Source organism: Citreimonas salinaria, from assembly GCF_900107235.1.
In the GTDB taxonomy this organism is placed as follows: domain Bacteria; phylum Pseudomonadota; class Alphaproteobacteria; order Rhodobacterales; family Rhodobacteraceae; genus Citreimonas; species Citreimonas salinaria.
On record NZ_FNPF01000009.1, the window covers coordinates 1 to 57,463 of the forward strand.

At 67.0% G+C, this 57,463-nt stretch carries 46 protein-coding genes, 1 tRNA gene and 2 pseudogenes; 27 read left to right on the forward strand and 22 right to left on the reverse strand.

Annotated elements, in window-relative coordinates; translation table 11 throughout:
* Positions 1 to 432: 432 nt before the first annotated feature.
* Together BLW27_RS11945 and BLW27_RS11950 are read right to left on the reverse strand one after the other, a co-directional pair.
* Positions 433 to 2,211, reverse strand: coding sequence for an SLC13 family permease (locus tag BLW27_RS11945; RefSeq protein ID WP_089883610.1), 1,779 nt, complete (start codon positions 2,209 to 2,211; stop codon positions 433 to 435).
* 207 nt (positions 2,212 to 2,418) lie between these two features.
* Complete coding sequence (locus tag BLW27_RS11950) at positions 2,419 to 3,108, reverse strand: CBS domain-containing protein (RefSeq protein ID WP_089883613.1); 690 nt, start codon at positions 3,106 to 3,108, stop codon at positions 2,419 to 2,421.
* A gap of 256 nt (positions 3,109 to 3,364) precedes the next feature.
* On the opposite strand from BLW27_RS11950, the gene BLW27_RS11955 reads away from it, so the two are divergent.
* Positions 3,365 to 3,751, forward strand: a complete 387-nt coding sequence (locus BLW27_RS11955) for a YidH family protein (RefSeq protein ID WP_089883615.1) — start codon at positions 3,365 to 3,367, stop codon at positions 3,749 to 3,751.
* Between the two features lie 98 nt (positions 3,752 to 3,849).
* Here the strand turns inward: BLW27_RS11955 and BLW27_RS11960 are convergent, their stop codons facing one another.
* Complete coding sequence (locus tag BLW27_RS11960) at positions 3,850 to 5,178, reverse strand: glycine cleavage T C-terminal barrel domain-containing protein (protein ID WP_245710861.1); 1,329 nt, start codon at positions 5,176 to 5,178, stop codon at positions 3,850 to 3,852.
* Positions 5,179 to 5,503: 325 nt separating this feature from the next.
* On the opposite strand from BLW27_RS11960, the gene BLW27_RS11965 reads away from it, so the two are divergent.
* The 8 genes and pseudogenes from BLW27_RS11965 to BLW27_RS12000 all read left to right on the forward strand — a co-directional run bounded on the left by BLW27_RS11965 (position 5,504) and on the right by BLW27_RS12000 (position 16,662).
* A complete protein-coding gene (locus BLW27_RS11965; protein WP_089883767.1) occupies positions 5,504 to 5,938 on the forward strand; it encodes a DUF302 domain-containing protein in 435 nt (144 codons plus the stop codon).
* Between the two features lie 33 nt (positions 5,939 to 5,971).
* Positions 5,972 to 6,231 (forward strand): annotated as a pseudogene (locus BLW27_RS11970) (transposase); the annotation flags it as partial.
* Complete coding sequence (locus BLW27_RS11975; protein ID WP_089883617.1) at positions 6,183 to 6,419, forward strand: hypothetical protein; 237 nt, start codon at positions 6,183 to 6,185, stop codon at positions 6,417 to 6,419. The pseudogene BLW27_RS11970 and the gene BLW27_RS11975, both read left to right, overlap by 49 nt.
* Before the next feature lie 27 nt (positions 6,420 to 6,446).
* Positions 6,447 to 7,355 (forward strand): class I fructose-bisphosphate aldolase, encoded by a 909-nt coding sequence (locus BLW27_RS11980; RefSeq protein ID WP_089883619.1) that lies wholly within the window; start codon positions 6,447 to 6,449, stop codon positions 7,353 to 7,355.
* A 48-nt stretch (positions 7,356 to 7,403) separates the two neighbouring features.
* Positions 7,404 to 10,502, forward strand: coding sequence for a cation-translocating P-type ATPase (locus BLW27_RS11985; protein WP_089883621.1), 3,099 nt, complete (start codon positions 7,404 to 7,406; stop codon positions 10,500 to 10,502).
* A gap of 5 nt (positions 10,503 to 10,507) precedes the next feature.
* On the forward strand, positions 10,508 to 12,910 hold the full coding sequence (gene ppsA / locus BLW27_RS11990) for a phosphoenolpyruvate synthase (protein WP_089883624.1): 2,403 nt from the start codon (positions 10,508 to 10,510) through the stop codon (positions 12,908 to 12,910).
* Positions 12,907 to 13,911 (forward strand): hydroxyacid dehydrogenase, encoded by a 1,005-nt coding sequence (locus tag BLW27_RS11995; RefSeq protein ID WP_089883626.1) that lies wholly within the window; start codon positions 12,907 to 12,909, stop codon positions 13,909 to 13,911. Before ppsA ends, BLW27_RS11995 begins: the two co-directional genes overlap by 4 nt.
* 42 nt (positions 13,912 to 13,953) lie before the next feature.
* Positions 13,954 to 16,662, forward strand: a complete 2,709-nt coding sequence (locus BLW27_RS12000) for a cation-translocating P-type ATPase (protein WP_089883629.1) — start codon at positions 13,954 to 13,956, stop codon at positions 16,660 to 16,662.
* A 51-nt stretch (positions 16,663 to 16,713) separates the two neighbouring features.
* On the opposite strand, the gene BLW27_RS21445 is transcribed toward BLW27_RS12000, so the two are convergent.
* Both BLW27_RS21445 and otsB read right to left on the reverse strand, forming a co-directional pair.
* The gene (locus BLW27_RS21445; protein WP_218141111.1) at positions 16,714 to 19,188 is read right to left on the reverse strand and encodes a glycoside hydrolase family 65 protein; all 2,475 of its coding nucleotides are present in this window, start codon (positions 19,186 to 19,188) and stop codon (positions 16,714 to 16,716) included.
* On the reverse strand, positions 19,185 to 20,918 hold the full coding sequence (gene otsB / locus BLW27_RS21450) for a trehalose-phosphatase (protein WP_342708067.1): 1,734 nt from the start codon (positions 20,916 to 20,918) through the stop codon (positions 19,185 to 19,187). Before otsB ends, BLW27_RS21445 begins: the two co-directional genes overlap by 4 nt.
* A 30-nt stretch (positions 20,919 to 20,948) precedes the next feature.
* Here otsB and BLW27_RS22110 point away from each other — a divergent pair.
* From BLW27_RS22110 to BLW27_RS20725, 6 genes and pseudogenes are all read left to right on the forward strand, one after another.
* Positions 20,949 to 21,248, forward strand: a pseudogene (locus BLW27_RS22110) (2,3-bisphosphoglycerate-dependent phosphoglycerate mutase); the annotation flags it as partial.
* Positions 21,214 to 21,645 (forward strand): 2,3-bisphosphoglycerate-dependent phosphoglycerate mutase, encoded by a 432-nt coding sequence (locus tag BLW27_RS12010; protein ID WP_425429295.1) that lies wholly within the window; start codon positions 21,214 to 21,216, stop codon positions 21,643 to 21,645. The pseudogene BLW27_RS22110 and the gene BLW27_RS12010, both read left to right, overlap by 35 nt.
* Positions 21,646 to 21,666: 21 nt before the next feature.
* Positions 21,667 to 22,140, forward strand: a complete 474-nt coding sequence (locus BLW27_RS12015) for a cation:proton antiporter domain-containing protein (protein WP_089883632.1) — start codon at positions 21,667 to 21,669, stop codon at positions 22,138 to 22,140.
* 14 nt (positions 22,141 to 22,154) lie between these two features.
* On the forward strand, positions 22,155 to 22,301 hold the full coding sequence (locus BLW27_RS21190; RefSeq protein WP_177177884.1) for a hypothetical protein: 147 nt from the start codon (positions 22,155 to 22,157) through the stop codon (positions 22,299 to 22,301).
* A gap of 61 nt (positions 22,302 to 22,362) precedes the next feature.
* Entirely contained in the window at positions 22,363 to 22,668 is a 306-nt protein-coding gene (locus BLW27_RS20720) for a hypothetical protein (RefSeq protein WP_143042251.1), read from the forward strand.
* Positions 22,661 to 22,807, forward strand: coding sequence for a glycerol dehydrogenase (locus BLW27_RS20725; protein ID WP_143042252.1), 147 nt, complete (start codon positions 22,661 to 22,663; stop codon positions 22,805 to 22,807). Before BLW27_RS20720 ends, BLW27_RS20725 begins: the two co-directional genes overlap by 8 nt.
* A 195-nt stretch (positions 22,808 to 23,002) precedes the next feature.
* Here the strand turns inward: BLW27_RS20725 and BLW27_RS12020 are convergent.
* The 9 genes from BLW27_RS12020 to BLW27_RS12060 all read right to left on the reverse strand — a co-directional run bounded on the left by BLW27_RS12020 (position 23,003) and on the right by BLW27_RS12060 (position 30,812).
* Positions 23,003 to 23,079 (reverse strand) — tRNA-Arg (locus tag BLW27_RS12020).
* A 181-nt stretch (positions 23,080 to 23,260) separates the two neighbouring features.
* Positions 23,261 to 23,701 carry a type II 3-dehydroquinate dehydratase gene (gene aroQ, locus BLW27_RS12025; RefSeq protein ID WP_089883768.1) on the reverse strand — a complete coding sequence of 147 codons (441 nt, stop codon included), beginning with the start codon at positions 23,699 to 23,701 and terminating at the stop codon, positions 23,261 to 23,263.
* A gap of 195 nt (positions 23,702 to 23,896) precedes the next feature.
* Complete coding sequence (locus BLW27_RS12030; protein ID WP_089883635.1) at positions 23,897 to 24,085, reverse strand: hypothetical protein; 189 nt, start codon at positions 24,083 to 24,085, stop codon at positions 23,897 to 23,899.
* On the reverse strand, positions 24,082 to 25,347 hold the full coding sequence (locus BLW27_RS12035; RefSeq protein WP_177177885.1) for a formate dehydrogenase subunit gamma: 1,266 nt from the start codon (positions 25,345 to 25,347) through the stop codon (positions 24,082 to 24,084). Before BLW27_RS12035 ends, BLW27_RS12030 begins: the two co-directional genes overlap by 4 nt.
* The gene (gene fdh3B / locus BLW27_RS12040) at positions 25,347 to 25,943 is read right to left on the reverse strand and encodes a formate dehydrogenase FDH3 subunit beta (protein WP_089883640.1); all 597 of its coding nucleotides are present in this window, start codon (positions 25,941 to 25,943) and stop codon (positions 25,347 to 25,349) included. The genes BLW27_RS12035 and fdh3B overlap by 1 nt, the downstream gene beginning before the upstream one ends.
* A gap of 4 nt (positions 25,944 to 25,947) precedes the next feature.
* The gene (locus tag BLW27_RS12045; RefSeq protein WP_089883642.1) at positions 25,948 to 29,085 is read right to left on the reverse strand and encodes a molybdopterin-dependent oxidoreductase; all 3,138 of its coding nucleotides are present in this window, start codon (positions 29,083 to 29,085) and stop codon (positions 25,948 to 25,950) included.
* Between the two features lie 20 nt (positions 29,086 to 29,105).
* Entirely contained in the window at positions 29,106 to 29,306 is a 201-nt protein-coding gene (locus BLW27_RS12050; protein ID WP_089883645.1) for a hypothetical protein, read from the reverse strand.
* Between the two features lie 251 nt (positions 29,307 to 29,557).
* Entirely contained in the window at positions 29,558 to 30,475 is a 918-nt protein-coding gene (locus tag BLW27_RS12055; protein ID WP_089883646.1) for an MYG1 family protein, read from the reverse strand.
* Positions 30,476 to 30,500: 25 nt separating this feature from the next.
* A complete protein-coding gene (locus BLW27_RS12060) occupies positions 30,501 to 30,812 on the reverse strand; it encodes an ETC complex I subunit (protein WP_089883647.1) in 312 nt (103 codons plus the stop codon).
* Positions 30,813 to 30,958: 146 nt separating this feature from the next.
* Here BLW27_RS12060 and uvrB point away from each other — a divergent pair, with 146 nt between their 5' ends.
* Both uvrB and BLW27_RS12070 read left to right on the forward strand, forming a co-directional pair.
* Positions 30,959 to 33,157, forward strand: a complete 2,199-nt coding sequence (gene uvrB / locus BLW27_RS12065; RefSeq protein WP_089883769.1) for an excinuclease ABC subunit UvrB — start codon at positions 30,959 to 30,961, stop codon at positions 33,155 to 33,157.
* A gap of 154 nt (positions 33,158 to 33,311) precedes the next feature.
* Positions 33,312 to 33,494, forward strand: coding sequence for an aspartate aminotransferase (locus BLW27_RS12070; protein WP_342708062.1), 183 nt, complete (start codon positions 33,312 to 33,314; stop codon positions 33,492 to 33,494).
* A 96-nt stretch (positions 33,495 to 33,590) separates the two neighbouring features.
* Here BLW27_RS12070 and BLW27_RS20730 read toward each other — a convergent pair whose 3' ends face one another.
* Entirely contained in the window at positions 33,591 to 33,887 is a 297-nt protein-coding gene (locus BLW27_RS20730) for an I78 family peptidase inhibitor (protein ID WP_245710862.1), read from the reverse strand.
* Between the two features lie 94 nt (positions 33,888 to 33,981).
* A complete protein-coding gene (locus BLW27_RS12080) occupies positions 33,982 to 34,263 on the reverse strand; it encodes a TFIIB-type zinc ribbon-containing protein (protein WP_089883649.1) in 282 nt (93 codons plus the stop codon).
* Between the two features lie 241 nt (positions 34,264 to 34,504).
* Here BLW27_RS12080 and BLW27_RS12085 point away from each other — a divergent pair, with 241 nt between their 5' ends.
* Entirely contained in the window at positions 34,505 to 34,756 is a 252-nt protein-coding gene (locus BLW27_RS12085; protein ID WP_089883650.1) for a hypothetical protein, read from the forward strand.
* A 167-nt stretch (positions 34,757 to 34,923) separates the two neighbouring features.
* On the opposite strand, the gene parE is transcribed toward BLW27_RS12085, so the two are convergent.
* Positions 34,924 to 36,882: a DNA topoisomerase IV subunit B gene (gene parE / locus BLW27_RS12090; protein WP_089883651.1), complete on the reverse strand. Its 1,959-nt coding sequence runs from the start codon at positions 36,880 to 36,882 to the stop codon at positions 34,924 to 34,926.
* 177 nt (positions 36,883 to 37,059) lie between these two features.
* On the opposite strand from parE, the gene BLW27_RS12095 reads away from it, so the two are divergent.
* Positions 37,060 to 37,470, forward strand: a complete 411-nt coding sequence (locus BLW27_RS12095) for a BrnA antitoxin family protein (protein WP_089883652.1) — start codon at positions 37,060 to 37,062, stop codon at positions 37,468 to 37,470.
* Between the two features lie 420 nt (positions 37,471 to 37,890).
* Here BLW27_RS12095 and BLW27_RS12100 read toward each other — a convergent pair whose 3' ends face one another.
* A complete protein-coding gene (locus tag BLW27_RS12100) occupies positions 37,891 to 39,138 on the reverse strand; it encodes a hypothetical protein (protein ID WP_143042253.1) in 1,248 nt (415 codons plus the stop codon).
* Positions 39,135 to 40,049, reverse strand: coding sequence for an FAD-dependent thymidylate synthase (gene thyX, locus BLW27_RS12105; RefSeq protein WP_089883654.1), 915 nt, complete (start codon positions 40,047 to 40,049; stop codon positions 39,135 to 39,137). Before thyX ends, BLW27_RS12100 begins: the two co-directional genes overlap by 4 nt.
* A gap of 145 nt (positions 40,050 to 40,194) precedes the next feature.
* Here thyX and BLW27_RS12110 point away from each other — a divergent pair, with 145 nt between their 5' ends.
* The gene (locus BLW27_RS12110) at positions 40,195 to 40,629 is read left to right on the forward strand and encodes a VOC family protein (RefSeq protein WP_089883655.1); all 435 of its coding nucleotides are present in this window, start codon (positions 40,195 to 40,197) and stop codon (positions 40,627 to 40,629) included.
* Positions 40,623 to 41,351: a DUF1194 domain-containing protein gene (locus BLW27_RS12115; RefSeq protein WP_342708063.1), complete on the forward strand. Its 729-nt coding sequence runs from the start codon at positions 40,623 to 40,625 to the stop codon at positions 41,349 to 41,351. Before BLW27_RS12110 ends, BLW27_RS12115 begins: the two co-directional genes overlap by 7 nt.
* Positions 41,352 to 41,456: 105 nt before the next feature.
* Here the strand turns inward: BLW27_RS12115 and BLW27_RS12120 are convergent, their stop codons facing one another.
* From BLW27_RS12120 to BLW27_RS12130, 3 genes are all read right to left on the reverse strand, one after another.
* Positions 41,457 to 41,954, reverse strand: a complete 498-nt coding sequence (locus BLW27_RS12120; protein WP_089883656.1) for a MarR family winged helix-turn-helix transcriptional regulator — start codon at positions 41,952 to 41,954, stop codon at positions 41,457 to 41,459.
* Positions 41,955 to 42,092: 138 nt separating this feature from the next.
* Positions 42,093 to 42,380: a succinate dehydrogenase assembly factor 2 gene (locus tag BLW27_RS12125; protein WP_089883657.1), complete on the reverse strand. Its 288-nt coding sequence runs from the start codon at positions 42,378 to 42,380 to the stop codon at positions 42,093 to 42,095.
* A gap of 49 nt (positions 42,381 to 42,429) precedes the next feature.
* Positions 42,430 to 42,852: a helix-turn-helix domain-containing protein gene (locus tag BLW27_RS12130; RefSeq protein WP_089883658.1), complete on the reverse strand. Its 423-nt coding sequence runs from the start codon at positions 42,850 to 42,852 to the stop codon at positions 42,430 to 42,432.
* A gap of 88 nt (positions 42,853 to 42,940) precedes the next feature.
* Between BLW27_RS12130 and BLW27_RS12135 the strand changes: the two genes are divergently transcribed.
* The 6 genes from BLW27_RS12135 to BLW27_RS12160 all read left to right on the forward strand — a co-directional run bounded on the left by BLW27_RS12135 (position 42,941) and on the right by BLW27_RS12160 (position 57,406).
* A complete protein-coding gene (locus BLW27_RS12135; protein WP_089883659.1) occupies positions 42,941 to 44,143 on the forward strand; it encodes a pyridoxal phosphate-dependent aminotransferase in 1,203 nt (400 codons plus the stop codon).
* On the forward strand, positions 44,140 to 44,535 hold the full coding sequence (locus BLW27_RS12140) for a hypothetical protein (RefSeq protein WP_089883660.1): 396 nt from the start codon (positions 44,140 to 44,142) through the stop codon (positions 44,533 to 44,535). The genes BLW27_RS12135 and BLW27_RS12140 overlap by 4 nt, the downstream gene beginning before the upstream one ends.
* A 201-nt stretch (positions 44,536 to 44,736) precedes the next feature.
* Entirely contained in the window at positions 44,737 to 51,168 is a 6,432-nt protein-coding gene (locus BLW27_RS12145) for a type I polyketide synthase (protein ID WP_089883661.1), read from the forward strand.
* A 4-nt stretch (positions 51,169 to 51,172) separates the two neighbouring features.
* Positions 51,173 to 52,171: a glycosyltransferase family 2 protein gene (locus tag BLW27_RS12150; RefSeq protein WP_089883771.1), complete on the forward strand. Its 999-nt coding sequence runs from the start codon at positions 51,173 to 51,175 to the stop codon at positions 52,169 to 52,171.
* A gap of 4 nt (positions 52,172 to 52,175) precedes the next feature.
* Positions 52,176 to 56,762, forward strand: a complete 4,587-nt coding sequence (locus BLW27_RS12155) for a MupA/Atu3671 family FMN-dependent luciferase-like monooxygenase (protein WP_089883662.1) — start codon at positions 52,176 to 52,178, stop codon at positions 56,760 to 56,762.
* Positions 56,759 to 57,406, forward strand: a complete 648-nt coding sequence (locus BLW27_RS12160; protein WP_089883663.1) for a 4'-phosphopantetheinyl transferase family protein — start codon at positions 56,759 to 56,761, stop codon at positions 57,404 to 57,406. The genes BLW27_RS12155 and BLW27_RS12160 overlap by 4 nt, the downstream gene beginning before the upstream one ends.
* The last annotated feature ends 57 nt before the right edge of the window (positions 57,407 to 57,463 follow it).

Below are 57,463 nucleotides of genomic sequence, written 5' to 3' on the forward strand. Positions count from 1 at the left end.
TGAGCTCACCGGGTCGATTCACTCCGTGGCGCGTCGAGAGCTCGGCTCGTGATCAAGCCTTGCCGCGAATGGCAGATAAGTCCGCCCTTCCGGCCGGTGGAGGTCGGATCATACCGCGCACCGGCACGAAGGCCGCTTCGGAAAACCGCGCAGCAGCACGACACATCCCTCGGCGATGCGCCGATGCGAGAACAGTACCGCTCGCCCGGCAAAAATGAGGATGCTCTGGAGTGCCCCGCAGCATGAGGGTCAGCCAACAAATCTCCGGCGAGGTCATGAAGTAACGGGACGGGCTGCGCTGGCTCATTCGCCGGAGCCAGCGACTGCACCACTTTGCTCAAGCGGGGTTTCTCTGACAGTCCTGCTCGATAGCTCGATAGCTCGATAGCTCGATAGCTCGATAGCTCGGGACACAGGTCACAAGATGCGTTCTCAGAAGGGAAAGAAGACAGGGATCACAGCAATTGAGATTGCACCGACGATCAGGTTCATCGGCACCCCGATTTTCAGAAAGTCCGCGAAGCGGTAACTTCCAGCGCCGTAGACCAGCGTATTGGTCTGGTAACCGATTGGAGTTGCAAAGCTGGCGCTTGCCGCGAACATCACGGCCACGACGAACGGGCGCGGATCAAGGCCCAACTGCACGGCGAGGCCAATTGCTACGGGTGTGACGATGACCGCCACCGCGTTGTTCGTGACAGCTTCGGTAAGAACCGACGTCATCAGGTAGATCGCGGCCAGGATCATGACCGGCGGGAGGCCCTGGATCCACGGAACAATCGATTCGACGACCAGGTACACCGCCCCCGTGTGCTGCAATCCAGCGCCAACGATGAGCATGGAGAAAATGAGGACGAGGATGCCCGCGTCGATCGAACTCCACGCCTCGTCGCTGTCGATGCAGCGCAACAACAAGATGACTGCCACCGCCATCAACACGAGTTCGCTGATCTCGGCGATGCCTAGCGCCGCCAGTCCCATGACCGCAACAAGCGTCAGGAGAGCCAACGGCGCCTTCTGGCGTCGGTACGCTCGCCCGTTCGCTTGTGTAATTGCCGCCAAATCACCCGCCCGGTTCAGTCGCGCGAAGCCTTCTTCCGTCCCCTCAAGTAGCAGCCTGTCGGCCGGGCGGAGCAGAATGGTCGAGAGGCTCGGTCCGAGAGTCTGGCCGTGGCTATGCACCCCAAGGACCCGCACGCCGTAGCGATAGCCGGTGGCAAGCCGCGAGAGGCGAACGGCGCTGCCACGGCGAGACAGTGTTACGATCGCCTCGGCCACCGCGAGATCCTCGCGGCCCGTCGGCCCATGCTGGAGCCCGACGTCCAAGTTTTCTAGATCGCGCAGTGTCAGGATCTCGGACGTGCTCGCCGTTGCGACGATCCGATCACCAACCTCTAGCTGGTGCTCTTCGAGCTTGTCGCGCTTGATCTGCGAATGGGTGTGTACCGCATGCAAAACGATGCCTGGGCGGTTGAGGTCCGGAACATCGCCCAGCGGCTTGCCAAGATCGACAAAGCCTTCCTGCGGACGCAGTTCGGTCAGAAAGTCGACCTCGCTTCCGCGCAACGGCTCGTCTGGCGCTCCACGGTCGGGCAACAGGAGTGGCCCCAGCACGAACAGCGCGAGGCCGCCGCCGGCAATCGCGAACAAGCCGACCGAGGTAATTTCGAAAATGGAAAATGGTTCCATACCGAGATCGCGAGCTACCCCGTCGACCAGCAGGTTGGTGGAGGTCCCGATGAGCGTCCAGGTTCCACCCAAGACAGCCGTGTAGGACAGCGGGATCAACAGGCGCGTCGGCGCGATATTCAAGCTCTGCGCCAGACGTATCACCACCGGTATCAAAATGAGTACCACGGGGGTGTTGTTCATCAGGCCCGAGGCCAGGATCGTCGCCAGCAGGAATGACACGAGAGCCAGCACCGGTCGATGGCTTGCGCCCGTCGCAATCTGGTTGGTCAGCGCGTCCAGCAGGCCGGTACGCACCAGCGCGCCGCTGAGGACAAACATCCCTGCGATCGTAATGGGCGCGGGATTGGCGAAAGCCGCCAAAACTTCATCTGTCGGAACCAGGCCGAACGCGATGAACGTTGCGGCTCCGCCAGCCGCGATTACCTCTGGCGGGTAGCGCTCGTACAGAAATGCAGCAAAAAGAACGAGCAGCAGCACGAAAGCAAGATGTGGCTCGTACTTCGCGATAGTTCCGGCCATCGGATCGGCGCCTCGCCTCTATTCTGTTTGGTGCGGACCCAACTACCGTAGGCGCTTGGGCGGTTTCGGAATGCTGTAGAGGCTCGCGCAGAACGCAGTATTCATCTCTGGCCCGTATCCGCCTCGTCAGCCGGCGCAAGCGCCGCAATTCGCTTGTCGAGGCTTTGCGCGTCGGCCCGGTATCCTGATCAAGGCCGGGCGGCTACGCTAATATGCTCCAACGTAGTTGGGCGGCATTCGCCTGAGATGACTCTCTACGGTACGCACACCCTCGACATTCTCGACCGCAATGCGGGCGGCGCGCTCCTCATCATCGCTTGCGACAAAACCCCAGAGCTCGACGTCGCCGTCAGTCACGGTCGCGTTCACGCCACTGGAGACCAAAGCCGGTATCGCCTGCAGGGCCTTAGCGACCTTCTCGCGCAATTCCTCATCACTGGGTTGCATTGCCGGCAGCGGTTTGGCGGCGGCAATTCCCTGCAGAAGATTTGCCCGGCTGATGATCCCGACCAGCCGCCCCGTCTCGTCCACCACCGGCACGCGCTTGATGCGCTTGCGTTCGAGAAGACGAGCGATCTCGCCCAGGGGCGTTTCCGGTGCGACGGAGGACACGTCCCGCGTCATGACATCTTGCGCGCGGCGGCCATGCCGCTTGACGTACTCGGCCGGTGTTACCGAACTGCCGAACAGCCGCAACCACCAGGACCCGTGACTGTCGGCGTCCTCGATGCGCCGCACCAGATCGCCCTCGCTGACAATTCCAACAACCTCGCCGGCGTCGTTCAGCACCGGGACGCCGCTGATCCGGTGCATCAGAAGGCGTTCCGCGATCTCTTCGACGGTCGCAGTGGGACGTACTGTTATGACATCCTGTGTCATGACGTGCTTGGCTTGCATGATGTCCTCCCCGGGTATGCGTTCTTCCACGATACCACGCATGGCGGAAATTTCGAGGAGGACGGGGGGCGGCTTCAGCGTCTCAGCAGAAGCCTTGTCTGGCGACGCGGAGGGGGCGCGACGACAGATGCAGCACCACGGTGAGGCATCGAAAGCCAGTTCGCGGCGAGAACCGCGCCCCCGCCCGACGCAGACGCCTTCCTGTTTCTTTGCCCGCCGTTACCGTACAATGGCTAATATGGTGGAGGCTTTGTCCATGGATGACGCGCCTGAAAGAGAAAGAGAGGGCAAGACCGAACTTGCCAAGGACCGTACCGATTGGGCGGAGGATCGCACTGTTCTCGCCAACGAGCGCACTTTTGCCAGCTGGATCCGGTCCGGCCTTGCTGCAGTGGCGGTCGCGCTGGGCCTCCATGCATTGTTCAGGGATTTCGAACCCACCTGGGTGCCGAAGATGCTGGCGAACATCTTCATCCTCACGGCCATCGCGATCTTCGTCGCCGCATGGCGCGGGGCGATGCGCATGCAGAAGCGGATGAAAAGCCACGACACCGGCGGTCCGCCGCGTACAGGCCTCTCTGCAATCACGGCAGTCCTCATTGCCGTGAGCCTTGCCACCGGGGTTGTTCTGTGGCTGCTGTGACGACATGAGCAAGCAAGAGGCGCGCCTCGTCATCTGGCGACGCGAAGCGACTGCCATGCCCTGTCAGCCAGTTTCTTCGGCAGTGCCTCTCCGTATCGTCAGTCCGATGAATCGCGGCCCTTGGCCATCGCCCGCTCCCGCGCGCTGGGATTTTCCGAAGCGCGGAACGGAACGTCGCAGACCTCGGCCGCAACCGGCTGGCCCGAGACTTCGCAGTAGGCTTCCGGCAGTTCGACCCTGAGGGGCGTTCCGAGTTCGGACAAAGCGTAAGGCACGTGGGCCAAGGCGATGTTGAAGCCCAGCTCCGGGGACCACCAGGGCGAGGTGACGTAGCCGACGCGCTTGCCAGCATCGTCCTGCACCAGCCAGAAGTCGGGAGCGTAATCCGTGATCGGCTTACCTCCGAGCTTCAGGCCGACCATCTTCAGCGCGAAAGGATAATCCCCCGCCTCGATGCGATCGCGTTGCGCCTCGAGGGTGGCCTTCCCCACGTAATCTGCCTCTTTCTTCCGCGGGACCTGGTAGCTGAGATTGACCTGAAACGGCGATGTCTCGGCATCGAGGTCCTGGCCCCAGGACAGGATCCCGGCCGCGATGCGCCGATGATGCGCGGGCGCGATGACCCGCAGCCCGTGGCGCGACCCGGCGCCGCGGATCGCATACCACACGGCTTCGGCCTGCAGCGTCGCGTCGCGGACATACACTTCGTAGCCCTTTTCGCCACTGAATCCGGTCTGGCTGATGACCACCGAAGCCCCGCCTATCTCGGCCTCGAGCATTCCATAGTAAGGGATCCCGCGGATTTCCTCGCCCACCAGATCCGCCATGAGTTCTTCAGAAAGCGGCCCTTGTATCTGCAAAGGCGAGACGTCGATCTCGTCGATCTCGACGTTCCATCCCTTGCCGACGTTGACTCCCTGCAGCCACAGCATGAGGTCGGAATCCGAGATCGAGAACCAGAACTCGTCGTCCGAGAGCCGCAACAGCACGGGATCGTTCAGAATGCCGCCCTTGTCGTTGCACAGGATGCAGTACTTCCCGTGCATGGGGGCGATCCGCGTGGCGTCGCGCGTTATGACGTAGTTCACGAAAGCCTCTGCGTCGGGACCTTTCACCCGGACCTGGCGCTCTACCGCGACGTCCCAGAGCGTGACGCGGTTGATCAGCGCGTCGTATTCGACCATCGCGCCGCCATCTTCCGGTCGGACATAGCCGCGCGGGTGGTACATGCGGTTGTACACCGTCGCCCGCCAAGCGCCCGCCTCGATTGACAGGTGCCAGAAGGGCGATTTCCGCACACGCGTGGAGATCAGCATCTGGACGGGCGTCGGTCCGGACTGGCGCAGGTTGATCGGCACCAGCCGATCGGATTGGTTCACGCCGGGGGCGTTCGGATGCATTCGATCGACGGAGTTTGTTTCTGTCATTGGAGCGACCTCTCTCCGGCGGCGCCTGGTATTCCTGTAACCCTGTCTCGAAACCGTAGATCCGCGAGAAATCCGGCTTCATACTCACAGCGACATTCGAGCCGCGGGAAGCGACGCGTGCCAGTCGCGGGGTTCGCAGCAGGGAAAGCGCCGCCGAGCGAGTTGCCAGGCCCCACAGGAACCAAACCAATTTCCGCCAGTTGGCAGGGAAAGTGTTCAGCGACGAACGACCGCCCGTTGCGCCGGTGTCGTCAGGCCAAGGTGCGACGATGGCCGGTACGGAGAATCATTTCCGGAGCCTGAAGGGAGATTACTCATGAGGACGTTGAAGACACTGCTTGCGAGCGCGGCGCTGACGAGCGTAATCGCGATGCCGGTGGCAGCGCAGAATGGCCCCACGACATACGACTTCGAGGGCAGTTTCGATGACGCGACTTTCGCAGTGAGAAATGCGATCGTTCAAGAGGGGCTTGTCGTGGATTTCGTGAGCCACGTGGGTGACATGCTGAATCGCACCCGCGAGGATGTAGGCGGCGAAAAACACTTCGATGCTGCCGATATCTTCATTTTCTGTTCCGCCGTGGTGACGCGCGAAGTACTGGCGGAGGATCCCATGAACGTTGCGCAGTGCCCGTACGGCATCTTCGTGACCGAGCGGGAAGGTGAAGTGAAGATCGGCTATCGGGACTATCCCGACGGTGCGATGGAAAAGGTTGAGCAGCTCCTCGACAAGATCGTGAACGACGCTATCGAACAATAACAACAAAAAACTAACCTTCGGTGGCCGGCGTGACGAGGTCTGTCTGGCGTGAAGCCGGTGATCCCGGATGCGCCCGAAGGCATCAAGGCCGCCACGGCTCGGGTGCTGCCGACGACCCGGCTGCCCTGTCGCGACCGCTTCCGACGCAATGCCTTGGCCATGCCGGACGGAACAGCCGGCGCGCCGTACCGGCCTTTATCGCCATGGCGTTCGCCCAGCCCGGCCACGCGTCGGCCAGGATCCAATGGCGCCCGGTGCCCAACCAGGTGCGCGGCAGGATTCCGAAGCCGGCCGCGTTTGCACGCGCGATCCGATAGTATCCTCGGACATCATCCGGGACCCGCGCGATTCGCTCGGCGGTCTGCCGATGACGCAGGTGGTCGGCGAAAACCTCGTCAAGGTGATGGGTTGGTACGTCAACGAGTGGGGCTATGCCGCCCAGATGGTCCGCGAAGCGGTGCGCCAGAGCCGCCGGAGCTGAGCGTCACTCATCCAGAGGAGCGAGAAGGTGCAGACTGCCCAGCGGGTCCGGACGATCCTGTCGCACTACAAGCGTGACCGTCCCGAAAAAAGGGCCAATGTCGTGCGCCTCCTGATGCACGGGCAGTCGGGCGGTACGGGGCGCCTGTTGGTCCTGCCCGTCCATCAGGGGTTCGAGCATGGTCCGACGCGCAGTTCTGCACCCAATCCGCCGGCATACGATCCGCATTACCTATTCGGCCTGGCTGTCGACGGACGCGTCAGCGCCTTGGCGGCCCCGCTGGAAGCCGGCTCCGACAGCTTCGCCGGGTCCGTGCCGATGATCCTGAAGGCGAACAACGCCAACGGACTGGCGCGCGAGCAGGACCAGAGCGTCGCGGCACCTTTCCGCGATGCGCTGCAGCCTGACTGTTCGGCGATTGGCTACACGATCTATCTTGGGGCCGACGCGCAATACGGACAGATCGAGGAAGTGCGCGAGGCCACCGCGGAAGCGCGAGAACATGGGCTTGCGGTGGTGATCTGGGCCTATCCGCGTGGAGGCGAACTGTCGGAAGACGGACGGACGGCGCTCGATGTCGTCTCCTATGCCGCGCATATGGCCGCGCTGATGGGCGCGCACGCAATCAAGACGAAGGTGCCCGGCGTGCACCCGAAGCGTGGCGACGCCAACGACTCCTTCGAAGGCGTCGAGACGGATTCACTGCCGGGGCGCGTTGCGCACGTGATGCGCTGCGCCTTCGAGGGTCGCCGTATCGTCGTGTTCTCGGGCGGCGGCGCAAAGGAAGAGGGCGATACCCTCGACGAGGTACGCGCGATCCGTCGCGGCGGCGGAAGCGGCTCGATCATCGGGCGCAACACCTTCCAGCGGCCACGGGATGACGCGCTTGCGATGCTGGAACGGATCGCCGCCATCCACTCGGACGGTGAAACATAGCTGAAAGCGCGGAAACCGGATGATCCGCACGGCGAAAGACGAGGACCGATGGCAAACGGCGGGCTACCGAAAAATGACGATCTGGCCGAACGGCCTTGGCATGCGGTCCCCGGTGACGAGGCGGTCGACGACCTGGGCAGCGATCGGGACAAGGGGCTGAGCGACCGCGAGGCCGAGCGGCGGCACGACGAATACGGCTCGAACAAGTTGCCGGAACGCCAGCGCGAGACGCTGTTCCAGACTTTCCTTCGGCAGTTCAAGGATCCGCTGATCTACATCCTGCTCGCCGCAGGTCTCGTGTCGCTCGCCATCGGCAATTTCGAGGATGCGGCTTTCATCTTCGCAGTGCTGTTGTTCAACGCCGGTCTCGGCACCTATCAGGAATACAAGGCCGAAAGCGCCGCGCAGTCGCTGCAGCAGGTCATGCGGATCACCGCGCAGGTGACGCGCGAGGGCGAGAAGGAGGAGGTCGACAGCACCGACCTCGTCCCTGGCGACATCGTGTCGATCAAGTCCGGCGCCTCGGTTCCCGCCGACATCCGCCTGCTGAAGTCGCAGAATCTGCTGGTGGACGAGTCGCTTCTGACCGGCGAATCCACGCAGGTTGAAAAGCGGGCGCAGGCCCAACTCGATCCTGACACATCACTCGGCGACCGCACGACCCTGCTGCATGCCGGCAGCAACGTCACCAGCGGTCGTGGCACCGGGGTCGTCTGCCGCACCGGCACCATGACCGAAATCGGGCGTATCGCAAAGTCGCTGACCGAAGAAGAGCAGGTGCCGCCGCTGGTCCTGCGGGTGCGGCGCTTCACGCGGGTGATCGCCGTCGGTGTCCTCGTCATCATCGTTGTTCTGGGCTTGCTGCAGGCGCTGCGCGGCGACGACCTGACCGAAATCTTCTTCCTGGCCGTTGCGCTCGCCGTCTCGGCCATTCCCGCGGGTCTGCCGGTGGCGATCACCGTGGCGATTTCCATCGGCTCGAACCGGATGGCCAAGCGCAACGTCATCGTGCGCAAGCTGCCGGCGGTCGAGGGGCTGGGCGCCTGCACCCTGATCGCGAGCGACAAGACCGGCACGCTGACTGAGAACAAGCTGACCGCGAATCGTATCCGTCCGCTCGAGGGTGAGGACGTCGATGTCAGCGGCGCGGGCTACGAGCCGGACGGCGATTTCACCCGCGACAGCGAGATCTTGGACCCTGAGCAGGAGGAGTGGCTGCGGGATATCGCGATAACCGGCGCGCTCTGCAACGAGGCCGAGTACGACGTCGAGGACGGCGAGGTACGCGCCAGCGGCGATACCGTCGACGTGGCCTTCCTCGTCCTCGCGCGCAAGCTGGGCCTGTCGCGTGAGGAACTTCTGGAGCAGCACCCGGAAGTCGGCGGCATCCCCTTTGAGTCCGAGCGCCGCTTCGCCGCCACCTTCAACCGGCACGACGACAGGATCGTCGCGCACGTCAAGGGCGCGGCGCAGACGCTTGCCGAAATGTGCGGCGTTGATGTTGAGACGGTGCGCGAGCGCGAGGTGGCGTTGGCTGGCGACGGCTACCGCGTTCTTGGCGCAGCCGCCGGCGAGGTGGACGAGGCGACGGCGGAGAAGGCCGACCCGGACGCGCTCGCCGGCCTCCGGTTTCAAGGACTCGTCGGCCTCATCGACCCGGTGCGCAAGGAGGTTCCGGGCGCCGTGGATGCGTGCCATGACGCCGGCGTCGAGGTGCGTATGGTGACGGGCGACCATCCGGGCACCGCGCTCGCCATCGGGCGACAGCTTCACATCGCCGACGACGAGGGCACGGTCGTAACAGGAAATGAAATCGGACGGCGCGAGGAAGGCGGCAGCGGCACCGCGAGCGAGACGATCAGAAAGGCGGCAATCTATGCCCGCGTCGAGCCGCGGCAGAAGACGACGATCATAGATACGCTGCAGGATGCGGGTCACGTCGTCGCCGTCACCGGCGACGGCGTGAACGACGCACCGGCGCTGCGCGCGGCGCATATCGGCGTGGCCATGGGCGAAGGTGGGACAGATGTCGCGCGCAACGCCGCCGACCTGATCCTGACCGACGACAACTTCGCCTCGATCGTCAACGGGATCGAGGAAGGCCGCATCGCCTATGACAATGTCCGCAAGGTAGTCTGGTTGCTGATTTCGACCGGCGTGGCGGAGCTTGTGCTGTTCACGCTGTCGGTGATCTTCAATACGCCCCTGCCACTGACGCCGGTGCAGCTTCTTTGGTTGAACCTGGTGACCAACGGCATTCAGGACGTCGCGCTGGCCTTCGAGAAGGGCGAGCCGGGCGTTCTGAAGCGGCGGCCGCGCGACCCCGACGAGCGGATCTTCAACCGGCTGATGATCGAGGAGGTGCTGACTTCCGGCCTTTACATGGGGTTCGTCGGCTTCGGCGTGTTCTGGTTCCTGACCGCCGAGATGAATTACGAGACGTTCGACGCGCGGAACCTGCTGCTTCTACTGCTGGTGCTGTTCGAGAATGTACACGCCTTCAACGTGCGGTCCGAGACACGCTCGGCCTTCCGCATCCCGCTCAGCGCCAACTGGCTTCTGGTAGGGGCAGTTGTGGTGTCGCAGGGGGTTCACATCGTTTCAATGTTCATCCCCGGCTGGAGCGGCGTGCTGGAGATTCAGCCGGTGGCCTTCACGACGTGGGCGATCCTGCTTACCATCACGCTCAGCAAGTTCCTGATCGTCGAGGCCTACAAGGCCTTCCGCGGCCGCGCCTTGGCCGAACGGATCTACCAGAAACCCGCGCGCGCCAGGAAGGCCGGCGACGGTGGCGAGGGGGACCAGGGGCAGACGGTGGACCACGCCAGGAGCGCCGATTTCGCCAAGCGCGCCGAGTTCGCCAAATCTGCCGAGTACGCGGAGAAGATCGTCCGCCCCGAGGACCGGAAGGAAGAAGAAGAAGGGCAAGACCAGGAAGACAAGCGCAAAAAGGTGACGGCCGAGAAGAAGAGTCAAGACAGGGACTTTGAGCCCGAGGAAGAAAACGAAAAGGCCGAAGAGTGGGGCGAAGAGGGCGGGGATGCCGGAGAGAAGGACGAAGACGAGGGGCCCGAAGGGAAGCGCCGTAGCCGAGCTTCGGGCCGGGTGGACGAGGGCGCAAACGGCCCTGACGAGGAAAAGGAGTGACAATCATGAACAGCGATGACGTGTACGTGCGCGAATTCGCCGATCTGGGGCGCCGCGACGGAGCAATCGTCGGGGGCAAGAACGCCTCTCTCGGTGAGATGATCGGGAACCTGCACGAGCTCGGCGTGCGCGTGCCCTCGGGCTTCGCCACCACCGCCGATGCCTATTGGCGGTTCATCGACGACAACGACTTGCGGCAGAAGCTTGCGGATGAACTTGGCAAGCTAAAAGACGACCGCAGCAACCTTGCCGATGTGGGCGAGGCGGTGCGCGGGCACATCCTTGGCGGCACGATGCCGGGGCCGGTCGAGGCGGCGATCCGCCAGGCCTACAGTGATCTTGCCGCGCGGCTGGAGCGCGATGATCTCGACGTCGCCGTCCGCAGTTCGGCCACGGCGGAGGATCTGCCGGAAGCCAGTTTCGCCGGACAGCTCGAGACGTTCCTCAATATCCGCGGCGAAAAGGCGGTGATCGACGCGGTCAGGCGCTGCTTCGCCTCGCTCTTCACCGACCGCGCGATCGCTTACCGCGAGAACAACGGCTTTGATCACATGGACATCGCGCTGTCCGCCGGCGTGCAGCAGATGGCGCGCTCCGATCTCGCGGGATCGGGCGTGATGTTCTCCATCGACACCGAGACGGGCTTTCCCCGCACGGTGCTTATCACCGGCGCATGGGGGCTGGGCGAGACCGTCGTGCAGGGCCAGGTCGATCCCGACGAGTACCACGTCTTCAAGCCGCTTCTGGACAGCGCCGGCGCACGCCCGATCGTAGAGAAGGTGCTCGGGCGAAAGCGTCAGAAGATGGTCTATGCCAGCGGCAACTCGCAGACCAAGGTTGTCGACACGAGCGAGGAGGAGCGGTCGCGCTTCGTGCTCAATGATGACGAGGTGCTGCAGCTCGGGCGCTGGGCGAAGGCTATCGAGGACCATTACGGCCAGCCGATGGACATGGAATGGGCCAAGGACGGCGAGACGGAGGAGCTTTTCGTCGTGCAGGCCAGGCCCGAAACGGTCCAGTCCCGGAAGGAAACCGGCGTCCTGAAGGCGTACAGCCTGAACGAGGAGGGCAGGGAACTGGTGCGGGGCCTCGCGATCGGCGACTCCATCTCGACCGGCAAGGTGCTGCGCCTGGAAAGTCCCGACGAGATCGAGCGCTTCGAGGATGGCGCGGTCCTGGTCACGGGAATGACCGATCCCGACTGGGTGCCGATCATGAAGAAGGCCTCGGCCATTGTCACCGATCACGGCGGGCGCACGAGCCATGCCGCGATCGTCAGCCGGGAGATGGGACTGACCGCCATCGTGGGCGCCGGGGATGCCACGGACAAGCTCAAGGACGGCCAAGAGGTCACCGTGTCCTGCGCGGAAGGCGACGAGGGTGTGGTCTATGACGGCGTGCTCGGGTTCGAGGAGCGAGAGATCGAGCTTGGCGACGTCCCCGAGACGCGCACTCGCGTGATGGTCAACCTAGCCAATCCCGCCGCCGCCTATCGCTGGTGGCGCCTGCCGACGGACGGCGTGGGCCTCGCGCGGATGGAGTTCATCATCGGGAACATGATCCGAATCCATCCGATGGCGCTGGTGCGCTACGGCGACCTCGAGGACAAGAAGGCCAAGGCCCTCATCGACGAATTGACGCGGGCCTACGAGGACAAGGCGGAATATTTCGTCGACACGCTGGCGCGCGGCGTGGCGCGGATCGCCTCGGCGCATTACCCCGACCCGGTCGTCGTGCGGATGAGCGACTTCAAGACCAACGAATACGCCGAGCTGATCGGTGGTGCGAACTTCGAACCGGAAGAAGAGAACCCGATGCTTGGTTGGCGCGGTGCCTCGCGCTACTACGACAAGGCCTATCGCGAGGGTTTCGCGCTGGAATGCCGCGCCCTGCGCCGCGCACGCGAGGAAATCGGTCTCGACAACATCATTATGATGATTCCGTTCTGCCGCACTCTGGGAGAGGCGGACCGGGTGCTCGAGACGCTGGCCGAAGAGGGGCTGGTGCGCGGCAAGGCCGGGCTTTCGATCTATGTCATGGCCGAAATACCCGCGAATGTCCTGCTCGCTGACGAGTTTGCGAAGCGTTTCGACGGATTTTCCATCGGCTCCAACGACCTCACGCAGCTCGTCCTCGGTGTCGACCGCGACAGCGACCGGCTGCGCCACCTCTTCGACGAGCAGGACCCGGCGGTGAAGGCGGCAATCGCCGATCTTCTCGCCAAGGCGAACCGCGCAGGCGTCCACACCGGCATCTGTGGACAGGCACCAAGCGACCACCCGGAATTCGCGCGGTTCCTCGTTCGCCAGGGCATCGGCTCGATTTCGGTCAGTCCGGACAGCTTTCTGCAGGTCAAGCAGCAGATCGCCGAGGCCGAACGCAAACAGGATCAGGAGAGAAAGCCATGAAGATCGTCATCTTCGACGTCGAACCATGGGAGACCGAAGTCTTCGGAACGCTGGAAGCGGACCACGATCTTGCTTTCGAGGAGGGGCCGCTCGACGCTGACTCGGCCGAGAAGCACAGCGACGCTGACGTCATCTCGGCTTTCATCTATTCGGATCACTCGAGCGAGGTGCTGAGAAAGTTCGACGACCTCAAGTTCGTCGCCACCCGCTCCACCGGCTTCGACCACATAGACATGGACTGGTGCCGCGAGAACGACGTGACCGTCTCGAACGTCCCGACCTACGGCAAGAATACCGTGGCCGAGCACGTCTTCGCCCTGCTGCTGGCGATCAGCCACAAGGTAGTGGAGGCCGTCGACCGCACCCGGCGCGGCGACTTCACGCAGGCGGGCCTGCAGGGCTTCGACCTGATGGGGCAAACGATGGGCGTCATCGGCACCGGCGACATCGGCACCCACACCGCCCGCATCGCCCGAGGTTTTCAGATGGAGGTGCTCGCCTTCGACGTGAACCCGCGCAACGACATCGCAGACGAGCTCGGTTTCTCCTACGTCGAGATGGACGAGCTGCTGCAGAAGTCCGACATCATCTCGCTCCACGTGCCCGGCAACGAAAAAACCAAGGGCCTGATCGACAAGAGCGCGTTCGGCAAGATGAAGGACGGCGCGATCCTAATCAATACAGCCCGCGGCCCGGTTGTGGACACCGACGCCCTGCTCGAGGCGCTGTCGAGCGGCAAGCTGCGCGCAGCCGGTCTCGACGTTCTGCCGGAGGAGCCCGTGGTCCGCGAGGAAGCCGAATTGCTTCGGGCCTACTTCAGTCGCGAACACGACCTCGACACGCTGCTTGCAGACCACATTCTGCTGCGTCTGCGCAACGTCGTCATCACGCCGCACACCGGCTTCAACACCCGCCAGGCGGTGCAGCGCATCCTCGACACGACGCGCGAGAACATCGAGGGCTTCATCGTGGGCAAGCCTCCAAACGTGGTTTCATCCTGAGCACCAGCAGAACCGATCGGCAAATCCAGCGAGGCGCAAGAGATGGTGGAAGTCTACAACCAGTCGAGCGACGAGGTCCTCGGGGCGCAGGCAGTCGACGCGGACACGGGTCTCTCCAACTCCGAGGCAAAGAGCCGCCTCGAGGAATATGGCGAGAACCGGCTCGATGAAGCCGAGCGGCGCAGCGGCTGGCGGATCTTCGTCGAGCAGTTCAAGAGCCTGATCTTCGGCATCCTTTTCGGGGCGGCGGCCCTGTCCTTCGCCTTCCAGGAGGTGGTGCAGGGCATCGCGATCCTGATCGCCATTCTCATCAACGCCGCCATCGGGTTCTTCACCGAGCTGCGCGCGACCCGCTCGATGGAGGCGCTGCGCGAGATGGAGCGCGTCTCGGCGCGGGTGCTTCGCGATGGCGAGGAGCGCGAAACGGACGCGGCCGAACTGGTTCCTGGCGACATCGTCCTGATCGAGGCGGGCGAAGTCGTGCCGGCCGACCTGCGCCTTGTCCGTGCTTACAACCTGCGCATGAACGAATCCGCCCTGACCGGCGAGTCGGTACCGCAAGGCAAGACGACCGACCCGATCGAAGGCGATGTCGAGGTCGCCGAGCGCGACAACATCGCCTTCAAGGGCACGTCCGTCAGCAACGGAAGCGGCCGTGGCGTTGTCGTGGCAACCGGCATGGAGACCGAGCTTGGCCACATCTCGCGCCTCGCCGAGGAGGCCGAGGAGGAGGAGACGCCACTGGAAAAGCGGCTCGACCGGCTTTCGCGGCGGCTGCTCGTGGTGATCGTGATTGTGGCGGCGCTGGTCTCGGTCGTGGGCATCGTCGCCGGGCGCGATCTTTTCATGATGGTCGAGACGGGCGTCGCGCTGATCGTCGCGGCGGTGCCCGAGGGGCTGCCCATCGTCGCCAGCATCGCGCTTGCGCGCGGCATGTGGCGGCTGGCCGAACGGAACGCCCTGATCGAGCGGCTATCGGCGGTCGAGACGCTCGGCGCGACCAACGTCATCTGTTCGGACAAGACGGGCACGCTGACCGAGAACCGCATGACGCTGGCGCGCCTCGCGCTACCCGAAGGCGACGTCGAAGTGCCGTCCGGAAACGAAGGCAACTTCCGCCTGGACGGCGAAGAGATCGATCCGAAGCTGCAATTTGCAGTCCGGCGCGCCCTGGAGGTCGGCGTGCTGTGCAACTCCGCGAGCCTTGAGGCGCCGGATGCGGACAAGCGCGGAACCGGAGATCCGATGGAGGTCGCGCTGCTGGTGGGCGGCAGCCGCGCAGGCCTGATGCGCGACGAACTTCTCGAGGAGCACGAGGAGGTGCATCGCGAGGAATTCGACCCCGCAGTCAAGATGATGGCCACCTACCACGAGGACGAGGACGGCATCCGCGTCGCCGTGAAGGGCGCGCCCGAAGCCGTGCTCGAGGTCTGCACGCATGTCTTTCAGGGAAAGAACCGGCGCAAGCTCGACGACGACGCCCGCGACGCCTGGCTTGAACGCAACGAAACCACGACTGCCGATGGTCTGCGGGCGCTGGCGCTGGCCGAAAAGACCGCCGGCAGCAAGGACGAAGACCCCTACGAGGGCCTGACGCTGATCGGCCTCGTGGGCCTACTGGACCCGCCGCGGGAAGAGGTGCGCGATGCGGTACAGGCATGTCGCAAGGCCGGCATCCAGGCGGTCATGGTAACGGGCGACCAACCCTCGACCGCGCGCGCCATCGCCGAGGCCGTTGGTCTTGTCGACAAGGCGGACGACGCGCTGGTGATGATGGGCAAGGAAATGAAGCCGGCCCGGGAACTGTCGAAGAAGGAGAAGCGGCGCCTGCTCAAGACACCGATCTTCGCCCGCTTCGATCCCGAGCAGAAACTGGACCTGATCCAGATCTATCAGGACGCCGGCAAGGTCGTGGCGATGACCGGCGACGGGGTCAACGACGCCCCCGCGCTGAAGAAGGCCGATATCGGCGTGGCGATGGGCCAGCGCGGCACCGAGGTCGCGCGCGAGGCGGCGGACATGGTTCTGCGTGACGACAGCTTCGCCAGCATCGTCGCGGCGATCCGCCAAGGGCGCACGATCTTCGGCAACATCCGCAAGTTCGTCATCTACATGCTGTCGGGCAACACAGGCGAGATCATCGCCGTCTCACTCGTGGCGATGCTGAACGCGCCGCTGCCGCTGCTGCCGCTGCAGATCCTCTACATCAACATCGTCTCGGACGTGTTCCCGGCCCTCGCGATCGGCGTTGGGGAAAGCCGCGCAGACGTGATGAAGAACCCGCCGCGCGACCCGGAGGAGCCTATCCTGACCCGCTACCTCTGGGGCGTGATCGGCGCCTACGGCGCTCTGATCGCCCTCTCGGTGCTCGCGGTCTTCTGGTATGCCTTCCAGATCGGCCTCGGCGCCGACGAGGCGGTGACCATCTCGTTCCTGACCTTCGGCTTCGCGCGGCTCTGGCACGTCTTCAACATGCGCGATCCGGACTCGCCCATGTTCCGGAACGAGATCACGACCAACAAGTACATCTGGATCGCCATCGGCATCGGCGTCGTCCTGATGTTTGCCGCGGCGTACCTGCCGGTCCTGAGCCCCGTGCTCGGCACGGTGGCACCGAGCGGCGAAGGATGGGTGCTGGTCGCGGTGGGCAGCATAATCCCGCTGATCGTCGGGCAAATCGTCAAGCTGAAGTCGATCCGCCGGCTGCTGCCGCGCGAAAACAGGGAAGGGGTTTCGAAGTCCAAAGGGTGATCGACTGCGCGGGGATCAGGCCCGGGATGGCGCTGCGGGCCTGCTCGTCTCTCAGGCGTGGCGCCCGCCGGCACTCCTCACGCGCTCCTGTTCGCGCTCGCGCTGGAGGCGGTCGGGCTTGATCTCGGGAACCAGGCGGAAGCTGAAGGTCTGCCCCGGACTGACTTCGCGCACCTGCCCGCGATAGGCGATGTTGACAGGGTGCGCCGTCATCGAGCGGCTCGAGATGGTCAACTCGTCCTGCGTGATCTCGAAGTCCAGGATCTGCCGGCGAAAGCGCACGGTCGATTTCAACCTCCCGACCTCGTCCGGAAGCCGCGGGTTGAAGATCAGCGTGTTCCCGCGAAGTTCGATTCCGGTGTAGCAGCGTTGCATCAGGTCGACCGTTCCTGCCATTGCCCCGAGATGAATGCCCTCGGGCGTGGTGCCGCCCTGGACATCGGCAAGGTCGGCATTGAGCGCCTTCTGCGCCAATTCCCAGGATCGCTGCCGGTCGGCCCTGGCCAGAACCCAGGCATGCGCCACCCAGCTCAGCGTGGAGCCGTGCGAGGTCCGGTGCATGTAATATTGGACATTGCGGAAGATCATGTCCGGCGTGAACTTGTAGCCGAGACGCTCGAAGATCTGCTCGATCTCCTCCCGGCTGAACAGATAGAAGATCATCAGCACGTCGGCCTGCTTCGAGACCTTGTAGTTGTTGGGGTCATCGTCCTCGGCCTCGAGGATGCGGTCGAGCCGCTGCAGGTTGTCGTGCTTCGCGCCGTAGCTGTCCCAGTCGAACTCCTTGAGCTTCTCGTAGCCCTCGAACTGGCTGATCATGCCGTCTTCATGGAACGGTATGAAAAGTTTGCGGCTGACCTCGTCCCAGTGGGCCAGTTCCTCTGGGCCGAGCCGCAGTCGCTCACACAGGCGGCGCCGCTCGTCCTCCGGGATCTGCTCGAGCACGTCGCCGACGCGGGACAGCACCCAGGACGCCATGATGTTCGTATAGGCGTTGTTGTCCAGTCCGCCATCCATGCTGGGGTCCGCGCCGGGATATGCCGTGTGGAACTCGTCCGGCCCCATGACACCACAGATGCCGTACCGGCCATCGTCCCTCTCCTGCGCCATGCTGGCCCAGAAACGGGCAACCTCGCAGAAGAGTTCGGCCCCGTAGTCGCGCAGGAAATCGCGATCGTCGGTCGCCTGCACGTATTTCCACACGTTGTAGGCAATGGCCGACCCGATGTGCCGCTGCCGCCAGGAGTTGTCGGGAATCCAGCGGCCTGACTTGGGATTGAGATGAATGCGCTGGCTTTCCTCGCGCCCGTTCGAGCCGCTTTGCCACGGGAACATCGCGCCCTTTAGTCCAGCCTCGCGCGCGGCACGCCGCGCCTCGTCGAGCCGACGGTATCGATAGCGCAGCACCGCGCGCGTCAGGACCGGCATCCGCAGCGTCAGGTACGGAAAGATGAAGAGCTCGTCCCACATGATGTGGCCCCGATAGGCCTCGCCGTGCCACCCACGCGGCGGCACACCGACGTCCATGTCGACCGAGTGGATCGAAGTAGTCTGCAGCAGGTGCAGGACATGCAGCCTGAGCTTGAGCTGCGCATCGTCCTTTGCGTTCTCCAGCCGGATGTCGAACTGCTCCCAAAGATGGCTCCACGCCTGCACGTGCTCCTCCTCCAGGGCGCGGAAGTCACGGGCGTGGCGGACGTGGTTCATCGCCTCGAGCAGCGGCTCGCTAATCGCATTGTCGCCTGAATCGAAGTAGGCCGCGATCTTCTCGATCCGGACGGATCGCCCCTCGTGCGCATCGACGTCGAATTCGTCCCTTGCCATGTCGGCCAGGGTTTCCGTCCGGGCCGCCGGAATGTGCCCGCCGTCAACAGCCACGGATGTCCGCGCCGCCAGCGCCACCTCGCGCCGCGCCTGCACAAAGCGCGACCGCAGAGCCAGCAGGTTGCCGTCCTCGCGCGATGCGTCCAGCGTTTCCAGGTGGCGCCCATCGAGGTCACGATACCGCGCCACCCCCCAGTTGATGACGCTGCCGTCGATACCTGACCTCACCGTCAGCGCACCTGACCAGTTCTCGGGCGTCAGCGTCACCGAAAGGGCGGCGAGGTGCGGATCATGCATCGACACAATTCGCCGTTCGTCCCACCGCGTCACGCGGCCCTCGCCGTCGCGGAAGCGCAGGCAGCGGGTCAGAACGTTGCTCCTGAGGTCAAGCTCCTGGCGATAGTCGAGATACCCGACATCGTCGGGACGCAGCCAATCCCCGCCCTCGGCGCGAATGGTCAGCGGAAGCCAGTTGGGAATGTTGACGAGATCCTCGTTCTCGATCCGGTGGTCCGCGATCTCGGACGTCAGCCGGTCGTAGCCGCCGGCGAGGTACGTGCCGGGATAATGCGCGTCATCGGCGACCGCGTTTGGCGCAGCCGCGCGTGAGACGATATAGCCGTTGCCGAGCGCGCAGAGCGTCTCGCGCAGGCCCTCGGACCCGGGATCGTATCCGGAATACTTCAGCTGCCAGTCGTTCATCGCTCCCCCGTATCCCGATCGGCCAGCAAGTCGACGAAGCGTCGCACGTCCTCCGGATCGGCCAGTGCGTAGTCTGCAAGTGTCGCGCGCCCGCCGCCGCGGACGGCGGCGCAGAGGCCGACGTCACCAAGGGCGCCGAAGGCGTCCTCGTCGGTTAGATCGTCGCCCAGATAGATCGGCAGGGCGTCGCCGTTGCCCAGCCGCGTATGCTCCAGTAGCCAGGCGACGGCGCGGCCCTTGTCCCAGTCTGCGCGGGGCTGGATCTCGAACACCTTCTTGCCGCGGCCCTTGCGCAGCTTGTCGTGGCGCTCGACGATCCGGTCCACCTCAAGCTCGATCGCCTCGACATGCGTCTCGGCGACCCGTCGATAGTGCACGGCGACAGAGAAGGTCTTGCGCTCCACATCGGCTCCTTCGATGTCCGAAAGCGCGTGGCGCAACTCCGCATCGGCCTGCTCGATCGGGCGCAGAAATCCCTCGGCCTCGTCGGGGCGTGCCTCGAGTCCATCGGGCCCGGCAATATCGAAGCCGTGACTGCCGGCGTAGATCACCTGGTCCAGACCCACGCGCTCGCGCACGTCGGCAAGATCGCGGCCGCTGATGACGGCGACAGGGCAGCGCTTGGCCAGACGCGCGACCGCGGCACGGGTTTCGTCGGGGATCGTCGCCTGGCGGTAGTCCGCGACGATGGGCGAAAGAGTGCCGTCATAGTCAAGGAACACCGAGACCGGCCGCGATCCAAGTCGGTCCCGGACCTCGTCCAGCCGGTCCCAGATCAGCGGCAGCCGGTCGAGCGTCCTTAACCCGCCGCCCCCCGGCAACAGCAAACGCCGCAGGTCCCGCGTCACAAGATCGGCGCCGTTGGCGCGCAGGGCGTGGCGGTGCTGGCTGGAATCGTCCTGCCGGTCCGCGCCGATGATCAGGCCGAAGCGCCCGGCCGCACCGGCCAGGACGCCCGAGACCGCATCCTCGACCACCACGGCCTCGGCCGGCTTGCAGCCGAGCCGCCGCACGGTCTCCTCCAGCTGATCCGGCGCAGGCTTGGGCGACAGGCCCCGTTCGTCCGCATCAAGGCCACTGACGATGGCATCGAAGACATCCTTGATCCCAGCGCTTTCCAGCACGTGCGCGACGTTGCGGCTGGCCGAGAAGATGCCGACGCGGATACCAGCCTTCTTCAGCCCTTCGATCAGCTCTATGGCGTCGTTGAAAACCGGCACGCGGTTTTCCTTCAGCCATTCGTGGAAGCGCCGGTTCTTTCGGTTGCCGATGCCGCGCACGGTCTTCAGCCCCTCGTCATCCTCGTTCCCCTCCGGCAGCTCGATCCCGCGCGACCTGAGGAATTCGCGGACCCCGTCGTAGCGGGGGATGCCGTCCACGTGGGCGAGATAATCCTCACGTGTGAAAGCCCCGCCTTCGCCGCGAGCGTCCAGGAACGCGTCGAACACGTACTTCCATGCCGCGAAATGCGCCTCGGCCGTGTCGGTCACCACGCCGTCCATGTCGAAAATCACGGCGGCAACCACGTCGCCGATCCCGTGGGCGCTTTCTTCCATCCCGGTTTCTTCCTCGACGGCCGTCCTTTGCATGGTGCTGCTTGCGCCGGCTGCGCGGGCGGGCACTCGGTCCTCGAAGTTCAACGTGCGCTCGTCCGCACGGTTCCGCGCCGGGACGTGCAACGAACAGCCAGCCCGCGCGTTCAAGACGGAAGCCGGGCCTGCGCGGTTCATCGGCGGATCGATGACGAAGGGATTGTCCAGATGCCGCAACTGATCCTGCTGCGCCACGGAGAGAGTGTCTGGAACCGCGACAACCGATTCACGGGCTGGACTGATGTCGATCTTAGCGACGGCGGCATCGAGGAGGCGCGGCAAGCCGCACGACTCATCTCTCGCGCCAAAATCGAATTCGACCTCTGCCTCACATCGGTGCAGAAGCGGTCGATCCGCACGCTGTGGATCGTCCTCGACCAGCTCGACCTCATGTACATGCAGGTCGAGACGCACTGGCGCCTCAACGAGCGGCATTACGGCGCGCTGCAGGGCCAGAACAAGGACGAGAAACGCCGCGAGGTCGGCGAGGAACAAGTGCACGAATGGCGCCGCAGCTTCGCCACGAGGCCCCCTCCCCCTCGACGAGGCGGACGAACGCTTTCCCGGGCATGAGCGCAAATACGCAAACCTTCCCGACGCCGCGTTGCCGCGCACGGAAAGCCTCGAAGACTGCATCGCGCGCATGCTGCCCTACTGGCAGATGCGGATCGAGACGGCGCTGATGGCGGGTCGCAAACCCCTCGTCGTCGCGCATGGCAACAGCATCCGCGGCATCGTCAAGCATCTCGACGATATCCCGGACGACGAGATTCCGGGCCTCGAGATCCCGACCGGCGTGCCGCTCGTTTACGACTTCGACGAGGCTCTGCGCCCGACCGGCAGCCGCTATTTGAACCGGAGCTGATGCGAAGCGGGCGGAGCCAGCATGACCGAGCCGATCCAGTCCGTCTCGTTCCTGATCCTGCTGATCGGCGCGATCGCCGCCGCGGCCGTCGTGATCAAGGCGCTGCTCGACCGGACCGGCGCGCCCGCCCTCGTGGGTTTCATCGGCTTCGGCTTCCTTCTGCGGCTCGCGGATGACCGTTGGAACATGCTGTCGGATCAGGGCGACTTCGCCTTCGAGGTTCTGGCGGAACTCGGCATCATCGTCCTGCTGTTCCGCGTTGGCCTTGAAAGCGACCTCCAGCGCCTCCGCCGGCAGCTGCGCAGTGCAAGCGTGATCTGGGTCGGCAACGTGGCTTTGAGCGGCGGCCTCGGCTATCTCGTCATGTTTTGGCTGCTGCGCTATAGACAAATTCCCAGTCTCGTCGCGGCCGTTGCGCTGCGACCAGCATCGGCGTCTCGCTGGGAATACGGCGCCAGCACGACGCCCTCGATACGCCGAAAGGTCAGCTCCTGACCGACGTAGCCGAAATGGACGACCTCTCGGGTATCGCCCTGATGGCGCTGCTCTTCGCGGTCGTGCCCGTGCTGCGCGGCCTCGTCGCCCCTGTCTCCCGCGCGATCCTCTTTCGACGCTGGCCTGAGGAGGTTGTTCGCGACGGCCAGAGCGGCAACTGATCGGCTCAGACAGCTGCCGTCGCTCGTGACGTTTCATGCATTCCGAGGCTGGGAGAAGGCAATGCTTCAATCGATGATCTGTCCGGGGCGCTACGTGCAGGGACGTGACGCCCTGTCGGTTCTGGACGAGGAGTTGGCTCGGCTCGGGCGCTGTGCGCTCGCGGTCTGCGATCCTTTCGTCTACGACAATCTACTCGAGTCCGAGATCCGCCCGCGCCTGGGCGATCGCACAGAAATCCGCTTCGAGCGCTTCGTGGTTCGAGGCACGGTCCTGCCGGCACTCGTCGGCGCCAAACAAGACCGACCGGCAAGGAACCGAACCCGCCCTTGCGCTGGCGCAACTCTGCCACAAGATCCTGTTGAATGACAATGCGCTTGCCAGACGCGCCTGCGAGGTCGATGCGGTGACGCCGGCGTTCGAGCGGGTCGTCGAGGCCAACACGCTCCTCAGCGGCCTCGGCTTCGAAAGCGGCGGCTTCGCGACCGCTCACGCGCTCGTCCAATGATCCGGTCTGCAGGGGTCGCTGATCGCTCCGCTACCTGAAAATTCACTGAGAGGCCAAATCGGGAGAAATTTATTACAAATCAGAGGCTTCCAGGACACTTCATCAAAATATCGAGCATTTCCTTGACGCGGGGCGCACGAAAAAATCGCCCTTTTGCGCACTCATATGCCCCGTTGGAAGTTGCGAGAATGGATTTGGCGATCCCGGGAGGACTCGAACCCCCAACATCCTGATTAGAAGTCAGGTGCTCTATCCAGTTGAGCTACGGGACCATGCCTCCTTGACCGCGGGTGGACGGCGTTCCGCAACCCGCTTCGCGACGCCACCCGCCTGTTCCGAGTCCCCCTTGCGGCACGATGTGCGCCGATCAGAAGCTCCATAAAGGAGACAGCATCGGGGCGGGTTTATTCGCGCGATCGGGGCGCGTGTCAAGGCGCGGGGCTGCCGTGCGGGTCAGCCGCCGGCCAGAAGCCCGCCGATCCGGCGGACGGCCGCCTCGTAGCCCTCGATCCCGAGGCCTGCGATCACGCCGTCGGCGCGCAGGCTGACATAGGAATGGTGCCGAAAGCTTTCGCGCTTGTGCACGTTCGAGATGTGCACCTCGATCACGGGGCCGTCGAAGGCGTTCAGCGCGTCGAGGATCGCGATCGAGGTATGGGTGAAGGCGCCCGGGTTGATCACGATTCCGGCGGCCGCCTCGCGCGCCTCGTGGATCCAGTCGATCAGTGCGCCCTCGTGGTTCGATTGCAGCATCCGCAGATCGCACCCTTCGGGAAGCACCGCGCGACAGCGACGCTCGACATCGGCCAGCGTGTCTGCGCCGTAGATCTCGGGCTGGCGCCTGCCCAGCAGGTTCAGGTTCGGACCGTTGAGGACGAAGATCGTTCCGGGCATCGGGACCTCGTGGCGTTGGCTGCGCCGTTCATCCCGCATTTCGCCGCCGCCGTCGACCCGCGCCATGCGCGCCGGGCCGCTGCTCCGCGGCCTGTGGTCGTGTGGCCACGCGAACGGCGGCCTGCATGGAAGCGGGGCGCGCGCGAATCCCCGCGACGCGCCCCATGCATGTGGTTCGTGTCGTCGCCTGCGGGGTCAGTCACGCCCGGCGATGCCTTCGCGGTTGGTGTCCATCAGCGGCGAATAGTTCTGGTCGAGTCCCTCCAGGTTCAGCGACGGGTTGTAGACCCGCTGGATCGCGGTCTGCGAGAACTCGTTCAGCGCGAACCACGTGGCCACCGCCAGCACCAGCGCGGTGAAGGTTCCTGTCAGAAAGCCGGTCATCGTGCGCCCTCGCGTCCCTTGGCTTCAAGGTCGGCCAGCCACAGGTCGTGGTGCTCCTTGGCCCAGTTCCTGTCGACGTTGCCGCTCCACATGGCGTCGATCGCGCCCTGCATGCCGACGGTGCCGATGTAGACGTGCCCGATGAAGATCGCGATCAGGAGCACGCCCACGACCGCATGGGTCAGCATCGTCCAGCTCATGCCCTCGAGATCGAGGAAGTAGAACGGGAACATCAGCAGCACACCCGAGACGACCATGATGGCACCGCCCAGGATAGCCGACCAGAAGATCAGCTTCTGCCCGGCGTTGAACTTGCGGGACGACGGGTGGTCGAGCGAGTCGGTGAAGAACCCGCCGCCGCGGCGCAGCCACTCGATGTCCAGCTTCGAGGGCAGGTTGCGGCGCATCCACGCGACCGCCATGACGATGAGACCCAGCGCGAAGGGCGGGAAGAACATCATGTGGCCCCAGGTGGCCAGCCAGCCCACCGGGCCCAGCCATTCGTCGTCCAGCGGGCCGCCATACAGCGAACCGCCGAAGGCGATGGCCGATCCGGTCAGCGCCAGCATGATGAACGAGGTCGCGGTCATCCAGTGGTTGGCGCGCTCGATCAGGCCGAAGCGCTTGACGCTGCGCCTGCTGCGTCCCTCGACGATGGGCACCCGACCCCGGATCGCCAGGATCAGCGCCAGCAGAAAGCTGAAGCCGAGGATCGCCAGCGCGCCCAGATGCGTAGAGAAATCCGCGATGCCCAACCGCCAGTCGCGCGCGAAGGGACGCTCGAACAGCTCGGCATTGGGATAGGGCAGGGACGAGATGCCGACGATCCGCTCGGACGGGTTGGCCAGAGGCAGGATGTCGCCGTCGGGGTTCGACCAGGCCTCGGTCAGGAAGGCCGAGGGCTCGTCGATGGGCGAGGAATTCAGCACAATGTCATTGCCGAAGGCGTAGTCCGGTGCATCGCCGTCCGGAGATGGGCCGGTGCGCCACCGTTCGTCCTGCAACTTCGTGCGCGCCGAAATTACTTTCGAGGCCTGCACGCCGCCAAGATCGGGCGTGTGGTCGTTCGCCGACCAGCGATATTCCGGAATGGTGCGCGCGTCGTCGTCGAACATCTCGTAGATCTGGACCGCCAGCGCGATGGCCAGCAGGACCGCAACGATCGCGCCGCCGATGCGGTAGGCCTTGAAATCGCGCCCGCGCACGACGACCGGGCCGTGTTCGTGTTCGTAAGGGGAAGCTTGCGTGCTGTCCTGCGGCATCATCCCTGCTCCTCCGGATAGTAGGCGGTCCGCCAGCCCCAGGCGCCGGCACCGAAGCCGCGGGCGATCACGCGCTCGCGGTAGATTTCGGCGATCTCGTCGCCGTCGCCAGCCAGCAGCGCGCGGGTGGAGCACACCTCGGCGCAGATCGGCAGCTTGCCCTCGGCGATGCGGTTGCGGCCGTACTTGCGGTACTCAGCCTCCGAGCCGTTCTCCTCGGGGCCGCCGGCGCAATAGGTGCACTTGTCCATCTTGCCGCGCGACCCGAACAGCGTCGCCTGCGGATATTGCGGCGCACCAAACGGGCAGGCGTAGAAGCAGTAGCCGCAGCCGATGCAGGTGTCCTTGTCATGCAGGACGACGCCGATATCGGTCTGGTACAGGGTCGAGACCGGGCAGACCGCCACGCAGGGCGCGTCGGTGCAGTGCATGCAGGAGATCGCGATGGATTTCTCGCCCGGCTCGCCATCGTTGATGGTCACGACCCGCCGTCGGACCATGCCCCAAGGGACCTCGTGCTCGTTTTTGCACGAGGTCGCGCAGGCGTTGCATTCGATGCAGCGATCGGTGTCGCAAAGGAATTTCGCGCGTGCCATGTGTTCAGGCCCTCTCGATCCGGCAAAGTGTGCATTTAGTTTCCTGCATCTGGGTCACCACGTCGTAGCCATAGGTCTGGACGGTGTTGACCGCCTCGCCCACCACGTACGGGGCGGTGCCCTCCGGGTAGCGGTCGGTCAGGTTCTCGCCCATCCAGAAGCCGGCGAAGTGGAACGGCAGGAAGACGGTGCCGGGCCCGACCCGCGTCGTGACCATCGCGGCCACGCGGATGCGGCCCTCGGGGGTGGCCACCCAGACGAAGTCGCCGTCCTCGACGCCGAACGTCGCGGCGTTCACGGGGTTGATCTCGACGAACATCTGCTGCTGGAATTCGGCCAGCCACTTGTTCGACCGGGTCTCGTCGCCGCCGCCCTCGTATTCGACCAGCCGCCCCGACGTCAGGATCATCGGGAACTCATCGGCGTAGTTCACCTCCTGGATCGACCGGAAGAGCACCGGCAGGCGCCACAGGCGCCGGTCCTCGTAGGTGGCGTATTCCGGCAGCAGGTCGCGGCGCGGGGTCAGCAGCGGCTCGCGGTGCAGCGGCACCTTGTCGGGGAAGTTCCAGACGACCGCACGAGCCTTGCCGTTTCCGTAGGGGGCGAGACCATGCGCGATCGCGACGCGCTGTAGGCCGCCGGACAGGTCGGTTTTCCAGTTCACGCCTTCGATCTTGGACCGCAGCGACTGGTCGCCGGACGACTCTTGTGACCGGTTGCTGGCCAGGTGGGCCTCGATCGCGGTCAGGGCATTTTCCGGGTAATCGGGAAAGCGCTGGCCCAGGGGCTCGCTGTTGCTCTCGTTGCTCCCGCTCTCCCCTCCGGTCATCCAGGAACCTTCGATATCTTCTGAATCGCCGTCGCCGCTGTTGCGGAGGAGGGACGCTTCGAGGTCGTCGACGGCGCGCTGCGCCTCTTCCTCGGAGATGTCGAAAAGTTCCAGGCGGAAGCGGTCGGCCCCAACGGCGATGATCATCAGCCGCTCGCGCGCGGTCAGATCCTCCGCCCAGCCGAGGGCATGGATCATGCCAAGAGTGATCTCGGGATAGCCGTCCTTGATCTCGGACCCGACGGTGTAGGAGTCTTCGGCCAGCAAGGTGGCGCCTTCGTGCTCGACGCCCCAGCGGGCGCGGAAGGGCAGACCGCCCTCGGCCACCGGCCGTGACTGGTCATACAGCAACGGCGTGCCCGGGTGGCTGTCCTCGGGCCTGCCCCAAGAGGGCCAGGGCAGGCAGTAATACTCGCCCTCGACCGGCGCGATCTGCCCGCGCAGCGTGATGCTGTCGAACTTGTCCTGGTGCTCCATGTGGCGCTTCAGCCGCTCGGGGCTTTGCCCGGTATAGCCGATCGTCCAGGTGCCGCGGTTGATTTCGCGCAGGATGCTTTCCGCCACCGGCACGTTGTCCACGACCTCGATCGTCTTGAACATCTCGTCGGCGAAGCCCAGCGCCTTGGCCAGAAGGTAGGTGATCTCGTAATCGGTCTTGGCTTCGAACAGCGGTTCGATTACCTTGTCCCGCCACTGGACCGAGCGCGAGGAATTGGTCACCGAACCGTGCATCTCGGCGGTGGTGCCGGCCGGCAGCAGATAGACGTTGTCCTGCTTCTGCGTCATGATCGCGACCTGCGTCGGGTGCGGGTCGACGACGCACAGCAGGTCGACCGTGTCGAGCGCCCTGATCTGGTCCGGCCCCCGCGTGATCGAGTTCGCCGCGTGGCCCCAGAACGTCATCGCCTTGACCGGGTGCGGCTGGTCCAGGGATTCGGGGTCTTCCAGGATCCCGTCCATGTAGCGCGACAGCGGCATGCCCGACCGTTCCATCAGCTCCTTCGAGGTGAAGCGGCTCAGCAGGTAGTCGTAGTCCGTGCCCCAGACCCGCCCCCAGTGCCGCCACGCGCCCTCTTCCAGGCCGTAATAGGCCGGCAGGCTGTCGCAGACGACGCCAAGATCGGTCGCGCCCTGCACGTTGTCGTGGCCGCGGAAGATGTTGGTGCCGCCGCCGACCTTGCCGACATTGCCCAGCACAAGCTGCAGGATCGACGCCGCCCGCGTCATGGACGATCCGATCGTGTGCTGGGTCAAGCCCATGCACCAGACCAGTGTGCCGGGGCGGTTCTCGGCGAGCGTGCGCGCCACGCGACGCGTCTGGTCCGGGGCGATGCCGCAGACGCGCTCGACCTCCTCGGGCGTCCATTTCTCGACCTCGGGAAGAATTTCCTCGATGCCGAAGACGCGCTGGGCAAGGTACTCCCTGTCCTCCCAGCCGTTCTCGAATATCTCGCGCACCAGCCCCCAGATGAAGCCCATGTCCGAGCCCGGACGGATGCGCACGTATTCGTCGGAATGCGCCGCGGTGCGGGTAAAGCGCGGATCGACGACGATCAGTGGCGCGCCGTTCTCCTTGCCGTTGAGCACGTGCAGCATCGACACCGGGTGGGCCTCGGCGGGGTTGCCGCCGATGATCAGGATCGACTTCGAACGGCGGATGTCGTTGAACGTGTTCGTCATCGCGCCGTAGCCGAAGGTGTTCGCCACGCCCGCGACGGTGGTCGAGTGGCAGATGCGCGCCTGGTGGTCGACGTTGTTGGTGCCCCAGAAGGCAGCGAACTTGCGGAACAGGTAGGCCGCTTCGTTCGAGTACTTGGCCGAGCCCAGCCAGTAGGCGCTGTCGGGGCCATAGGTCTCGCGGATGTCCAGCAGCTTCTCGGAGATCTCGGAAATCGCCTGGTCCCACGAGATGCGGACCCACTCGCCGCCCTCTTTCTTCATCGGGTACTTCAACCGCCGCTCGCCGATCGCGATCTCGCGCATCGCGGCGCCCTTGGCGCAGTGCGTGCCCTGATTGATCGGGCTTTCGAAGGCGGGCTCCTGTCCGACCCAGACGCCGTTCTCGACCTCGGCCCACATCGAGCACCCGACCGAGCAGAACTGGCAGATCGTCTTGCGGTGCACCATGTCGGGCGTGTCCGGCGGGGCGAACTGCGCCTGCACGCTGCGCGGCTGCACCGTGATCCCGGCCAGCGAAATGCCGGCAAGACCGGATGCCTTCAGGAAATCGCGGCGGGATTGCTGTCCGCGCGCGGGCGCGCGGGCTGTCGCTTGCCGTGAAGTCGGACGCGTGGCGGTTTTTCTTTTCAGCATCGGCTTCCCCCGTTCCGGCCTTACTCGCGGGCCAGCTTGTAATAGGTGCGGACGTGGTCGCTGTCGGCCAGTCGCACCTGGCGATGGTCGTCGGCGCTGGTATCTGCGGGCGCCGCATCGGCCCCCGCGGCGTTGCCAGCGACGGCGGCGGCCCCGGCCAGCGGCGCGATCTTAAGCAGATCGCGACGGGTGGCGTTCTTGCGATTATCGAATTTCGACATGACGATCCTCCCTCGGGAGGAGCGATCACCCGGTCCTCCCCTGCTTGAGGAACAAGATGCGACGCGGTCGCGTTCCAAAAAAATTGCAACAGGTGGGCGCAGGAACGCGGCGCGGCCGGTCGTCGGGCATCATCTCAGGCGTCGCCCGCATGCCTGAAATCCTGCCGAAGGCGTGCAGTCGCAGCATGACGAAGCGGCCTGTAAAGCCGGAACGGCTGGCTCGTGACAGGGCGTGCCGGGCACGCCGTCGTTCAGAGGGCGTCGGCCACTGCCAGTCCGGCCATCCGCAGGATGGCCTCGCGCGTCTCGGCCACGGCGATGAAGCGCGCGTTGTGACAGAATTTCGCGCCCGGCACGCCGCTCGCCGCTTCCAGCGCGGCATCGCTCAACCCGGCCCAGTGCGCGGGCAGGTCGGCGCGGGACTCGAACGTGTCGCCGCTCTTGCGGATCGTGGTCAGCGCCCAGTCGCCGTCGCGCGGGTGGACGACGAACAGCAGGTGATCGGCGCCGGCCTTTTCGATCGCCGGCCGGAAGGGCATGCCCATCGGCAGCTCCAGCACGCGCGACGACCCGGCATCGGCGATCGCCTCGGCCACGATGCATTCGGCCCGGCGCTTGGCGGCGCGGCGGTGGACCGCCGCCTCGACGAAGGCGCGCGCCACCGGCAGCGCCGCCAGGAAGGCGCGGTCGTCGGCGTCCGCGTCGCGGTCGTCGAAGGCGGGCTTGAGCGTCTCCAGCAGCACCGGCAGCGTCAGGCCGGACAGCGGACCCGCCGCCGACGGCTCGATCGCGCCGTTGTCCATCAGGTCGATGGGCAGCACGAAGTCCTCGTCGATCTCGACGTGGATCGCCTCGACATGCCCCGCGGGCAAGTCCAGCGCGGCAAGGTAGTCACGGCCGAAATGCTTCCAGATCAGCCCGAACGAGCTGTAGGGCTGGCCATTCTCGCGCAGCGGGTTGGGCCGCTGGTGGTGGTCGAAGATGCCTGCCTGCGCATCGTAGTCGCGGCCCACGTCGTAGACGATGCGGCCTTCGGCGGGCGCGATCCACTCGGCCGCGCGCGAGCGCACCAGCTCGGCCTGCGGGAACAGCCGCGTCAGGACCACCGAGGACAGAAGCTCGTCCGCGTGGAAGCCGCCGGAATGGGTGACGAGATGCGTGACGCTCATCGGCTTCGCGCCGCTGCCGCGCCGCTCAATGCGTCCAGGGCCCCCGGCGGTCGACCGAGAAGTTCTCGGCGTAGCCGCGCGGGCGGATGTTGGGGCGGCGCTTCTTGGGGTCCATCACCAGCGCGTCGATCCCGTGCTCGCGCGCATAGGCCAGCGCGGCCTCCTTGGTGTCGAACGTCATGCGGACCTGCGACTGGGTGTCTCTGGACGACGTCCAGCCCATCAGCGGATCGACCGAGCGCGGAACCTCGTGGGCGAATTCCAGCACCCAGTGCCGCGTCTTGGCCTGGCCGGACGACATGGCCGTGCGGGCCGGCTGATAGATGCGTGCGCGCATGATGACCTCCTGCTACAGGGCGCGGTTATTCCCGAAATCGCCCTCCCCGGCAAGGGGGCGGCATCGCGGCATTTGACGCGCCTGGCACGCGTACTTGAATATGGCCTTGCAGACGACACCTAATGCGCATCCAGATCGGAGCCCCCATGCCCTACGCCCATGCCGACAAGACGATGCCGATGATGCACGCGCCCGCGCCCGACGTGAAGGCGCGCGACAAGCTCGAGGGCGGCAAGCGCTTCGTCATGCACACCGAGTACAGCGCGGCGGGTGACCAGCCCACCGCCATCGCCGAACTGACCGAGGGCATCGCGGGCGGCGAGCGCGACCAGGTCCTGCTGGGCGCCACCGGCACCGGCAAGACCTTCACCATGGCCCGCGTTATCGAGGAGACCCAGCGCCCGGCGATCATCCTCGCCCCCAACAAGACGCTGGCCGCGCAGCTTTACGGCGAGTTCAAGAACTTCTTCCCCGAGAACGCGGTGGAGTACTTCGTCAGCTACTACGACTACTACCAGCCCGAGGCCTACGTGCCGCGCAGCGATACCTTCATCGAGAAGGAATCCCAGATCAACGAACAGATCGACCGCATGCGCCACTCGGCCACCCGCGCGCTGCTGGAGCGCGACGACGTCATTATCGTCGCCTCGGTCTCGTGCATCTACGGCATCGGCAGCGTCGAGACCTACGGCGCGATGACCCAGGACCTGCATGTCGGCAAGGAATACAACCAGCGCAAGGTGATGGCCGACCTGGTGGCGCAGCAATACCGCCGCAACGACCACGGCTTCCAGCGCGGCAGCTTCCGCGTGCGCGGCGACAGCCTCGAAGTCTGGCCCGCCCACCTGGAAGACCGCGCCTGGAAGCTGTCCTTCTTCGGCGACGAACTGGAGGCGATCACCGAGTTCGACCCCCTGACCGGCGAGAAGACCGCCAGCTTCGACCGCATCCGCGTCTACGCCAACTCGCACTACGTGACGCCCAAGCCGACGATGCAGCAGGCCGTCATCCAGATAAAGAAGGAACTCCGCCAGCGCCTCGACCAGCTGGTGGGCGAGGGCAAGCTGCTGGAGGCCCAGCGGCTGGAACAGCGCACCAACTTCGACATCGAGATGCTCGAGGCCACCGGCGTCTGCAACGGGATCGAGAACTACTCGCGCTACCTGACCGGCCGCGCGCCCGGCGAACCGCCGCCCACGCTGTTCGAGTTCATCCCCGACAACGCCATCGTCTTCGCCGACGAATCCCACGTCTCGGTCCCGCAGATCGGCGGCATGTACAAGGGCGACTTCCGGCGCAAGATGACGCTGGCGGAACACGGCTTCCGCCTGCCGTCCTGCATGGACAACCGCCCCCTAAAATTCGAGGAATGGGACGCCATGCGCCCGCAATCGGTCTTCGTCTCGGCCACCCCCGCCGCGTGGGAGCTGGAGCAGACCGGCGGCGTCTTCACCGAACAGGTCATCCGCCCCACTGGCCTGATCGACCCGCAGGTCGAGATCCGCCCTGTCGACATGCAGGTCGACGACCTGCTCGACGAGATCCGCAAGGTCGCGCAGGCGGGCTACCGCACGCTGGCCACCGTGCTGACCAAGCGCATGGCCGAGGACCTCACCGAATACCTGCACGAACAGGGCATCCGCGTCCGCTACATGCACTCGGACATCGACACGATCGAGCGGATCGAGATCCTGCGCGACCTGCGCCTCGGCGCCTTCGACGTGCTGGTCGGCATCAACCTGCTGCGCGAGGGCCTCGACATCCCCGAATGCGGGCTGGTGGCGATCCTGGACGCGGACAAGGAGGGCTTCCTGCGCTCGGAAACCTCGCTGATCCAGACCATCGGCCGCGCCGCGCGCAACGCCGAAGGCCGCGTCATCATGTATGCCGACCGCATCACCGGTTCGATGGAGCGCGCGATGGGCGAGACCGACCGCCGCCGCGCCAAGCAGATCGCCTACAACGAGGAACACGGCATCACCCCGGCGACGATCCGCAAGAACGTCGACGACATCCTGCAGGGCCTCTACAAGGGCGACGTGGACATGAACCGCGTCACCGCCAGGATCGACGGCAAGCACGCGGGCGCCAACCTGCAGGCGGTGCTGGACGGGCTGCGCGCCGACATGCGCAAGGCCGCCGAGAACCTGGAATTCGAGGAAGCCGCCCGCCTGCGCGACGAGGTCAAACGGCTGGAGGCGGTCGACCTCGCGATCTCCGATGATCCCCTCGCACGCCAGCAGGCGGTCGAGAAGGCGTCGAGCGAGGCGGTGAAATCGTCGGGCCGCTCGACCGCCGGACGGCCGGGGCAGCGTGGGGGAAACGTGAAGCGGAAGGGGCGGTAGACGGTTCCGGGCGGCCACCATCGCAGCCGCTTGTGGTTCACGGTCTTTTACCGCCCGTTAACCGGCATTTCGGATCCTGCGCCCATGCGGAACCCGAACTCGCCTCTCTCGCCCGAAAACTGGCTGAGGGATCTCTTTTTCCTCCAAGGCGGTGATGCAGGGCGAAGTGATCCGGCGCAAGGCACGGGACGTCGAGCGCTTCGCCGGCATGGATAGATTCATGCAGGAGATCGAACGCCGCGGGTATCGCGTCACCGAGAATTCGGGCCAGCTGGTGATCTTCTGCAACCGCGCGCCCGTGCGCTGGTTGACCCCACCGCCGGACCCGCTTTCCTGAAAGGAAAGCGCTGCCGAAATCCTTGAAGGATTTCGGCGATCCGCGACTGCGGAACGGATCGAGCCGTTTCGGGCGGCTGCAACGGAAGGACCGGTCTCACCCGCACCAGACGCGCGTGATCCGGCCCGCCTCGTTCACGTCGACGTTCAGCCGGGTAGGCCAGTAATCCTGCGTCACCATCATGTCCGGCCCGATCACGCGCGTGACTCCGGACAGTTCGGGCAGGCTCTCGACGGGGCGGCCGACATATCCGTTCAGCCGCTCGGCGCCGCAGCTGTTCGCGCCCCCCTGCAAGCTGCAGCCGGCCAGCACCAGCGCGGCGCCCGCACCGAGGCCCACGCAAAGGCCACGCGGCATCCGCCGGGCTGGTCCGTCGTCGTACATCGTTGCCATACCATCATCCCCTCGGTTGATCTCCGGCACGTCAACGGCTCCGCGTGGCAAAGGCTCCTGCACGCGCGGGTCTTGGCGTTTTCCCGCCGAGCGGTCAGAAGTCGAACAACTCGCCCAGCAGGCCGCCCTTCTTCTTCTTGTGGTATCCGCTGTCCTGGCGGCGCTGATCATAGCTGCGCTGATCATATCCGCGCTGGTCGTAGCCGCGCGGCGCCTGCGAGCGCGGGGCGGAGGCCATCTGCGCGTTCGCGCGTTCGATGATCTTGTCCAGCTCGCCCCGGTCCAGCCAGACGCCGCGGCATTGGGGGCAATAGTCGATTTCGACGCCCGAGCGGTCGGTCATCACCAGTTGGGTTCCGTCGATGGGGCATTGCATGGCGGTTTCCTCTCCGTTTGCTCACAGGTAGATAGGCAGTCCGGCATGCCCTGCCTAGACCGGCGCGGCGGTTCGGCGCGGGGCGCGATCACACGGCGCCGGCCGGCCCGAAATCGCGCGCGGATTCCTCTTGTGCGACTCGGGGAAAAGGCGCACATCCCGTCGCCAGCCGGACCCAGCGTCAGCCCGGCCGCCGCAAGGAATCGTCCCCAGGGCAACGACGCCTTTCAGGACCACGCCCATGCGCGCCCTTCTGCTTTCCGCCGCACTCCTTGCCGCTGCCCCCGCCCTTGCCGATGAAACCACCGGCACCATCCTGGCCTACGACCGCGTGGCCGGTCTGCTGGTGCTCGAGGACAAGACCGTGTGGGAACTCTCCGCCTCGGTCACTGTGCCCGAGGATCTGGTCGCCGGTGACCGCGTCCGCATGGTCTACACGACCGCCGGCGAAGACGGTCTGACCAGCATCGACAGCCTGACCCGCGCCGAGTGATCCGCGACCCGCGCAAGGCCCCGTCCGGGGCCTTGCCGCCGCCGGCCAGCTCCCCGCGCGTGCGGCCTGTTCCGGCACCAAAGCCTAACGCTTCGTGAATCCGTCTCTGCAAGTCATTGATTCCGTTGAGGCGCAAGCATGTCCCACCGTGGGACATGCCGCGGCGCTCAGACGTCCAGTTCCTCCACGAAGCGGGCGTTCTCCTGGATGTACTGGAAGCGCAGCTCGGGCTTCTTGCCCATGAGACGCTCGACCAGGTCGCTGGTCTCGCCCGGCTCGTCCTCGTCGATCGTGACGCGGATCAGCCGGCGCGTGGCCGGGTCCATCGTCGTCTCCTTCAGGTCCTTGGCGTCCATCTCGCCCAGACCCTTGAAGCGCTGCAGGTCGATTTTGCCCTTGCCGCCCAGACCCTGCGCCAGCAGGCGCTCCTTCTCGGCGTCGTTGGCGACGTAGACGCGCCTGGCGCCCTGGGTCAGGCGGAACAGCGGCGGGCAGGCAAGGTAGAGGTGCCCGTTGTCGATCAGCGGCCGCATCTGGGAATAGAAGAAGGTCATCAGCAGCGACGCGATGTGAGCGCCGTCCACGTCGGCGTCGGTCATGATGATGATCTTCTCGTAGCGCAGGTCGTCGATGTTGAACTTCGAGCCCAGCCCGACCCCCAGCGCCTCGCACAGGTCGCGGATCTCGGCGTTCGAGGTCAGCTTGTTCGACGCGGCGCCCAGCACGTTCAGGATCTTGCCCTTCAGCGGCAGCAGCGCCTGCGTCTCGCGAAAGCGCGCGCCCTTGGCCGACCCGCCGGCGCTGTCGCCCTCGACGATGAACAGCTCGGTCCCCTCGCGGGTCTTGGACGTGCAGTCGGTCAGCTTGCCGGGCAGGCGCAGCTTCTTGGTGGCCGACTTGCGCTGGGTCTCCTTCTCCTGCTTGCGGCGCAGGCGTTCCTCGGCCCGCAGGACGAGGAAGTCGAGGATTGCGCCGGCGGACTTGGTGTCGGCGGCCAGCCAGTTGTCGAAGTGGTCGCGCACGGACTGCTCGACCAGGCGCTGGGCGTCGCTGGTGGCGAGGCGATCCTTGGTCTGGCCGACGAACTCGGGCTCGCGGATGAAGCAGGACACCAGCGCGCAGCCGCCGGCGACCAGGTCGTCGCGGGTAATCTGCGCGGCCTTGCGGTTGCCGACCAGCTCGCCGTAGGCGCGGATGCCCTTGAGGATCGCGGACCAGAAGCCGGCCTCGTGTGTGCCGCCCTCGGGGGTGGGAACGGTGTTGCAGTAGGACTGGATGAACCCGTCGCGGGACGGCGTCCAGTTGATCGCCCACTCGACCTTGCCGGGCAGGCCGAACTTCTCGCGGAAATCGACGGTGCCGGCGAAGGGGGCGGCGGCGTAGGTCGTCGCGCCGCCCAGCGTTTCGGACAGGTAGTCGGCGAGGCCGCCGGGAAAGTGGAACGTGGCCTCGGCGGGCGTCTCGCCGTCGTCGATGGCGGTCTTCCAGCGGATTTCCACGCCCGAGAAGAGGTAGGCCTTGGACCGCACCATCTTGAGCAGGCGGGCGGGCTTAAACCTATGAGAACCAAAGATATCCTTGTCGGCGTGGAAGGTGACGGCGGTGCCGCGGCGGTTGGGGGCGGGGCCGATCTTGGCGACCGGGCCCAGAGGGACGCCGCGGGAAAAGCGCTGCTCGTAGAGCTCGCGGTTGCGGGCGACCTGGACGACCATGGAATCCGACAGGGCGTTCACGACCGAGGCGCCGACGCCGTGCAGGCCGCCGGAGGTCTCGTAGGCCTTGCCGCCGAACTTGCCGCCCGCGTGGAGGGTGCAGAGGATCACCTCGAGCGCGGACTTGCCGGGGAACTTGGGGTGCGGGTCGATCGGGATGCCGCGGCCGTTGTCCCTGATTTCGCAGGAATAATCGGCGTGCAGCGTGACCTCGATCCGGTTGGCGTGGCCGGCCACGGCCTCGTCCATCGAGTTGTCGAGCACCTCGGCGACGAGGTGGTGGAGGGCGCGTTCGTCGGTGCCGCCGATATACATGCCGGGGCGTTTCCGGACGGGTTCCAGCCCCTCGAGCACCTCGATCGAGGAGGCGTCGTAATCGGAGGGCTCGTGCCCGTGCAGGAGATCTTCGGCCATGTGCTGCTCGCATTCTTGGTTTGGCCCCGAGTATGGCAGAGCCCGCGGACGGCGGAAAGGGGCGGGTCACATCCCGTGCACGACGCATGCACAATCCATGCGCACGGCCCGCACAACATGCCTTAACCCGGCCGCGGCAGGGTCGGCCCGTCCCGACCACCCACAGGAGCCACCCAAATGCCCCGCCCCAAGCTGACCGAGATGACCAAGACCGAGCGGCTGAACTTCATGTACGGCGTCGACGCGATGGAGATGGTCGAGCGCGACCTGCTCAACGTCATGTGGACGCACAAGGGCTGTCCGCGCGACTGGCACGCCATCGCCGACGACCCGGACCGCCGCGACGGCAAGCGCACGCGCTGCACCGTGGCGTTCGACGCGGACGTGGTGCGGTTCTTCAAGGCGATGGGGCCGGGCTACCAGCACCGGATGAACCGGGTGCTGCGCGCTTTCATGCATTTCCGCCTGGCCAAGGTGATCGAGGGGCCGGACACGTCCGACTACATCATGCGCCCCGAGGAGGTCGAGAAGAAGGCCCGCGAGTCGCGGACCCAATGGGGCGACACCGAGGCGGGGATTATTCGGTGAGAAGTTGGGGTGGGCCCGCCGGGCAGGGGAGGCAGCGCACGGCGCGGGGGCGGCAATGGCCAGCGGCGCCGCTCCGCAGGCGCGCCCTGCCGTGGCGCGGAGTATGGCAGAGCCCGCGGGTCGGTGAAGGCCGACAGGGTGTCCCACGGTGGGACGCGTTGCCGGGTGTGGATGACGGTTGCCTCGAAGCCCCAGCGATGTCGACACGCATAGGCAGCTAGCGGAACTTACGCGCTTTGCGCCGCTAGTTCTTCTCTGAACGTCAACTCAACTCTGCGAAGCGCCTCTTGGAGTCGCTTATCGTCTGATTTTTCTTGCTCAAGCAACAACTTGAGCAATTCCTCCTCAGACACGTGCTTCTTAACACCGCGTTGCCCAACCATGTTCTGCCCCGTCTCTGATGCGTCCAAGGGTAGCAAGCTATCCTAGGTACTTCAACGCAAATGTGGGGTTAATGGATGCATCAAAATAGTGCTTTCTTTTCACCCAGACAAAGCCGTCTCCCTTGGAGATGACCGCAACGTCAACGGGCCCGCCAACAGTCTCAAATTGTGGATTCACGCGTTTGTGAATATGCGAAACATTGATCAGCGTTTCAGCAACGCTTCCGAGTTCTGCGATCGGTAAAGCGGCGATTGCCTGCCGGATTGGCCGGGAATAGTGCTGATCCTTATAGTCTTTCATAGCCTCTCGATAGCTATCCAATCCAGCTATTAACGCCTTAATGGAAGCCTTCTTGAGCTTTTCCTTTTCTGCTTCATCTGCGTGGGGCAGTTGCTCAATGATTGTTTGGATCGATTTCGCCAGAACCGTCAACGTTTGTGAGTTGGCTTCCTTCTCATATTGCGGGTTCATGCCGTTTAGAAGCGTCTCCATTACCTCGCTGTCGGCCAGAGGTATTACTTGCCCCTGCGATGTATTGCTCAGTGAATGTTCTTCTATTTCCCATCGGCGAACCTTATCAGCAAAGATGCAGTCAACGTAATAGTGTGACAACGAAGGTAGAAAGTCCCGCTCTCCAAAACCCGCGAAAACGAGGCCAGTATAGCCGCTGGTTTTGTACTTTCTCGAAAACATGGTTTTATACAGCTTTTGGACTAAGCTCTTTGTCCCAGTCGCGTAGCTTTTTCGATCCCTAAAGATGTGATTTGAGATGTCGTCGAGCAAGCTGCGCGAAGCTCTAACTTCGGAGGCAATCTGGCTGTCTGAGAGACATTCGATGCGGTCTAGGCTCTCAATCTCCTCTACTCTTTCCTCTAGCTTCTCCTTGAAGTCCTTCTTATTTGTCGAGGAGCTTAGAATTGGAAGGAGTTCGTCCATAAGGTGAAGGGCAGTGATGAATTGTGTGTCCTGTCGAGGGAAGAGGTCACTATTGCCGTCGAGATAGCCAAAGAAGTCGTCAGCATATTCCGACAGTCGGCCAAACTTTCTTCTGCCGAGCTGCTCCCTATAGTTCTTTATGACAGTCTCAAGGGGAAGGCCGCCTAATGTTACTGTGTTATAGAGCATCACCCCGACAGGCGCATGCTTTGACAGGGAGAAAAGCTTGTTCGCAGAATTATAGGTTTTTGTTATCCGCTCATAATTGTGTACATGCTCGACAGTCACAGCGCTATCGGCGGCTAGAGCAAGGCCAAATTTATTGATAATTATTACTTCTGATGTCATTTCCGTTCCCCCAAAACCCCCTGAAACTCCCGCCATTCCCCCTTGGACATGCCGGAGTTCTCCTGCGTGACCTCCTCACCCTTCAGCATGCGCCGCACGCAATCAAGCGCGCCGGCGGAGAGGGTGGCGCCGCCCATGCGGTAATCTTGATGCGCCTTGTACGCGAACGGCACCCAGTCGGCGGTGATCGCGGCGATGGCCTCGGCGTAGACGCGGATCTCGTACTGGGCGTGGCTGTCGGCGCGCAGGCGCAGGAAGTGCAGCAGGTTGTGCAGGTCGGTCTTCCAGTACCATTGCGTGTAGATGCTGGCGGGCAGGTTCATGCGCGCAAGTTCCCGCGCAAGGCCCTGCTGGCCGGCGGTGGAGATCATCGCCTCGTAATGGTCGTAGGCGCGGTTGGAATCCTCGCGCAGCCAGTCGAGCACGCGCTGCGCCTCGGCGCCTTCCAGAGCCTCGCCCCGGCCCTGGTTGTTGGTGGCCGATTGCGCGGCCAGGCTGTCGCGCGCGGGGATGTAGAACTCGCGGTCGAGGATCGAGTAGCGGGCCGAGTATTCGTTCACGTTCGCGGTGCGGTGGCGGATCCACTGGCGCGCGACGAAGACCGGCAGTTTGACGTGGAGCTTGATCTCGCACATCTCGAAGGGGGTCGAGTGCCAGTGCCGCATCAGGTAGCGGATCAGCCCTTCGTCGTTGGAGACGGCCTTGGTCCCGCGGCCGTAGCTGACGCGCGCGGCCTGGGTGATGGCGGCATCGTCGCCCATGTAGTCGACCACGCGGACGAAGCCGTGATCCAGCACCGGGTGCGCGGTGTAGAGGTGTTTCTCCATGCCCGGGGCGGTGGCGCGCAGGGTGGGCTGCGTGTCCTTGCGGGCCTCGGTGATCTCGGCCTGTTGGTCGGGGCTGAGGGGCATGGCGAATCCTTTCCGGGCGCGTGAGTCGGGTTCTACCTTATCTTGTGGGGGCTTTCGGGGAAACGCCGATATGCGGTGTTGCCGCCGGTGGCTCGACAAGCGTGGCGCGGGTGCTAGCCTTGGGCGAAGGCAAAAGGAGAGACCGATGGGTATCAAGTATCTGCACACGATGGTCCGGGTGAAGGACCTGGACGCGTCGATCGCGTTCTACAATTTGCTGGGGCTGACCGAGCGGCGCCGGATGGAGAACGAGAAGGGGCGCTTCACGCTGGTGTTCCTGTGCCCGCCCGAGCAGGCCGACGGGCATCACGACGTCGAGCTGACGTACAACTGGGACGGCGACGAGGGGCTGCCCAGCGACAGCCGGCATTTCGGGCACCTGGCCTACACCGTGCCGGACATCTACGAGATGTGCGAGACGCTGCAGAAGGCGGGCGTGACGATCAACCGGCCGCCGCGCGACGGGCACATGGCGTTCGTGCGCTCGCCCGACAACGTGTCGGTCGAGCTGCTGCAGGAGGGCGAGGCGCTGCCGCCGAAGGAGCCCTGGGCGAGCATGGAGAATACCGGGCATTGGTAGGCCTTGGAGGCCTGCCGGCGCGCGCGGGCGCGTGCGCGCTGGCGGGCCTGCTGGCGCTGGCGCCGGGCATGGCCCTGGCGCAGGAGGATTGCCGGCTGGCGCTGCTGCTGGCGCTGGACGTGTCGTCCTCGGTCGATGAGCGGGAATACGCGTTGCAGCGCGACGGACTGGCGGCGGCGCTGACCGATCCCGACATCGTGGGCGCGCTGCTGGGGCAGGGCGGGCGCGTCGCGCTGGCGGTCTACGAGTGGAGCGGCCGGCGGCAATCGGTCGTGGTGCAGGACTGGGTGGTGCTGCGCAGCCGCGCCGACATCGACGCGGTCGCCGACCGGCTGGCGCGCACGCAGCGCAGCTATGCGCGGTTTCCCACGGCGCTGGGCTATGCGCTGGGCTTCGGGGCGACGATGATGCAGCGCGCGCCCGATTGCGCGCGGCGGGTGATCGACGTGTCGGGCGACGGGATCACCAACGACGGGTTCTGGCCGCGCCCGGCCTACCGGAACTTTCCCTTCGAGGGCGTGACGGTGAACGGGCTGGCAGTGCTGGGCGCCGATCCGGACGTGGTGGATCACTACGAACACGAATTGCGCCGCGGTCCGGGCAGCTTCGTCGAGACGGCGGAGGGGTACGACGGGTTCCGGGCGGCGATGGTGCGCAAGCTGTACCGCGAGATCGAGAACCGCCTGGTGGGCGCGTCGGGCGCGCCGATGCCGCCGGGCTGAGGCCAAGGGCGGATGGTGCGCGGGCTGCGCGATGTGCGGGAGAGGGTCTGGGTGCGCCGGCCATGGGGCCCCGCGCGCGGCTACGTTCTGTAGCCGTAGGTCGGATCAGTAGATGTAGCGGATCTGATCGGACCAGTAGCGTTCGACGCGCCGCAGCGCGGTCGTGATCTCGTCCATGCCGTCGAAGGACAGCGCGCCCTTCGATTGCAGGCCGTCGGCGTGGCGTTCGAACAGGCCCGCGACGATCTCGCGGATCTCGCGGCCCCGCTGGGTCAGGCGGACGCGGACCGACCGGCGATCGATCTCGCACCGCTGGTGGTGCATGTAGCCCATCTCGACCAGCTTCTTGAGATTATAGGACACGTTCGAACCCTGGTAATAGCCGCGGGTCTTCAACTCGCCGGCCGTCACCTCGTTGTCGCCGATGTTGAACAGCAGCAGCGCCTGAACGGCGTTCAGGTCGATGATGCCGAGGCGCTCGAACTCATCCTTGATGACGTCCAGAAGCAGCCGGTGCAGCCGTTCCAGAAGTCCCAGCGATTCAAGATAGCTGGCCATGAAGCCCTGATCGGTCTCGGGCGCCATGGAGGCATGTATACTCATAACCATCTCCGCGTTGTGACACTGCGGCGAAGATGTGGCTAAAATACCCAACATTGCGTTAAACGCGTTGCGTTTTTTTCGAAACAGCGCGCGGTCGGGTGACGGTCGCGCAACGGCTGGGCCGCGCGACAGCGCGATTCAGGGGCCGAAGGAGGCGACGGCCCGGATGTCGTCGACAAGCGGCGCGAAGCGCGCAGGCGGGTCTATCTGGCCGGAGACCCATTGGTAGAGATCCTGGTCGTTCTCGTGCAGCAACGCCTCGTAGGTATCGAGCCTTGCTGCGTCCATCTGCGCCAGCCGCGCATCGGCGTAGCGCATCAGTAGGATGTCCATTTCCTTGATGCCGCGCCGCATCGAGCGCATGTGCAGCCGCTTGAGGCGCGTGGCGCGGTCCTCGGGCGCGATGTTCAGGTTCGCCGTGCTCATTGCACTCTCCGTGCTGCCTGTCATGTCCGCGGTCCCGGCCGCGCCGTCGCTACTGCGTCGCCAGCATCGCGCGCAGGCGCTTTTCCAGGCGCGAGAGCTTCTCGCTGCCGGCCTGCAGCTGGATCTTCACCGCGCGGATGTCCAGCAGGATCGCGTTGATGTCCGGTCCCACACTGGCGGAATCATCGGGGGCGGGCAGGCCCTCGCCCTCGCCGGTGATCAGCCAGACCATCGACACGCCCAGCAGTCCGGCGGTCATCGACAGCCGGTTGGCGCGCGGCTCGGCCATGTCGTTTTCCCACGATTGCAGGGTCTTGAGCTTGACGCCCAGGCGCCGCGCGAGGTCGCCCTGCGACATGCCGGCGGCGTCGCGGGCGGCGGCCAGGCGGTCACCGAAGGTGGCCGCGTCGGGGCCGTACCAGTCGGTCGTGGGGCCGGTCGTGTCCTCGGTGAGGGCGATGTCTGTGCTCATAACAATGTCCTTTGCGCGGCGCGCTTGATCCCTGCGATGGCGCAACCTAAGACGGTTGCGCGTTCATTTCAAACCTTCGCAGGCTTCCATGTCATTCCTTTCCGACGCGCTGGCGCGCGTTCAACCCTCGCCGACCATTGCGATTACACAAACGGCGCGCGAAAGGGCGGCCGCGGGCCGCGACGTTATATCTCTGAGCGCCGGAGAGCCGGATTTCGACACCCCGGATCATGTGAAGGACGCGGCGATCGCGGCGATCCGCGACGGGCGCACGAAATACACTGCCCCCGACGGCATACCCGAACTGAAGGACGCGATCTGCGCCAAGTTCAGGCGCGAGAACGGGCTGGACTACACGCCCGCGCAGGTCAGCGTGGGGTCGGGCGGAAAGCAGGTGCTGTTCAACGCGCTGATCGCCACGCTGAACCCCGGCGACGAGGTGATCGTGCCCGCGCCCTACTGGGTCAGCTATCCCGACATCGTGCGGCTGGGCGGCGGCACGCCGGTCATCGTGCCGGCGGGCATCGAGACCGGCTTCAAGCTGACGGCCGAGGCGCTGGAGGCGGCGATCACGCCCAGGACCAAGTGGTTCCTGTTCAACTCGCCCAGCAACCCCACCGGCGCGGGCTATTCCCGGTCCGAGCTGCGTGCGCTGACTGACGTGCTGATGCGGCACCCCCACGTCTGGGTGCTGTCGGACGACATCTACGAGCATCTCGCCTTCGACGGGTTCGCGTTCGTCACGCCGGCGCAGGTCGAGCCGGGGCTGAAGGACCGCACGCTGACGCTGAACGGGGTCAGCAAGGCCTACGCGATGACCGGCTGGCGGATCGGCTACGCGGGGGGCCCCGAGCCGCTGATTGCCGCAATGCGCAAGCTGCAGTCGCAATCGACGACGAACCCGTGCTCGATCAGCCAATGGGCGGCTCTGGCGGCGCTGGAGGGTGACCAGTCGTTCCTGGCGGATCGCGCTGCGGCGTTCCGCGAGCGGCGCGACATGGTGGTGGCGCGGCTGAACGCCTGCGCGGGTGTGATCTGCCCGGTCCCGGAGGGCGCATTCTACGTCTATCCCGATATCTCGGGCTGCATCGGCAAGACCAGCGCCGGCGGGAGGCGGATCGAACGCGACGAGGACTTCTGCACCGCGCTGCTGGAAGAGCACGACGTCGCGGTGGTGTTCGGTGCGGCCTTCGGGCTGAGCCCGCATTTCCGCGTCAGCTACGCCGCCTCGGACGAGATGCTGACGCAGGCCTGCGACCGGATCGAGGCGTTCTGCGCCGGACTGACGTGACCGGCCTGCCGCCGTTCTACTTCCGCAGGCGGCCGGGGGGTGCGCAGGTCTTCCGCGTGACCGAGGACCCGCGCAGCCGCCGCGTCGAGATGGAGCCGCTGGCGGTGGTCAAGACCGGCAGCGGCGAGATCCGCGCGCAGGGCGGCCGGGTGCTGTCCGACGCCGATCTCGACGCGATCCGCGACTGGATGGCCGCCGAGGCGGATGCCGTGGACGGGCCGGACGACGTGGCGCGCACGGTGGCGCTGATCGGGCGCACGGCGCACTGGGCGCAGGCGCGGGCGGACGATGCGGACCTGGAGGCGGTGAGCGACGCGCTGCTGCTGGCGATGCACGATCTGCGGGCGGTCCTGGTGCGCCGCAAGGCCGCGCGGCTTGACTCCAAGAGTTGAGAAAGCGCGGCGGACCGATCTTGGGTTGATCTGATCGCTTCCGACCTCGCGCAGGGCGCGTGCGATGTACCGGGCGGGCCACAGCCGGCCGCGCGCAATCACAGTGAATTCCGGAATCCGCCGCACTTTCTGCGCATTTCCCTATCATGGTGGCAGCGCGCAACCGTAGAACGCGAGCCGCGCAATCGTCAGGAGCGTGCCATGCGCCAGCCGCCGCCCGATGCTCGCATCGCCCGGGAGGGCGAGAGCATTTCCGCCGCCCACGACGGCGACATCGCCATCGTGGGGATGGCCGCCCACCTTCCCGGTGCGGCGGACATCGAGAGCTATTGGCGCAACCTCGTGGAAGGCCGCTCGGCCATCGCGCGGCTGGACGAGGACGCGCTGCGCGCCGCCGGAGAGGACCCGGCGCGGCTGGGCGACCCGGCCTACGTGCCCTTCGCCGCGCCGCTCGACGGCTTCGACGAGGTCGACGCCGAGTTCCTCGGCCTGTCGCCGAAAGAGGCGGCGATCATGGACCCGCAGCACCGCCGGTTCCTGGAAACCGCGTGGGAGGCGATGGAGAACGCGGGCCACGTGCCGGACGGCTTCGACGGGCGGATCGGCGTCTGGGGCGGCTGCGGAATGGGCAGCTACTTCTACTTCAACCTGTGCAGCAATCCCAACCTGGTGGACGGGACGGGGATGTTCCTGCTGCGCCATACGGGCAACGACAAGGATTTCCTGACCACCCGCGTCAGCCATGCCTTCGACCTGACGGGGCCGTCGGTGAACCTGCAGACGGCGTGCTCGACCTCGCTGGTGGCGGTGCATTACGCGGCGCAGGCGCTGCTGACCGGGGAATGCGACATGGCGCTGGCCGGGGGCGTGACGATCGAGCTGCCGCAGGGCCGGGGGTATCTGTATCGCGAGAACGAGGTGCTGAGCCCGGACGGCGCCTGCCACGCCTACGATCACCGGGCGCAGGGGACGGTCTTCGGCTCGGGCGCGGGGGTCGTGGTGCTGCGGCGGCTGGCGGATGCGCTGGCCGACGGCGACCATGTCTGGGCGGTGCTCAAGGGCAGCGCGGTCAACAACGACGGCGCGCAGAAGGCGGGCTACCTCGCCCCGTCGGTCGAGGGGCAGGCGCGGGCGGTGGCCGAGGCGCTGGCTTTGGCGGGCGTGCCCGCCGAGACGATCGACTATGTCGAGGGGCACGGCACCGGCACTCGGCTGGGCGACCCGCTGGAGGTGGCGGCGCTGAGCCAGGCGTTCCGCGAGACGTCCGCCGCGGTGGGGCATTGCCGGATCGGCTCGGTCAAGACGAATATCGGCCACCTGGACACGGCGGCGGGCGTGGCCGGGCTGATCAAGACCGCGCTGGCGCTGCATCACGCGAAGATTCCGCCCAGCCTAGGGTTCGAACGGCCGAACCCCGCCATCGCCTTCGACGGCTCGCCCTTCCGGGTGGCGGATGCGCTGACAGACTGGCCACGCGGCAACCATCCGCGCCGCGCCGGGATCAACAGCCTGGGCGTAGGCGGCACCAACGCCTTCGCGGTTCTGGAGGAGGCGCCGGCGCGTGCGGCGGCGGCCGAGTCCGACTGGCCGTTCCAGGTCCTGACGGTCTCCGGGCGCAACCGGGCGGCGCTGGAGGACAATGCGGTGCGGCTGGCGGCGCATCTGCGCGCGCATCCGGAACAGGACCTGGCCGACGTCGCGTTCACGCTGCAACGCGGCCGCCGCGCCTTCGACCGGCGCATGGTCGTCGTCGCCGGCACCCACGACGAGGCCGCGCGCCTGCTGGAGGGCGGCGATCCCCGCCGCCTGCATCAGCACCGCGCGCTGGAATCGCCGGACGTGGCGTTCCTGTTCCCCGGCGGCGGCGCGCAATACGCCGGCATGGCGCGCGACCTCTACGAGACCGAGCCGGTCTTCGCCGAGTGGATGGACCGGGGGCTGGATCACCTCGCCACGCTGACGGATGCGGACATCCGCGCGCTGTGGCTGCCCGAACCGGGCGCCGAGGACGCGGCGGACAAGGCGTTGCAGCGCCCGTCGCTGCAGCTGCCGCTCATCATGATCGTGGAATACGCGCTGGCGCAGATGTGGCGCGGCTGGGGGATCGAGCCGACCGTGCTGGCCGGGCACTCGATGGGCGAGAACGCCGCCGCCTGCGTCGCGGGCGTGATCGGCTTCGAGGATTGCATCGGTCTGGTGCACCTGCGCGGCATGCTGTTCGACACGGTCGAACCGGGAGGCATGCTGTCGGTGGCGCTGCCGGCGACCGAGTTGCGCGCACGGCTGGGCGAGGCGCTGGACCTCGCGTCCGAGAACGCGCCGGGCGTGTCGGTCGCATCCGGGCCGCAGGCGGCGCTGGACGCGCTGGCCGCGCGGCTGGCCGAGGACGGCGTCGAGTACCGGCGCATCGGCATCGACGTCGCCGCGCACAGCCGGATGCTGGACGGCATCCTCGATCGTTTCGGCGCCTATCTGCGCGGCATCGCGCTGCACCCGCCGCGCATCCCGCTGGTGTCGAACCGCACCGGCCGGATGATGACCGACGGGCAGGCCACCGATCCGGATTACTGGGTGGGCCACCTGCGGAACACGGTGCTGTTCGCGGACTGCATCGAGACGCTGGCGCGCGAGAACCGCGTCTTCCTCGAGGTCGGGCCGGGTGGCGCGCTGACCGGGCTCGCGCGGCAGAACCCGCGCGTGAGCGCGAACCAGGCGCTGCCCTCGCTGCGTCGTCCCGACGACGTAGTTGCCGATGACCGGCACCTGCTCGAGGTTCTGGGTCGGCTTGCGGCGCTGGGGGTGGCGATCGACTGGGTGCAGATCTGGGGCCAGGGGCGGGCGCGCGTGCCGCTGCCGACCTACGCGTTCCAGCGCCAGCGTTATTTCATCGAGCCGGGGCGCGAGGTCGCGGCGCCCGCGCGCCCCGCGCTGGTGCGCGAGGACGACGTTTCGCGCTGGGGCTGGCGGCCGGTCTGGCGGCCGCAGCCGCTGGCGGTCGACCTCGACCCGGAGGGCAGGGCGCTGGAAGACGCGCGCGAGCCGCAGACCTGGCTGCTGTTCGCCGACGAGGCCGGACTGGCCGACGCCGCCGCCGCGCAATTGCGGGCCGAGGGGCATCGCGTGACGTTGGTGTATCCCGGCGATCGCTTCGGAGCGCGCGGCGACGGCAGCTTCGTCCTTGCGCCGGAACAGGGCCGCGGAGAATACGACCGGCTGTTGCAGGCGCTGGCCGAGCGCGACCTGCTGCCCGACCGGATCGGGCATTTCTGGCTGGTGACCGAGGGCGAGGGGCACCGCCCCGGTTCGAGCTTCTTCCATAGGGTGCAGGAGCAGGGTTTCTACGCGCTGCTGTTCCTGGCGCAGGCGATGGGCGAGCGCGGCGGGATGACGCCTCACGTGGTGGTGGTGACGTCGGACGCGGCGCGGCTGGGCGAGGCGCCGCTGCGCCATCCGGCCAAGGCGACGTTGGCGGGGCCCGCGCGGGTGATCCCGCGCGAGTTTCCGGGGGTGAGCGTGACGACGCTGGACGTGGACCTGCCGGCGGCGGCGCGGCGGGGCCGCGCCGCCGAAAAGGCCGCGCGCGCGCGCGGCCTCGAGGCGGTGCTGCGCGGCGTGCTGGAAGAGCTGCGCGCCGCGCCGGGCAACCGCGTGGCCGCCCTGCGCGACGGGCAGCGCTACGAATGGGCGATGCGGCGCGTCGCGCTCGACGCAGCCGGGCAGGCGCCCGGGCGGGGCGACGTGGTGCTGATCACCGGCGGCCTCGGCGGCGTCGGGCTGACGCTGGCGCGGGACTTCGCCGCGCGGGGTGCGCACCTGGTTCTGGTGTCGCGCGAGGCCCTGCCCCCGCACGAGGCGTGGGATGCGGTCCTGCGGCGGGGCGGCGGCACGGCGCGGCGCATCCGCGCGGTGCGGGAGCTGGAAGCGGCGGGCGCGCAGGTGATGGTCGCGGCGGGCGACGTGTGCAACGCGCCCCGGATGGCGCAGATCCGGTCCGAGGCCGAGGCGCGGTTCGGCCGGATCACTGGCGTGATCCATGCGGCGGGCGTGATGCGCGACGCCCCGATCCTGGGCAAGAGCCTGTCCGCGGTCGAGGACGTGTTCACGCCCAAGGTGCACGGAACGCAGGTGCTGGGCGCGGTCTTTCCCGACGGGGCGGTGGACTGGATGGTGCTGTTCTCGTCCAGCTCGACCATCACCGCGCCGGCGGGGCAGGTCGATTACGTGGCGGCGAACGCGTTCCTGGACGCCTACGCTCAGTCGCGCGCGGGCGGAGCGACGCGGGTCGTGGCGATCGACTGGGGCATCTGGTCCGAGGTCGGCATGGCCGCCGAGGCGGTCGCGCGCGGGGTCGAGGCCGAGCCGGTGGCGCTGCCGCTGCTGGGCAGCGCGGGCGTCGACGCGCGAGGCGACAGGGTCTTCGACGCGCGGCTGAGCACCGACGATTGGGTGGTGGACGAGCACCGCACGCGGGCGGGCGATGCGCTGCTGCCGGGGGCGGCCTGCGTGACGCTGGCCGCCCATGCGCTGGCCGCGCAGGGCGAGGACGGCCCGTTCGAGATCCGCGACCTGGACCTGCTGCGCCCGCTGCGCGTGCCGGACGGCGGCGCGCGCGCCATGCGCACGCGGCTGCGGCGGGCGGGTGGCGGCTACGACATGGACGTGCTGGCCGATTTCAGCGTGGACGGCCGGGCCGGCCGGGCGCGGATCGCGCAGGCGGGGCTGTCGCCGGCCGCGTTCCCGCGCCCCGCGCCGCTGGACCTGGACGCGATCCGCGCGCGGCTGGGCGCGCCACGGGGTGGCGGGGGGCGGATGGCCTCGGCCCAGACGCCGTTGCTGGATTTCGGGCCGCGCTGGCAGGTCCTGCACAGCGTGGCGCTGGGCGAGGGCGAGGGGCTGGCCGCGCTGTCGCTGGCGCCCGAGGCGCGGGACGATGGCTGCTTGGTGCACCCGGCGCTGCTGGACATCGCGACAGGCTGGGCGATGGAGCTGATCGAGGGTTGGGAGCCGACGAACCTGTGGGCGCCCGTCCGCTATGGGCGCGTGCGGGTGCACGGGGCGCTGCCGTCGCGGGTGCTCAGCTGGGTGCGCAACGCGGGCGACAACCGCGCCGAGGCGGAAACTGTCAGCTTCGACATCGTGCTTGCGGGGCCCGATGGCGCCGTCGTGATCGAGATCGAGGGTTTCACGATCCGGCGGCTGGCCAGCCCGGACGTGCTGCGCAACGTGCCCGAACCGACCGCGCCCGAGATGGAATACGACGACGCCGATGCCCCGCGCAGCCCGGCCGAAGAGCGGCTGGCGCGCATGGCGCGTCTGGGCATCCGTCCCGCCGAAGGCGCGCAGGCATTCCGGCGGGCACTGGACTCGGGACTGGGGCAGGTGGCGGTCAGCGCGCTCGACCTCGACGCGCTTCTGGCCGAGGCGGAGCGCGCGCCGGAGGGCGCACAGGCGGCCGGCGGATTCGAGCGGCCGCAGCTCGACAGCGATTACGAGCCACCCGAGACGGAGATCGAGAAGACGCTGGCGGGCTTCTGGTCCGACCTGCTGGGCATCGCCGAGATCGGGGTGCGCGACAGCTTCTTTGACCTCGGCGGCCATTCGCTGATCTCCGTGCGGCTGTTCGCACTGATCCGCAGGACCTATGCGGTGGACTTCCCGATCTCGGTGCTGTTCGAGGCGCCCACGATCCGCGCCTGCGCCGCGCTGATCGAGGCGCGCACGGGGGCGTCCGCGCCGGCCGAAGTCGAGGGCCCGACAGCGACGGTTTCCGCGCTGTCGGCGCGCCGCTTTGCCCACGTGGTGCCGATGCACGAGGGCGACGGCGGCGCGCGGCGGCCGTTCTTCCTGGTCGCGGGGATGTTCGGCAACGTGCTGAACCTGCGCCACCTCGCCACCCTGCTTGGGGCCGACCGGCCGGTCTACGGGCTGCAGGCGCGCGGGCTTTACGGCGAAGACCCGCCGCACGAGACGATTCAGGAGGCCGCCGCCGACTACATCGCCGAGATGCGGCAAGTGCAGCCGCACGGTCCCTACTTGGTGGGCGGATTCTCGGGCGGAGGGATCACGGCCTTCGAGATCGCGCAGCAGCTTCGGGATGCCGGAGAGGACGTGCCGGTCGTGGTCATGCTGGACACGCCGCTGCCGCGCCGCCGGCCGCTTCTGTGGCGCGACCGGGCGGTCATCCAGTGGCACAAGGCGCGCGCCGCGGGGCCGCTTTACCCGCTGACCTGGGCGCGCAACCGGATCGCGTGGGAGTTCACGCGGCGCAGGGCAACGGCCGCGACCGAGGACGGCGACAGCTTCCACAACGCCGAGATCGAAGCCGCGTTCTACCGCGCCGTCGCGGTCTACCGGCCGCAAGCGTGGGACGGGTGGGTGGCGCTGTTCCGGCCGCCGCTGGAAGGCGCGTGGCGGGTGACCGGGGGCAGGGCGGTCCGGTCGGACCGGACCTATGCGCTGCACGACAACGACTGGAGCATCCATGCCACCGACCTTGCCGTGCACGAGGTGCCGGGCGACCACGATTCGATGGTGCTCGAACCCAATGTCCGCGTGCTGGCGGCGATGATCCGCGACGTCCTGCGCCGGGCCGAAGGCGACGCGTCGGCATACCGCGTCGAGGCGGCCGAGTGACATGATGCCGGGCATTCTCGTGATCATCCTGAACTACCGCACCGCGCCGATGACCCTGCGCGCGGCGCGCGCCGCGTTGGCCGCGATGCAGGGGCTGAAGGCCGAGCTGATCATCGTCGACAATGCCAGCGGCGACGGCTCGGACCTGGCGCTGGCGCAGGCGCTGGCCCAAGAGGACTGGGCGCGCAGCGCGCCGGTGCGGCTGATATTGTCGGACGTGAACAACGGCTTCGGCGCGGGCAACAACATCGGGATGCGCGCGGGGATGTCCGACGGCACGCAGCCCGACTACGTCTACCTGCTGAACTCGGACGCCTTCCCCGAAGCGGACGCGATCGCAACCCTCGTCGCGTATCTCGAGGCCCATCCCGAGGCCGGGATTGCCGGAAGCTATACGCAGGGCGAGGACGGCGCGCCGCATGAGACCGCGTTCCGGTTTCCGTCCGTGTGGTCCGAGATCGAGGATGCTGCGCGCACCGGACCGGTCACGCGCCTGCTGCGGCGCCACGTGGTCAGCCCCGGCATACCGGCCGAGAGCGGGCCGGTGGACTGGCTCGCCGGCGCTTCGATGATGATCCGGCGGTCGGTGCTGGACCGGATCGGGGCGTTCGACGAGACGTTCTTTCTGTATTTCGAAGAAACCGACCTGTGCCGTCGCGCCGCCGATGCAGGACATGAGCGCCACTTCGTGCGCGAAAGCCGCGTGGTGCATATCGGCTCGGCCTCGACGGGGTTGAAACGGCGCGCGCGGGTGCCGGCCTACTGGTTCGACAGCCGCAGGCACTATTTCCGCAAGACCCACGGGCTGGCATATGCCTGCGCCGCCACGCTGGGCCACCTGGCGGGCGGCGCGCTGTGGCGGCTGCGCTGCGTGCTGGGGCGGCGGAGGGACGAGGGTCCCGACCATTTCCTGCGCGATCTCGCGGCCCACGATCTTGCGGCGGCTTTCGGATCTCGGCCGCGGCGACGGCGGCGCGGGGTGACCCCGATGCGACAGGAGTAGCGCCATGAGCTTGAGCACGGTCCTGATCGGCGACGACACGCTGCTGATGCATTGCGGCGAAAGGTTGCTGGCGCGCGGCGGCACGGTCGAGGCGGTGGTGACGGCGGCCGAGCCGGTGGCGGAATGGGCCCGGGGGCAGGGCTTTGCGGTGATCGCGCCGGGTGGTCTGGATGGCGCGCTGCCCACGCTGCGGTTCGACTGGCTGCTGTCGATTGCCAACCTGCGGGTGCTTCCGGAATCCGTGCTGGCGCTGCCGCGCAAGGGCGCGGTCAATTTCCACGACGGCCCTTTGCCGGAGCGCGCCGGGCTGAACACGCCTGTCTGGGCGCTGATCGACGGCGAGACGACGCATGGCATCACCTGGCACATGGTCGAGCCTGGCATCGACACCGGCGACGTGCTGGTCGGACGGCCGTTCCCGATCACCGGGGCCGACACGGGCCTGAGCCTGAACACCCGCGCCTTCGAGGCCGGGCTGGCCGGGTTCGACGCCCTGCTGGACCAGCTGCAGGCGGGGACGCTGGCGCGTCATCCGCAGGACCTGAAACGGCGCCGCTACCACGCGCGCGGCGACCGTCCCGCCGGTCATGCGCTGCTGGATTTCCGCCAGCCGGCCGAGGTGCTCGAACGTCTCGTGCGCGCGCTGGATCACGGGCCTTACCGCAACCCGCTGGCGCTGCCGAAGCTGCGCCATGACGGGCGCCTCGTGGCCGTCGGGCAGGCGCGGGTGACGGACGCGGACGCGGCGCCGGGCATGGTGCTGGCGGCCGACGCGGCCGGGATCACCGTGGCCTGCGGCACGGGCGCGCTTGTGCTGACGGGCTTGCGCGACGTGGGCGATGGCGCGGCGCTGGGCGGCGTGGACATCGCCGCGCCGGGCGTGCTGCTGGCAGGCCCGGATGCCAAGGAGATCGCGGCGCTGGACCACCGCGTCCGGCGGATCGCGCGGCACGAAGGGTTCTGGCGCGACCGTATCGCGACCCATGCGCCGCTGTCCTTGCCGGGGTTGCGGGCGGGCGAGGGCGCGGTGCGGACGCGGCCGTTGGCTTTGGGCGGCGCCGATCTGGCCTCGGTCGCGCTTTGGGCTGCGCGGATGGCCCGGCCGGGCGAGGCGATCGCCTGGTACGACGGTGCACTGGCCGAGACGTCGCGCGGCGGAATCGTCTGCGCCTGGGTGCCGCTGCGCCTGCCGTTGGCCGATGGCAGAATGAGCACGCTGGGCGCGGCCATGGCGGGCGAGATCGCGCTGCTGCGCGCGCATGGCGGCTTTGCCCGCGACCTGCCGCTGCGCGAGCCGGGCCTGCGGCCCTTGGCGCAGCCTGCGCTGGGGCTGTCCGACGGCGCCGGCGCGATCGACGGCTGCGCGCTGACGGTCGAGCTGGGCGAGCACCCGGTGCTGCACGTGGACACCGCGCGGATCGATCCCGACATGGCCGAACGCCTGGCGCGGCGGCTGGAGACGATCGCGGGGGCCGCCTCGCCGGGTGCGGATGCCGCCGCCCTGCCGCAGATGCACCCCGACGAGCGCGCCGCGCTGATCGACGCGCCGAACGCGACCGGGACTCCCTTCGACGCGGACCTGACGATCCACGCCGCGTTCGAGGCGCAGGTCGACCGCACCCCCGACGCCACCGCCGCGATCTTCGAGGATCGTGCGATCAGCTACGCGGCGCTGGACGCCCGCGCCAACCGGATCGCGCATGTGCTGCGCGCGCGCGGCGTGGCGCCGGGCACGGTCGTGGGGCTTTGCCTGCCGAGGGGAATCGACCTTTTGGCCGGCGCGCTGGGCATCCAGAAGGCGGGTGGCGCCTACCTGCCGATGGACCCGGCTTATCCGCAGGCGCGGCTGCGCCACGTGCTGGAGGACAGCGGCGCGCAGGTGATGGTCACGAACGCCGCGCTGGCCGCGACGCTGCCGGAGGGGCTGGAGACGTTGGCGCTGGACGCCGATCCGGAAATCGATGCCGCACCCGACGCGCGCCCGCAGGGTGGCGCCTCGGGCGGCGACCTCGCCTACCTGATATACACCTCCGGCTCGACCGGCGCGCCGAAGGGCGTGATGATCGAGCATCGCGCGGTGTCGAACTTCTTCACCGGGATGGACGCGCACGTGCCCCATGCGCCCGGCGACACGTGGCTGGCGGTCACGTCGCTGTCCTTCGACATCTCGGTGCTCGAGCTGTTCTGGACGCTGGCGCGGGGCCTGCGCGTGGTGATCGCGGGCGACGCTCCGGCGCGGAATGCCGGCGGGCCCGTGTCCGACGGCGAGGGCATGGATTTCTCGCTCTATTACTGGGGCAACGACGACGGCGCGGGAAGCGACAAGTACCGCCTGCTGCTGGAGGGTGCACGCTTTGCCGACGACAATGGCTTTGCCGCCGTCTGGACGCCCGAGCGGCACTTCCACGCCTTCGGCGGGCCCTACCCCAACCCCTCGGTCACCGGCGCGGCGGTGGCGGCGTTAACGCGCACCATCGGCGTGCGCGGCGGGTCGGTGGTGGCACCGTTGCACCATCCCGCCCGCATCGCCGAGGAATGGGCGGTGATCGACAACCTCACGAACGGCCGCGCCGGGATGGCCATAGCCAGCGGCTGGCAGCCCGACGATTTCGTCCTGCGTCCGGAAAACGCGCCGCCCGACAACAAGCCCGCGACCGAACAGGCGTTGGACCAGGTGCGCCGGCTGTGGCGCGGCGAGGCGGTGGAATTCCCTCGCGCCGATGGAAGCCTGCACGCGGTCGTGACCCAGCCGCGCCCGGTCTCGGCCGATCTGCCGGTCTGGATGACCACCGCCGGCAACCCCGAGACCTGGCGCCAGGCGGGGGCCTTGGGGTGCCACCTGCTGACGCATCTTCTGGGGCAGAGCGTGGACGAGGTGGCGGGCAAGATCGCGATCTACCACGAGGCGCTGCGCGGTGCGGGGCACGATCCGGCGGATTTCGCCGTGACGCTGATGCTGCACACCTTCGTGTCCGACAGCCGCGAGCATGCGCGCGAGATCGCGCGCGGCCCGATGAAGGTGTACCTGCGCGCCGCGGCCGGGCTGATCAAGCAATACGCCTGGGCCTTCCCGGCCTTCAAGCGCCCCAAGGGCGTGGACAACGCGTTCGACCTGTCGCTGGACGAGGTGGCGCCCGAGGAGCTGGACGCGATCCTCGACTTCGCGTTCGAGCGGTATTTCACCGAAAGCGGTCTGTTCGGCACGGTCGAGGACGCGCTGGCGCGGGTCGATGCGCTGCGCGCGATCGGCGTCACCGAGGTGGCCTGCCTGATCGATTACGGCATCGCCACCGACACCGTGCTGGAGGGGCTGCGGCCGCTGGCACGCGTCGTGCAGGCGCGGCGCGCGACGGGGCCGGCCGCGGGCGACTTCTCGATCGCGGCGCAGGTCGCGCGGCACGGGGTGACGCACCTGCAATGCACGCCGTCGATGGCGCGGCTGCTGCTGGCCGATCCGCACACGCGCGCGGCGCTGGGCCGGGTGCGCCACCTGTTCCTGGGTGGAGAGCCGCTGCCCGGCGCGCTGGTGCGCGATCTGGCGGATGCGACCGGCGCCGCGCTGACCGGCTTCTACGGCCCGACCGAGGCGACGATCTGGTCGACCGCGACCCGACCCACGCCCGACGAGGACGTCGCGGGGCTGGGCCGGGCGATCGCCAACACGCAGCTTTACGTGCTGGACGAGAAGCGCCAGCCGGTGCCGCTGGGCGCCGAGGGCGAGCTGTGGATCGGCGGCGCGGGCGTGGCGCGCGGTTACTGGAACCGGCCCGACCTGACGGCCGAGCGGTTCGTCGAAAACCCGTTCCACGGCGCGCGGATGTACCGGACCGGGGACCTGGTGCGCCGCGATCCGGACGGGGCGCTGCGCTTCCTCGGGCGCGCCGACGACCAGATCAAGCTGCGCGGCCACCGGATCGAACCCGCCGAGATCGAGGCCGCGCTGGACGCGCAGGAGGGCGTCACGCAAGCGGTGGTCATTGCGCACCAGGCCGCGCCGGGCGACCTTCGGCTGGTTGCGCACTACACCGGTGAGGCGCGTGACCCCGAGCGGCTGCGCGCCGCGCTGGCCGCGCGGCTGCCGGCCTGGATGGTGCCTGCGCGCTTCGTGCATCTGGATGCCTTCCCGCTGACGCCCAACCGCAAGATCGACCGCGTGGCCCTGACGGCGCGCGCATCCGAAGCCCCCGCAGCCGCGCCTTTGGCCGCGGTCCCGGCGCCGGAAGGCGCGCCCGCGGCGCGGCCGGCGCGGGAGGCGGCAGAGGTGCAGGACCGGCTGGCGGCGCTGTGGCAGCGGGTTCTGGGGGTGTCGCGGGCCGGTCCGCGCGACAATTTCTTCGACCTCGGCGGGCATTCGCTGCTGGCGGTCCGGGTGCACCGCGACATCCGCGAGGCGCTGGAGGTGCCCGACCTGACGATCACCGACATCTTCCGCTTCCCGGTTCTTTCCGACCTTGCCGCGCGTGTCGCGACCCTGCGTGGAGCGCTGCCCGAGCCGCCCGCCCCTGTGGCGCCGCCGGAGGGCGGACCGGGCACTGCGCGCGAGGCGGCCATGGCCCGGCGCCGCGCGATGCGGGCGCGTCGATCCGCATGAACCCAGCCGAGCGTGCTGCGCTGCTCGACCATGCGGGCTGGCCACCGGGATTGTGGCGGGCGGCGGTGCCCGCGCGCGACGACCTCGACGCGCTCTGGCCCGACGAGGCGCTGGCGATGACCCGGGCGCGGGCGCCCCGGCGCGCGGACTTCGTTGCCGGGCGGATCGCCGCGCGCGCGGCGCTGGTCCGCATGGGGCTGCCCGCAGGCGCGATCCGGCAGGGAGCAGACCGGGCGCCGGTCTGGCCCGAGGGGGTCGTCGGCTCGATCACCCATGCGGGCGGGCTGGCGGTTGCGGCGGTCGGGCGAAGCACGGACTGGGCGGGCGTCGGGCTGGATCTGGAACGGGACACGCCGCTGGACGCGGAAACCGGCGCGGCGATCCTGCGCACGGACGAGGGCCAGACGGATCCGCTGGCCACGTTCGGCGCCAAGGAGGCGGCCTTCAAGGCGCAGTTTCCGGCGACGGGCGCGATGATCGGTTTCGACGCGGCGCGGGTCTGCGGCGACCGCGTGCACCTGGACGGCGAGGGGACCGACGCGCTGCCGCCCCCGTGGCGCGACCGCGCGCTGCCGCTGCACCAGTGGCGCGCGTCGGGCTGGATCCTCAGCCTCTGCGCGGTACCGGCCGCGGGTGGGTCCTGATGCGGGTCGCTGCGCGCCTGCGTCGTCCTGACACCACGCCGACGCGGCTTCGCCGGC

What these genes read in the sequence shown, in the direction of transcription:
- BLW27_RS12125 (WP_089883657.1), bottom strand. Translation starts at nt 42,380, where the DNA reads ATGAGCACGGCGAACCTGAACATCGCGCCCGAGGACCGCGCCACGCGC.
- BLW27_RS21190 (WP_177177884.1), top strand. Translation starts at nt 22,155, where the DNA reads ATGGACGACCTCTCGGGTATCGCCCTGATGGCGCTGCTCTTCGCGGTC.
- BLW27_RS12130 (WP_089883658.1), bottom strand. Translation starts at nt 42,852, where the DNA reads ATGAGCACAGACATCGCCCTCACCGAGGACACGACCGGCCCCACGACC.
- BLW27_RS20720 (WP_143042251.1), top strand. Translation starts at nt 22,363, where the DNA reads ATGCTTCAATCGATGATCTGTCCGGGGCGCTACGTGCAGGGACGTGAC.
- BLW27_RS11975 (WP_089883617.1), top strand. Translation starts at nt 6,183, where the DNA reads ATGGCGCCCGGTGCCCAACCAGGTGCGCGGCAGGATTCCGAAGCCGGC.
- BLW27_RS12045 (WP_089883642.1), bottom strand. Translation starts at nt 29,085, where the DNA reads ATGCTGAAAAGAAAAACCGCCACGCGTCCGACTTCACGGCAAGCGACA.
- BLW27_RS12060 (WP_089883647.1), bottom strand. Translation starts at nt 30,812, where the DNA reads ATGCGCGCACGCATCTATCAGCCGGCCCGCACGGCCATGTCGTCCGGC.
- BLW27_RS20730 (WP_245710862.1), bottom strand. Translation starts at nt 33,887, where the DNA reads ATGGCAACGATGTACGACGACGGACCAGCCCGGCGGATGCCGCGTGGC.
- BLW27_RS11985 (WP_089883621.1), top strand. Translation starts at nt 7,404, where the DNA reads ATGGCAAACGGCGGGCTACCGAAAAATGACGATCTGGCCGAACGGCCT.
- BLW27_RS12135 (WP_089883659.1), top strand. Translation starts at nt 42,941, where the DNA reads ATGTCATTCCTTTCCGACGCGCTGGCGCGCGTTCAACCCTCGCCGACC.
- BLW27_RS12100 (WP_143042253.1), bottom strand. Translation starts at nt 39,138, where the DNA reads ATGACATCAGAAGTAATAATTATCAATAAATTTGGCCTTGCTCTAGCC.
- aroQ (WP_089883768.1), bottom strand. Translation starts at nt 23,701, where the DNA reads ATGCCCGGAACGATCTTCGTCCTCAACGGTCCGAACCTGAACCTGCTG.
- otsB (WP_342708067.1), bottom strand. Translation starts at nt 20,918, where the DNA reads ATGAACCGCGCAGGCCCGGCTTCCGTCTTGAACGCGCGGGCTGGCTGT.
- BLW27_RS21445 (WP_218141111.1), bottom strand. Translation starts at nt 19,188, where the DNA reads ATGAACGACTGGCAGCTGAAGTATTCCGGATACGATCCCGGGTCCGAG.
- BLW27_RS12000 (WP_089883629.1), top strand. Translation starts at nt 13,954, where the DNA reads ATGGTGGAAGTCTACAACCAGTCGAGCGACGAGGTCCTCGGGGCGCAG.
- BLW27_RS11995 (WP_089883626.1), top strand. Translation starts at nt 12,907, where the DNA reads ATGAAGATCGTCATCTTCGACGTCGAACCATGGGAGACCGAAGTCTTC.
- BLW27_RS12050 (WP_089883645.1), bottom strand. Translation starts at nt 29,306, where the DNA reads ATGTCGAAATTCGATAATCGCAAGAACGCCACCCGTCGCGATCTGCTT.
- BLW27_RS12155 (WP_089883662.1), top strand. Translation starts at nt 52,176, where the DNA reads ATGAGCTTGAGCACGGTCCTGATCGGCGACGACACGCTGCTGATGCAT.
- BLW27_RS12015 (WP_089883632.1), top strand. Translation starts at nt 21,667, where the DNA reads ATGACCGAGCCGATCCAGTCCGTCTCGTTCCTGATCCTGCTGATCGGC.
- BLW27_RS11960 (WP_245710861.1), bottom strand. Translation starts at nt 5,178, where the DNA reads ATGACAGAAACAAACTCCGTCGATCGAATGCATCCGAACGCCCCCGGC.
- BLW27_RS12030 (WP_089883635.1), bottom strand. Translation starts at nt 24,085, where the DNA reads ATGACCGGCTTTCTGACAGGAACCTTCACCGCGCTGGTGCTGGCGGTG.
- uvrB (WP_089883769.1), top strand. Translation starts at nt 30,959, where the DNA reads ATGCCCTACGCCCATGCCGACAAGACGATGCCGATGATGCACGCGCCC.
- BLW27_RS12055 (WP_089883646.1), bottom strand. Translation starts at nt 30,475, where the DNA reads ATGAGCGTCACGCATCTCGTCACCCATTCCGGCGGCTTCCACGCGGAC.
- BLW27_RS12145 (WP_089883661.1), top strand. Translation starts at nt 44,737, where the DNA reads ATGCGCCAGCCGCCGCCCGATGCTCGCATCGCCCGGGAGGGCGAGAGC.
- BLW27_RS12080 (WP_089883649.1), bottom strand. Translation starts at nt 34,263, where the DNA reads ATGCAATGCCCCATCGACGGAACCCAACTGGTGATGACCGACCGCTCG.
- parE (WP_089883651.1), bottom strand. Translation starts at nt 36,882, where the DNA reads ATGGCCGAAGATCTCCTGCACGGGCACGAGCCCTCCGATTACGACGCC.
- ppsA (WP_089883624.1), top strand. Translation starts at nt 10,508, where the DNA reads ATGAACAGCGATGACGTGTACGTGCGCGAATTCGCCGATCTGGGGCGC.
- BLW27_RS12160 (WP_089883663.1), top strand. Translation starts at nt 56,759, where the DNA reads ATGAACCCAGCCGAGCGTGCTGCGCTGCTCGACCATGCGGGCTGGCCA.
- thyX (WP_089883654.1), bottom strand. Translation starts at nt 40,049, where the DNA reads ATGCCCCTCAGCCCCGACCAACAGGCCGAGATCACCGAGGCCCGCAAG.
- BLW27_RS11945 (WP_089883610.1), bottom strand. Translation starts at nt 2,211, where the DNA reads ATGGCCGGAACTATCGCGAAGTACGAGCCACATCTTGCTTTCGTGCTG.
- BLW27_RS12070 (WP_342708062.1), top strand. Translation starts at nt 33,312, where the DNA reads ATGCAGGGCGAAGTGATCCGGCGCAAGGCACGGGACGTCGAGCGCTTC.
- BLW27_RS12035 (WP_177177885.1), bottom strand. Translation starts at nt 25,347, where the DNA reads ATGCCGCAGGACAGCACGCAAGCTTCCCCTTACGAACACGAACACGGC.
- BLW27_RS11950 (WP_089883613.1), bottom strand. Translation starts at nt 3,108, where the DNA reads ATGCAAGCCAAGCACGTCATGACACAGGATGTCATAACAGTACGTCCC.
- BLW27_RS12110 (WP_089883655.1), top strand. Translation starts at nt 40,195, where the DNA reads ATGGGTATCAAGTATCTGCACACGATGGTCCGGGTGAAGGACCTGGAC.
- BLW27_RS12085 (WP_089883650.1), top strand. Translation starts at nt 34,505, where the DNA reads ATGCGCGCCCTTCTGCTTTCCGCCGCACTCCTTGCCGCTGCCCCCGCC.
- BLW27_RS12120 (WP_089883656.1), bottom strand. Translation starts at nt 41,954, where the DNA reads ATGAGTATACATGCCTCCATGGCGCCCGAGACCGATCAGGGCTTCATG.
- BLW27_RS11955 (WP_089883615.1), top strand. Translation starts at nt 3,365, where the DNA reads ATGGATGACGCGCCTGAAAGAGAAAGAGAGGGCAAGACCGAACTTGCC.
- BLW27_RS12095 (WP_089883652.1), top strand. Translation starts at nt 37,060, where the DNA reads ATGCCCCGCCCCAAGCTGACCGAGATGACCAAGACCGAGCGGCTGAAC.
- BLW27_RS12150 (WP_089883771.1), top strand. Translation starts at nt 51,173, where the DNA reads ATGCCGGGCATTCTCGTGATCATCCTGAACTACCGCACCGCGCCGATG.
- fdh3B (WP_089883640.1), bottom strand. Translation starts at nt 25,943, where the DNA reads ATGGCACGCGCGAAATTCCTTTGCGACACCGATCGCTGCATCGAATGC.